Below are 50,374 nucleotides of genomic sequence, written 5' to 3'. Positions count from 1 at the left end.
GCCGCACAGTAAAGCTGACCGACCCGTCGCTGCGACGCAGGCGGCTTGGTATATTGCTGGTTCTGGCTGCATTCATCCTGCTGATGATCGGAGCGCTGCTGGTCAATGCCCAACTAGGGGATAACCTGAGCCAGCGGTATGCCCCGACCCACCATGCCCTTCTGTATTTCAAGACTGATGTCACGCTGGGCCACCTGTGGCTCGAAGAGCTGCTGCTGGGCAGCTCGCAAACCAGCCTGGAAGAGGTCCGGGCGCTGCACGCCTCCAGCCTTGGCATTCTCGATACGCTGGTGAATGGCGGAGTGATTGATGCTTCATTCTACCAACCGTCGGCTGACCCGGCGCGCCTAAGGCCTTATGTCGAGCTGCGGGACCAGCTTCAGGAACTGCACCGGCTCGCCGAACAGCGTCTTCTGGAAGGACCTTCCGCCGCCGCCGGTTCTGCCGCAGACCAGCGCTACAACAATCTCTTCTACCAGATCATGGACACGGCAAACACGCTGGAAGACCGCATGGCGGCGGCAATGAATGCCGACCTGTCGACATTCAGGGAGATTCAGTACGGGCTGGTGGTCGCCTGTCTGCTGCTGCTGGCAGGCGGCGGCTGGCTGACCTCACACCAGATCACCCGGCTGGGCGCGGAAGTCGAGCAGCGCCGGCGCAGCGAGCGGGAGGCGACACAGGCGTGTGATTCGGCGCGGGCAGCCAACGCCGCCAAGGATCTGCTGCTGGCCAAGGTCAGCCATGAGATCCGCACCCCAATCAGTGCGATTGTCGGCCTGAGCGCCATGTTGCGGGACACCCCGCTGACCAGACAGCAGCGCGACTACCTTCATACGCTCGACTCTGAAACCAATGGCCTGCTGGAGATCGTCGATGACCTGCTGGATGTCTCCCGCGCCACCACGGGCAAGCTGAGCCTGAACCCGGCGCCCTTTGACCTGCGTGCACTGGTTGCTGAAACCTATGGTAACCACCGCCCGCGGGCACTGGAAAAAGGCCTCGATGCTGAGGTGGTACTGGCACCCGGGTTTCCCGCCCAGGTGGTCGGCGACCCGGTGCGCATCCGCCAGGTTCTGCTGAACCTGCTGCGCAACGCCATCAAATTCACCGATAGCGGCTCGGTGCGAGTGGAACTGGCCGGTGATCCCGCATCGCCTGGCGAGACCGCGCAGGCGCTGATCAGCGTCACTGACACCGGCCCGGGGGTTCGCGCCGATCAGCAACAGCGTATCTTCGAGCCCTTCAACCAGGGCGACGATTCGATGACCCGCCGCCACGGCGGCACCGGGCTGGGCCTGGCCATTGTCCGCGAACTTGTTGAACTGATGGATGGCGAGACCGGCCTGGACAGCCAGGAGGGTGTAGGCTCCCGCTTCTGGTTCCGCCTGGCCCTGCCGGTTGTGGCAGCGCCCGAGCCGGCTGCCGACGTTGCCAGGACCGAGGCGGACGGTCTGGAGGGCTGCCGGGTACTGGTGGTGGAAGACCACCCGATTGCCCGCCTGACGGCCGAGCATATGCTCCATGGCCTGGGCTGCGAGGTGGATACCGCCACCGGCGGAGAGGAGGCTCTGGCGGCATGGCGGAAGGACCGCTACGACCTGATCTTGCTGGACTGGCAGATGCCGGATCTGGACGGGCCCCAGGTTGCGGGCATTATCCGCCGCGAAGAGGCGGCTGCCCAGGCGCCGCCGGTGTACATCGTTGCCATGACCGCCAATGCTGGCGGCCGCGAAGAGTGCCTGGCGGCCGGAATGGACGACTACCTGGCCAAACCGACGAAACTGACGGACCTTCGCCGGGCGGTGATGATGGCGAGCACGGCCCGGGCCTGAGGTTCTGACCTGCAGGGATTCCGGGACCCGGTTTACGAACAGGCTCTGGTATTTTAGCTTGAGGACATTATTTGCCTTATTTCAGAGAACAGAAGGAATACAGATCTTTTCATGGCTAGCGAAACCGTCAAAAAAAATGTAATCCGTGTGCTGGTGGTAGACGACCACCCGGTGGTGCGGATGGGCCTTACCATGGCACTGGATGCGCAGCCGGATATCGATGTTGTCGGCGAAGCCAAGGACATTGAGAGCCTGACGGCTCAGGTAACTGCGACCCGGCCCGATGTGATCGTGCTGGACCTGGAACTGGAGCCCGACCGCTGCGCCCTGGCTCACTTGCGCAACCACGGACCGGCCGACGCCCGCGTGATCATCTATTCGGCCCACGAGGAAATCGCCGGGGTTGTGGCAGCGACAAAGCTTGGCATTGAAGGCTATCTGCGCAAGAGCACTGACCCCGGCCAGCTGATCGAGGCGATCCGCTCGGTATACGCCGGCGGCACGGTCTTTGAACCGGCCGTCGCCAGCAAGCTGATGGAAGGGATGAAAACCGAGCGGGAAGCGAAAACCTTCCGGGACGCATTGAGCAAACGTGAACTGCAGGTCCTGCAGCTGGTGGGACTGGGCAAGAGTAATGGCCAGATCGGGGCTACGCTGTTTATCAGCGAGCGCACAGTCAAATTCCATGTCAGTGCCGTGCTGGCGAAACTGGATGTGCGCAACCGCACCGAGGCGATCCTTGCCGCCAATCGCCTTGGCATCCTCGAACCTCCCTCCGAGACCATCTGATCCGGTGGAGTGCCAATGATACCCCTGCTACCCGATCCCCTGGACCCCCGACTGTCGCGCACTATAGAGGGCACTGATGAAACCGGTCAGGGTAAGTCCGTCAGCGTAATCGAGGAACGGCCGCTGACGATCTACCTGAACAGCCAGGAGATCGTCACAGCGATGACTATCGGCGACCACCCGGAATACCTGGCGCTCGGTTTTCTGCTGAATCAGGGCATGCTGAGACCGACCGATCAGGTCACCCGGATTGATTTTGACGAAGAGCTGGAAGTCGTCGTGGTCCGCACTGCGGACGTCACTGACGTAGAAAACAGGCTGGAAAAGAAAACCCGCACGTCAGGCTGCGCCGTGGGCACGGTATTCGGAGACATGATGGCGGGTCTTGACGATCTGGTGTTAGCGGATACACCGGTGCACACCAGTACCTTTTACGAGCTTTCCTACCGGATCAACCATACCCCCAGCCTGTACATGGAAACCGGCGCCATCCATGGCACGGCACTGTGTCAGGACCGCGAAATTCTGGCCTATATGGAGGATGTCGGGCGTCACAACGCGGTCGACAAAATCGCAGGCTGGATGCACCTGAACGGCATCCCGGCCGCAGACAAGGTTCTGTATACCACGGGCCGCCTGACCTCCGAAATGGTGATCAAGACCGCGCTGATGGGAATCCCGACGCTGATCAGCCGCTCAGGCTTTACCGCCTGGGGCGTGGATATTGCCCGGCAGGTCGGGTTGACGCTGATCGGACGGATGCGGGGCAGGAAATTCACCTGTCTCAGTGGCCAGCACCGCCTGGTGTTCGATCAGGATCTGTCGCAGGTTCCGGATGAAGACAGGAAACAGCGTCGGAAGGGGGCGGAACGTGACTGACTGTGCAGTGATTCTGGCCGGCGGCCAGGCAAACCGGATGGGCGGTGGCGACAAGGGCCGGTTGATGCTGGGCGATCAGTCCCTGATCCAGCGCGTCATTCGCCGGATAAGGCCGCAGGTGGGCGCAATTGTCCTCAATGCCAACGGCGACCCGAGTCGTTTTGACGACCTGGGCCTGCCCGTGGTGGCCGACTCTGTCGCGGATTTTCCGGGCCCCCTGGCGGGTGTACTTGCGGGCATGGACTGGGCTGCCGGCCAGGGGTACGAGTGGCTGATCAGTGTTGCCGCCGATACCCCGTCGTTTCCCCTGGATCTGGTTGAACGCCTGGCGGGTTACCACACTCCGGTGGTGTTGGCTGCCACGCCGGATCCGCAACGTGGGCGCCTGCCCCAGCCAACTTTTGGTCGCTGGCAGGTCGCTCTGCGACATGATCTGCGGATCGCCCTCAACGACGGTGTGCGCAAGATCCGGCAATGGACCCAGGCCCGGGGTGAGTCGCTGGCCCTGTTTGACGAGGGCGATTTTTTCAACATTAACACGCCGGAGGACCTGGCCTGGGCACAGGAGCACCTGCAGTGAATGTCATCGGTATCGTGGGCTGGAAGAACTGCGGCAAAACCACCCTGGCCGGCGCGCTGATCCGTGAGCTGTGCCACAGGGGCCTGACCGTCAACTCGATCAAGCATGCCCATCACGGGGTGGATGTGGACCAGCCCGGCACCGACAGCTACCATCATCGTGAGGCTGGCGCCCGGGAAGTCATTCTGGCCGGTGGCCAGCGCTTCGCCATCATGCACGAACTGCGCGGCGCCGGCGAGCCGACACTGGATGAATTGCTGGGGCGGCTGGGCCCGTGCGACTGGGTCGTGGTGGAGGGTTTCAAATCCCATGGCTACCCCAAGATTGAAGTTCACAGGCGGGCCTGCCCCCACGCCCCCCTGTATCCGAACGACGCCAGTATCATCGCAGTGGCGGCGGACTATGCGCCGGACTTTGCGGGCCCCCGCTTTGATCTGAACAATGTATGCGGCCTGGCTGACTTCATGCTGAACCTGGAACAGCCGGGAACCGCATAACCATTGACGGGAGAACCATGAGAGAGCTTCGCAACGACTGCTTTGCCCTGCCCCCCGGCGTGAACTGGACGCCAGTGGCCGAAGCCCTTGAGCGCCTGCGTTCACGGCTGCATCCCGTGGTGGGCGTGGATCGCGCTGTCCCGCTGTCACGGCTGAATGGCCGGATACTGGCCCGCGATATTCATGCCCCGCGCGCCCATCCCCCCAGCCGCAATTCGGCGGTCGATGGCTATGCTCTTGCCGGACCAGTCACCCGGGTTCCCTGCGCCCTGCCCCTGGTTGATGGCCGTAGCGCCGCCGGGGAGCCTTACCTCGGTCAGGTGCCCGAAGGTTACGCTATCAGGATCCTGACCGGAGCGGTCATGCCGGCCGGCACTGACACCGTGGTGCTGGAAGAAGACTGCGAAGTCACAGACCGGCAGCTCCATCTGAACGGCACCCTGAAAGCCGGCGCCAATGCCCGTCAGGCCGGTGAAGATATCAAAGAACAGGATCAGATCCTCGCGGCGGCAACCCGCCTGACGCCTACCCGGATTTCAGTCCTTGCCAGTGTTGGCGTCGAGTCGGTCGATGTCTTTCAGCGGCTTCGCGTCGGAGTCCTGTCTACCGGTGATGAAGTAAAGCCGGTCGGTTCCGCTGTCACTGACTGGCAGATTTACGATGCCAACCGCCCGATGCTGAGTGCCCTGGTGACGCAGCTTGGCTATGAGCTGGTGGACCTGGGCCATGTGCTGGACCGCGCCGGGGACGTCAGGGATGCACTGGCGCGCGGCGCAGAGCAGTGCGACCTGATCCTGACCAGTGGCGGGGTATCCGCAGGGGACGAGGATCATGTGTCAAAAACGCTGAAAGCCCATGGTGAAATCAGTAACTGGCGGATCGCGATCAAACCGGGCCGGCCATTGGCGCTGGCCATGTTTCAGGGCACGCCGGTGGTCGGTCTGCCGGGTAATCCGGTCGCCGCCTGGGTCTGTGCCCTGCGCTTCGGCGCACCGGCGATGGCGCTACTGGCCGGGGGCGAGTGGTTCGAACCCCGGGGCTATGTGATGCCGGCGAACTTCGTCAAGAACAAGAAGCCGGGTCGCAGCGAGATGTTGCGGGCGCGGGTCCGTGACGGGCAGGTGGAGGTTTTCGGCTCTGAGGGTTCGGGACGGGTCACCGGGCTGGCCTGGTCCGAGGGCATGGTGGAACTGGACGAGAGCGCGCAGCTGATAGAGCCGGGGACCCCGGTACGGTTTGTCCCCTACGCCAGCTTTGGCTTGTAACTACTCAACACTGCCGTGCATTGCGAAGGCCTCCAGCGAGGCATCCTGCGGTCCGCGCGAGCGGTAGGTTTCCTCAACGCCCAGCTCGGTCAGGGTCCGGCTGACCATCAGCAGGGTGTTCTCCTCGAAATCCTCACACATGGTGCGCATCTGATCTATTTCTTCGCAGGCCACGGGGTAGGCAGACGCAATATCGGGTGCGCCGTATAAATCAACAAAAGTCTGCGCCAGGGTCTGTCGCAGCTGCTGCAATTCGTTTTCGGTAATCTGGCAGACGCCCACAAAGCTTGCGCGGCCGCCGGATTCAATGCTGTACCAGCCATTGGTAAAGGCCTGCCGTGCCTTGCCCTTCAGATCGGCTTCGGTCCAGTTGGAGAATTCAAACCCGCCAGAGATAGCCCACTCGCCGCTGGGGGCGGGAAGCTCATAGACATTCTCATCGGATACGTCCAGGCGCAGTGTCCGGGCTAGTTTCATACGTGCTCCGCGAATTCAATCAGGCTGATGGTCTCGGTCATTGCACCGTCACGCAATAGCATCCGACCCTTTTCGTCCAGACCGACGAAAACGCCGGGTCTGGGCCTTTCGACTGTTTCACCCAGGGTATCGCAGCGCGGCCGCCACTCCTTATGCAGGCGTTCAAAGCCTTCGTCGAGAAAGTAGGTCAACCATAACAGCGTATGCTTGGACCAGCTCTCCAGCAGTTCCATGGGTACAATGCCGCTGCAGCCTTCTTCCAGCAAGCAGGTTTCATTCGGATTTGTGCCCGGCTCATCACTCTGGGGAATAAACGGCACTTCAATGCCCAGAACCAGCCAGTTCGGCTCCGCTTTGGGGTCGGAAACGTCCGCCGCAAACCGGACTGTGCCGCAAACAGCGCCATTGACCTTGATACGGTCCGGCCATTGGAAGTGCACCGGGACCTCCGGCGGGGCCAGCGCCCCCAGGCTTTCGGCAAGGCCTACCTGGGCCACGTAGACCGCCTGGATGGCATGCTCCAACGGTGTTTCAGGCGCCAGAACCAGCGCCGCCCGCAGCATATCGCCTGCCTCGGAATAAAAAATCGTACCCGACTCCACTCCGGCGATGGCGCGGCTCACCGCTTTTTCAAAAGGGTCCATATTGTGGGGCACCACTTCGCCCGACAGCAGCGGGGGGAACTGGGGTGCTTCGATCATTGAATCGCCCTTGCATAAACTTCAGAAGCGACCACTTCATCGGCAATACGCTGGAAAGCCTTGGCCTGCAGGCTTTCGGGCTTCGATACCACAATCGGTACACCGCCGTCTGAACCAATACGAATATCAAGATCCAGCGGAATTTCTCCCAGAAAGGGTGCTCCAATCTTTTCGGCTTCAGTCCGGGCGCCGCCGGACCCGAACGGGTGATGCTCTTTACCACAGCCATCGCAGACAAAGGAGGCCATGTTCTCAATCAGGCCAAACAGCGGCACTTCCATCCGCTTGAACATGTCCATGCCCTTGCGCGCATCCATCAGGGCGATGTCCTGGGGGGTCGAAACGATAACCGCACCCGCTACAAAGAATTTCTGACTGAGGGTCATCTGGACATCACCGGTGCCGGGCGGAAGGTCCACCAGCAGCACATCCAGTCTGCCCCAGTCCACCTGGTTCATCATCTGCTCCAGGGCTCCCATCAGCATCGGGCCGCGCCAGACAATGGCCTCGCCGTCAGGGGCCATCAGGCCCAGCGACATCAACGTCACCCCGTGGTTGCGCAAGGGCAGGATCGTGCTGCCATCCGGGCTGGACGGACGACCAGACACCCCCAGCATGCGCGGCTGGCTGGGGCCATAGACGTCGGCGTCCAGAAGACCGACTTTCAGGCCTTTGGAGGCCAGCGCCACAGCCAGGTTGGAGGCAACGGTCGATTTGCCCACGCCGCCTTTGCCCGAGGCGATGGCAATGATTCTATCAATGCCTTTTGGATTCTTGTCCTGGGGCCGGGGCGCATCGGTACCAATCAGATTGGGCTTCCCGGCATCAACGTATTCAACCATGCTGTATCCTGTTTTAGCTGTCTAGATAGTCGTCACTGGTTCGAACCCGCGGACGCTGACCAGCGGCCATCGGCGAGTTGTCACCGTGGTACTGCGCTTTGACGCGACAGTCATCACACATTTTAATCAACTGCACGTTATCAGAGTTGGTGTACATCCAGTGCAGGTTTTCCAGTTTCTCAACGATGCGGTTGATGGTGCTGGCGACGCCAAAGGGTCTGCCACACTGGACGCATTCAAACGGTTCCTCGCCATGCAGTGCGTGGGGACTGAGCGCATCCTTCGACAGATCCAGTTGGGGTTTGAGGGTGATGGCCGTTTCCGGACAGGTGCTCTCGCAGATGCCGCACTGGACGCAGGCGTTTTCCGTAAACTGAACCTCCGGCCGGTCCGGATGGTCGCCCAGGGCACCGGTAGGACACAGCGATACGCAGGCCAGACAGAGCGTGCATTTGTCGGCATTGATTTCAATCGCACCGTAAGGTGCACCTGCCGGCAGGGAGATCGGCGTTTCGATCCGGTCGGCCATCGCGGCGGCCGTGACCCGGGTGATGTCACGGCGACCACCGACCAGTAACACCGGTTCGCTCACTCGCCCGGCGTTATCCCCGGCTTCGCCAAGTTCTTCGGCGGCGATCACCCGGACCCGGCCGGGAGAGTTGCCGGTGCCCTTCAGCATGGCCTGGGCCAGTTCGACTTCAGCGGTAACCGCAAGACGGTCCGCCTTGTTGTCCGCCAGGATCAGGACTTCGGCATAGCCCGCTCCGAAGCCGGCCATTATCTCGGCGTGGCCGATACGGTCGACATGCTCCAGCCCGAAGGGAAGCAGGTCGTCCGCCAGACCTTCGTAATAGCGTGCCAGAAAGGTAATGGCGTCAGCACCGGTGCCCAGGGTATGAAAAACCAGGCGCGGGGCTTCGCCGGTATGCTCGCGATAGGTTCGGGCCATTACCTCCATCACTTTGGTAACGGCCTCGAACGGGGTCTCGTTCATGGTGACGGCTGACGTCGGGCAGACCGCAGCGCAGGAACCGCAGCCGGCACAGATGTCGGAATCAATCTGAACCGTGTCGCCGAAGGAGAATATGGCCCCGGTCGGGCAGACATCGAGACAGCGCGTACAACCCGGCCTGTTGGCCCGGGAATGCGCGCACAGGGATTCCTCAAGGTTGAAATAGACGGTTTTCTCGAATTCCCCGGCCCGTTCCCGGGCCGTCAGGGCGATTCTCTCAAGTTCTCCGGATTTCGTCGGGTCGGCCCAGAAATAACCGTTGCGTTTCTCGTGGCTGGGAAACGCCGGAGCACCTCCGCGAAGGTCAATAAACACATCGCATTCGCTGCGCGCCGTGGCCTGAACCTCACCGTAGCCGAGTTCCCCGCGGCCTGCCGGATGCAGCGTTTGCAGCCCCTGAAACGCCAGCTTGAAATTGCCCAACGCACCGTAGGCCGATGTCAGTTGGCCCTTCGCCACATCGTAATCGGCCGAGGGAAGCTGTACCGGCCCGGCATCGCTGACCACACAGGTAACGCCCAGCTGATCCTGCACCAGCCCGGCCATTCGAACCGCCTGCTCGGTGGGCCCGACAATACAGCATACGCCGTCAGACTGGATGGTTTTCGCCGGAGCCATGGGCGCTGGCAACTGGGCCGCGGCCAGCAGGGCAGCCTGCTTTCCGTGCAAGCGCCTGGGGTCGGCTTTGGGCGAGCTCCAGCCGGCGCGATCCCGAATATCGATCGTGCTGAAAGGCGCGGTGTGGTGAGTTTCAGCCTGAATTTCCTCACCCAGTCGTTCAAACAGGGCTGCCTGCTGACCACAGGCAATAAGCACTTCGCTGTCTCCGCCAAGGTGCTCGGCTGCTTTGTTGATGTCTTTGACACACAGCTCATTTACCGCGAAAACCTGATCGGCCGCCGCGGCAGCCTTCAGTGATTCGGGGTCGAGGGTCTGGGTTTTATCGCACGAGCACAGTAATAAAGTCTTTTTTGCGGGCATCGGAACTTTGACTCTGTTGGTTGTTCTTATACGTATAAACCGGTGTAACTGTTCAACGAGCATGCCACAGCCGGTCTTTCTTGGACAGATGGATAATTGGATAATTCCCCGAGCCCTGCTAGCTTCAACAAAGAATAAAATCAGAGAACAGGTATGAGCAGTCGCACACAGAGCTGGAAACGAGAATTACAGGTCGGTGCAGTGGTGCGCCAGAAACCCGGCGCGACCCGGTGGGCAAAACACGTCTGGAAGCCCGTCGCCATCATTCCCGGAGCACCCGACGCTTTCTGGAAAGAACTGGTTCGCGAGGGCGACGTGGTTGACTACCACGCCGGCACCGTAACCATGGAACTTTTCCGCGCCGATGTGGAAGCCTACCTGGTGTCTCTTAACCTTACCGTTCCTTCAGTCTGGGTCATCCTTGACCAGGACGAGGCGAACGATTCCCCTTCCGGCTGGGTGGTAAGCGCCGTTACTGCCAGCGCCTATGAGGCGCAGGATGCCCTGGACAGCGGTGAAAACATTGTTGAGGCGGTGCCCATTCCCGCAACACTGGCGGCCTGGATCAAAGAATTTGTCGATATGCATTATATCGAGGAGCCCTTCAAGAAACGCCGCCGCAAGAATGACATCGAAGGCATCGAAGGCGGCAAAGGCGATCCCCGCATACGCCAGGTGAGCGATGTCTTCCGCCCGCCCACCAACACCAGAAAACCAGGGGTGCATTGATGACTGAATCACGTTTGCAGCGCTGGGCAAGAAAGAAAGCCGAGATCCGACAAGGCGCCGAGCCATCATCCCGGGCTCTGGCTCAGCCTGTTGAGGCCAGCCCGGAAGCCAGTTCCGCCGAACAGGAACTGGCTGTCAATCAGGACCTGCCAGAGCAGGAAATTCTCGCCAAGTACAACCTTCCCGACCCGGACGCCCTGGAACAGGGTACCGACATCACGGGTTTTCTGCGCCAGGAGATTCCGGAGTTTCTGAGACGCAAGGCCCTTCGTTCCCTGTGGCGTTCCAATCCCATATTCGGGATTCTGGACGGGCTGAATGAATACGACGAAGATTTTTCAAAAGTTACCACACCCATTGGCGGAATAAAGACGGCTTACAAGGTAGGCAAAGGGGGCTTCCTTGACCTGGAGAAACGCGAACGGGAGCGCCAGGAAAGGGCTCTCGAGGCAGATTCCTCCGATGACACCGTCAGGCTGTCTGATCCAGAGCAGTCCGAGGCGCTTGATGAGAGCATCGACGAAGAAGAACCGGCACCAGAGAGCACAGAGGTAGCCGCAGCCGCAGCAGAACCAGAGGTTCTGATACAACCCGAGTCAGCAGTAGCCGACGCGGAATCTCCGGCGCCGCGATTCCGCCCGAGGATGCAATTCGAGAGTGAATAATCCAGAATGAAATTGATCCAGAACCGTGGATCGACTATATAGATAGAAGTACCCACGCAATTAAAACAAAAATTAGGAACAGCGCTTTGGTCAACACCGCGGAAGTTCAGTGCCCGAAATCGATTACCGAAGAGGATCGTGCCCGGGCCCAGATGTATCAGTTATTGGGTGCCTTGCTTGGTTCCCCGCCCTCTGCTGAACTTTTATCCGGCCTTGCCACCTTAAAGGGTGATGACTCGTCCCTCGGTTCAGCTTCAAAGCAGCTCGCCGCGCTTGCGGCGCGAACGTCACCAGAGATTTCCGAGCGCGAGTACCACAACCTCTTCGTTGGTCTTGGCCGCGGTGAGCTCCTGCCCTATGCCAGCTACTACCTGACCGGATTTCTGAACGAGAAGCCCCTGGCCGTATTGCGAACCGACCTTATGAAACGTGGCATTAAAGCCAGCGACGACGTCAAGGAGCCAGAAGACCACATTGGTACGCTCTGTGAGGTCATGGCGGGCATCATCACCGGCGAATTTCCCTGCGACAGCGACGTAGCCTCGCAGAAAGCTTTTTTTGACGCCCACATGAAGAAGTGGGCGGAATTGTTTTTCAGTGATTTGGAGAAAGCGCAATCGGCGGTTTTCTATGGCCCTGTCGGTTCCCTCGGGAAAGCCTTCATGGCCGTTGAGGCCGAAGCATTTGCGATTCAGTAACCGGGGTCGACCTGATCCCAAAACCAGGTGGAGGAGTCCCATGGACAATCCGAAAGGCGAAAGTCGCCGTCGTTTCTTGCGGTTGGCAGCAGCCGCAGGTCCGGCTGCAGTCGCGATGACCATTGCACCAAATGCCGCAGCCGGGGTGGTAAAAGACACCACGAAAAAAAGCAGTGGCATGCGTGAGACAGAACACACGCGCAAGTATATGGAATCCGCTCGCTTTTAGGGATTGGCTGCTATCCAGGGTTGCGTGATGCTCCTGGATGGCTGCGGTTCCGAAGAACGAGAATAATAAAAGAGAGAGGTACTCAAAATGTTAAGAAAGAAAACCAACGGGGTAGCGAAAGGCTCCCGTGCGGGATCTTTGCTTTCCTCCCTCGCTGCTAAGACCATGGACCGCCGCGGATTTCTGGCGGCCTCAGGTGTTACAGTGGGCGGCCTCGCGGCACTATCCCTGACCTCCAATCGGGTACAGGCAGCTACTCCTTCATCCGGCGGTGGCGAAGTCGAAGTCAGGAAAACGGTATGCACGCACTGTTCGGTCGGCTGTACGGTAGAAGCCGAAGTTCAGAACGGTGTCTGGACGGGCCAGGAGCCGGGGTGGGACAGTCCTTTCAATATGGGCGCCCACTGTGCCAAAGGTGCTTCTGTGCGTGAGCATGCGCACGGTGAACGTCGCCTCAAAACCCCGATGAAGATGGTTAACGGCGAGTGGAAGAAGATTTCCTGGGACACGGCGATCAACGAAATCGGCGACAAGATGCTGCAGATCCGCAAGGAAAGCGGACCCGATTCAGTCTACTGGCTGGGCAGCGCCAAACACAGCAATGAACAGGCGTATCTGTTCCGGAAGTTTGCTGCCTACTGGGGCACCAACAATGTTGATCACCAGGCCCGTATCTGTCACTCCACCACGGTGGCCGGCGTAGCGAACACCTGGGGCTACGGCGCAATGACCAACTCGTACAACGACATTCACAAGTCCCAGGCGATCTTCCTGATCGGCGGCAACCCCGCAGAGGCCCACCCGGTATCGTTGTTGCACATCCTCAAAGCAAAGGAAGAAAACAACGCACCACTGATCGTGTGCGATCCGCGTTTCACGCGCACCGCAGCCCATGCGGACGAATATGTGCGGTTCCGCCCGGGTTCAGACGTAGCCCTGGTGTGGGGAATCCTCTGGCACATTTTTGAGAATGGCTGGGAAGATCGAGAGTTCATCCGTACCCGCGTCTGGGGCATGGACCAGATCCGCGATGAAGTGAAGCGCTGGAATCCTGCCGAAGTCGAGCGCGTCACCGGCGCGCCGGGCGCCCAGCTGGAGCGCGTTGCACGCACCCTGGCAAATAACCGCCCGGGCACGGTCATCTGGTGCATGGGTGGTACCCAGCACACCAACGGCAACAACAACACCCGTGCCTACTGTATTCTCCAGCTGGCTCTGGGCAATATGGGCACAGCCGGTGGTGGCACCAACATCTTCCGCGGTCACGACAACGTGCAGGGTGCTACCGACCTTGGCGTACTGGCCAACACCCTGCCGGGTTACTACGGCCTCGCCGCCGGTTCCTGGGCCCATTGGGCGCGGGTGTGGGAAGAAGACCTGGATTGGCTGAAGGGTCGTTTTGACACCCTCGACAGAAATGGCAAGTCCAAGGCCATGATGAATGAAAAGGGCATTCCGGTCTCGCGCTGGATTGACGGTGTTCTGGAAGCCAAGGAAAACCTTGAGCAGCCGGACAATACCCGCGCCATGGTCTTGTGGGGCCACGCGCCCAACTCCCAGACCCGTATGCTGGAAATGAAGGAAGCCATGGAGAAGCTCGACCTGCTGGTCGTTGTGGATCCCTTCCCCACGGTCTCCGCCGTGCTGCATGACCGGAAAGAAGGCGCTTACCTGCTGCCAACCACCACCCAGTTCGAGACCCGCGGTTCGGTGACGGCATCAAACCGTTCGTTGCAGTGGCGGGAAAAAGTGGTTGAGCCGCTGTTCGACTCCAAGGTTGACCACACCATCATCAAGCTGTTCGCGGACAAGTTCGGTTTCACCGACCGCATGTTCAAGAACATCGCGATCGAAGGTGACGAGCCGAATGTCGAGGACATTACCCGCGAATTCAATCGTGGCATGTGGACAATCGGCTATACCGGCCAGTCCCCGGAGCGAATGAAAAAGCACATGAAATACCAGCATCACTTCGACAGGACCACATTGCGTGCTAATGGCGGACCCTGTGACGGTGATATCTACGGCATGCCATGGCCGTCCTGGGGAACCGCAGAGATGAACCATCCCGGGACACCGAACCTCTACGACATGTCGTTGCCGGTTTCCGAGGGTGGCCTGACCTTCCGCGCCCGCTTTGGTGTTGAGCGCGATGGCGACAACCTGTTGGCTGAAGGTGTCTACTCGAAGAACTCCGAGATCAAGGACGGCTACCCGGAATTCACCATGCAGATGCTGATGGATCTGGGCTGGGACAAGGACCTGACTGCCGAGGAACGTGCCAGCATTGAAGCTGTTGCGGGCCCTAAAACCAACTGGAAGACCGACCTTTCCGGCGGTATTCAGCGAGTGGCGATCAAGCACGAGTGTGCACCCTTCGGCAACGCCAAGGCGCGCGCTGTGGTCTGGAACTTCCCGGATCCGGTGCCCATTCACCGCGAGCCCCTGTACACCAACAGGCGTGATCTCGTCGAAGACTATCCGACCTACGAGGATAAGTCCTTCTGGCGAGTACCGACTATGTACAAGTCGATCCAGAAAGACGACTTCAGCAAGGAGTTCCCGATAATCCTCACCTCCGGCCGTCTGGTCGAATACGAAGGTGGTGGTGACGAGACCCGCTCCAACCCATGGCTGGCAGAATTGCAGCAGGATATGTTCATCGAGGTGAATCCGCGCGATGCGAACAACCTGAACATCCGTGACGGCAATGACGTCTGGGTCGCCGGGCCTGAAGGCGGTCGGATCAAGGTAAAAGCAATGATCACCGAGCGCGTCGGCGAAGGCGTTGCCTTCATGCCGTTCCACTTCGGCGGACATCTGGAAGGCAAGTCTCTGAGGAATAAATATCCCCAGGGCGCCGATCCGATTGTCCTGGGTGAATCCACTAACGTTGTTCAAACATACGGGTATGACTCGGTCACGCAGATGCAAGAGACCAAAGCCACCCTGTGTTCGATTATGCCGGCATAACAAGAGGTGTAGACCATGGCACTTGAAGGACAAGCACGAGCAAAATTCCTTTGCGACGCCGAGCGCTGCATCGAATGTAATGCCTGCGTAACGGCCTGTAAGAACGAGCATGAGGTTCCCTGGGGTATAAACCGTCGACGGGTGGTAACCATCGAAGACGGCAAGCCCGGCGAGCGCTCAATATCGGTAGCCTGCATGCACTGTTCAGACGCGCCCTGTATGGCCGTCTGTCCGGTGGACTGCTTCTACCAGACCGAAGACGGAATAGTGTTGCACTCCAAGGATCTGTGCATCGGTTGTGGCTATTGCTTCTACGCCTGCCCCTTTGGCGCGCCCCAGTTCCCCCAGGCGGGCAACTTCGGCAGCCGGGGCAAGATGGACAAATGCACTTTCTGTGCAGGTGGTCCGGAAGAAGACACTTCCAATGTGGAGTTCCAGAAATACGGTCGCAACCGTATTGCGGAGGGCAAACTGCCAATCTGTGCGGAAATGTGCTCGACCAAAGCTTTGTTGGCCGGTGATGGCGACGAAGTGGCGGACATCTATCGCCAGCGTGTGGTGAACCGTGGTTTCGGTGCCGGCGCCTGGGGATGGGGCACAGCCTACCAGAAGAAGGGCGCCTGAATCAGCCTGCCGGTTCCGGGGCCTTCGGGCCTCGGAATTCATTGAGGCAATGCATGCTTTCCGTTGATTCCGTTGGAGTGCTCCCATGAATTTTAAACTGTTCGGTGCCGTCGTGTTCGCACTGACGACGCTGATGCTGAGTTCTGCCCTGGCGGACGAGGCTCCCGCAATTGATCGTTCTGCTACCGGGGGCGCCCAGACCCTTGAAGACATCATGGCCCGTCAGAAGCAGTTGGAAGTTGACGAGTCCTTTCGTACCGAGGAGCTGGAGGATCCAGCTGATCCACCCCCGATTACCGGGCCGTTGGGGGCACAGGGCGGAAGCTCTGTCGCTGTCGACTATCGCGCCATTCGCTACAACAGGATTGACCCCACTACCCAGGTACGGACTCCTGCGGCCGATGTCCTGATCCAGGATGGCGGCATGCCGTGGTATAAATTAAGGGAAGGACCGCTCATCAGCTATGGCGGTGGCGCAATCCTGGGCTTCCTGCTGTTGCTGGTGGTGTTCTACTTTGTTCGCGGCAAAATCAGGATCCACGGTGGCCCTGCAGGCACCAAGATTCAGCGATTCAAGGCCATTGAACGTTTTGGTCACTGGTTGCTGGCCGGCTCATTTATCGCCCTGGCGTTAACGGGTCTGGTCACGCTGATGGGGCGCAGTTTTCTGATCCCGGTTATCGGGCACGAGCTCTATTCCGATCTGGCGATCGGCTCCAAGTGGGTTCACAACAATATTGCCTGGTCCTTTATGCTGGGCCTGTTGCTGACGTTCGTGATGTGGGTAGCCCATAATATCCCCAACCGGCTGGACTGGCAGTGGCTGAAGGCGGGCGGCGGGCTTTTTACCGACTCGCATCCTTCATCAAAAAAGTTCAACGCCGGTCAGAAAATTATTTTCTGGGCCACGATGATACTGGGCGTTTCCGTCTCTTTGTCGGGCCTGTCGCTGTTGTTTCCGTTTCAGATGCCGATGTTTGCCGGAACCTTTGAAGTCGTGAACGGCATTCTGGGGACGGATTTGCCGACCGTTCTGGCGCCCCACGAAGAGATGCAGCTGTCCAACATCTGGCACTCGATTGTGGCGTTCCTGATGATGGTGGTCATTCTCGCCCATATCTATATCGGCTCGGTGGGTATGGAAGGTGCATTCGATGCCATGGGTAACGGTCAGGTTGATCTGGAGTGGGCACGGCAGCACCACGATCTGTGGGTAGAAGAGGTTCAGGCCAGACAGGGCAAAGGAGGATCATCGTGAAAGTCATGCTTTTGGGATTTGCCGCGGCCCTGGTGATCGCCACTCTCGTCCCGGTTGTTCTGGAACAGTTCGGGTGGTCCTCGGCCGAGCAATACAGCAGTGAGAACGTACGGCTTGACTGATCAGTCAGTTGCAGGTCAGGAGGCACACGAGATCGACGCTGTCGGTCTGGTGTGCCCTCTGCCCATTCTGCGCCTGAAAAAGCGCACCCGAGATCTGCCTGGCGGTACCCGGGTGGAGTTTCTGACCGATGACCCCAGTGGCAGCCGGGACCTGCAGACACTGTGTGAGCTGACGGGGCACAGGATCGAATGGGTCCGCGAAGAGAATGCCGGCGTCCTGCGCTACCGGATCTGTCTGGCATAGATATCCCCGGAAGCAATCCCTTCCGCGCCCGCAGCAGGCCATTGCCAGATACGCTATCCCGGGTTGGCGCAGGGTCAGCCGCCGCAACCACTCTCGCGCCCAGCGCGGCAAACGCAGAACTCCGGGCATTGACGGGCCGCAAAAACTGAGTAGCCTGAAGGCTGACAATTTGTCTGATGTAACCCACCCTGACCTCAGGAGCGATTATTATGCCCGTAGAAAAACACGACCTGGTTCACGAAATACCCGAATCAAAAGCGGCCATTCATCATCTGAAAATCAACGACCACCATTTCCGCAATCTGTTTGACGAGTACCACGAAGTGGAACATGAAGTTCACCGCTATGAGGCCGGCGCAGAGAACACCTCGGACGAACACCTGGAAGACCTCAAAAAGCAGCGACTCCATCTCAAGGATCAGCTGTTTCACATAATTCGCGAATACGAGTCTGCAAATCCGGAGTAAAGCCGGGCCTGACGCCAGTCCGGGCGCTCATCGCCAGCCCCGGACTTACTAATCCATGCGTAAGCAAGCGGACAGATCTTTCCAGAACACGCCGTAAATACATCCCTGTCCGCTTGCTTTGTAATTCATTGGAATACCAGCCACCACGACGGGCGAAAGCTCAGGCTGAGGCTTCGGTCACCCGGTCCACCAGATAGACCAGGCCATGATAATCAATGCCACCCTCGCGGCTCAGGCCAATCTCGCAGGTACGGCTGGTGGAAATCCCCTCCGTACACCCCGCCACCTGGTCTGGCAGCGTCCGCAGCGCATGGCGGTTCAGCTCCGGCACGTTGAAACCCTTGTCGCCGGCAAAGGCGCAGCAGTGAATGTTTTCCGGAACCACCACATTGGTACTACAGCGTCGGGCGATGTCTATCAATCCCTGTGCCTGGCCCAGATGCTGGGTGCTGCAGGTAACGTGCACGGCAATCGGGGTTTCTTCGGGCTGGAATACCAGCCGGTCCGCAAGTTTCTCGCGGATGAATCTCACCGGGTCATAAAGATCCAGGCCCAGCTCGCGCGCGGCCTCGTGGATCTGGAGGGTACAGGTGCTGGTGTCACAGTAGACCGGGTCCTGGCCATTACGGGTGGCGGCCAGCAGAGCTTTAAAGAGTTCCGCTTTCTTGCGCTCGGCCTGTTCCGGGTAGCCTTTCGAAGCCCAGGGCTGGCCACAGCAAAAGCTGTCGAGCCCGTCGGGGTGAACTACCTGGTAACCACCTTTCTGCAGCAACTGGCGGGTCTTGTCGTACAGCGTTGTCTGCTCCGCGTCGCCACTGGCAGGTCCCATGACCCGGGCAACACAGGCAGCAAAGTACACCACCCTTGGTGCATCACTCTCCGTTACCGGAGTTGGCGGCACAAAGCGTACAGGCTGGGGCATGGAAGGATCCCATTGCGGCAGGCGATTGCCGGACATCCTGCTTATTCCGGCACTTACCTTTGCCAGCCTCGGCGCACCCATCAGCTTCTCCACGCCGGACGCCATTGTCAGCACCAGGCGGGTTCCACGCACGACGCTCTGAAAATGTTCAGCGATCCAGTTGGCAGTACCGGGATGGCGCGTTTTCTCGGCACGCAGTTTGCGCACCAGGTCGCCGGTGTTGATATCCACCGGACAGCGGTCAGCACACAGGCCGGTCGCCGCACAGGTATCCAGGCCGTGGTACTGGTAGGCGGTTTCCAGTTCGGTGGTATCCTCCCCTGCCCGTTTTTTCGCCTGGATATGACGCCAGATGACAATACGCTGGCGCGGGGACAGGGTCAGCCCTTCCGACGGGCATACCGGCTCGCAGAAACCACACTCTATGCATTTGTCGACCAGGGGGTCGGCCGCGGGCAGCGGCTTGAGGTTCTTGAGGTGAATATCCGGATCCCGGGACAGCACCACATCGGGATTGAGCAGATTCTCCGGATCCAGCAGACCCTTGATCTTCCACATCAGCTGCCAGGCGTCATGTCCCCATTCCAGCTCAACGAAGGGTGCCATATTGCGTCCGGTGCCATGCTCCGCCTTGAGCGAGCCACCAAATTCAACTGCCACCAGCTGGGCGACGTCCTTCATGAAGGCGTCGTAGCGGGCCACCTCATCCGGGTCATCAAAGCCCTGGGGAAACACAAAGTGAAGGTTCCCCTCCAGGGCATGCCCGAAAATGATGGCATTGTCATAACCGTGTTTCACGAACAGTGACTGCAGCCTTTTTACCCCCTCGGCCAGCTGGTCGAGCGGAAAAGTCACATCCTCGATAATAACCGTGGTCCCCAGTGGGCGAACCGCACCCACCGCCGGGAAGGTACCCTTGCGGATAGCCCACAGCAGATCCGACACCTTCGGATCCGTGGTGAAGTCCACTTGCTGTTCCACCGTAAACTCGGTCAGCGCCGCCTTTATCTGAACCAGCTGCTTTTCCAGCACAGCCTGGTCAGCGGCCCGGGTTTCAATCAGCAGCGCGCAGGCACCGTCTGACAGGTCATGTATCCATTGTGGCAGGCCGGGCTTGTCCTGGACCGAACGCAGGCTTCGACGGTCCAGCAGCTCCACGGCATCGACCGGCTGTGACCGCAGCATTGCGGCAGCGCGACAACAGCTGTCGGCATCGGTAAAGACCAGCAACGCCGTAGCCTTGTTGGGGTAGTCGGGCACGGTGTTGTAGGTAACCGAGCTGACGAAGCCAAGAGTGCCTTCGGAGCCCACCATTAAATGAGTGAGAATATCCATCGGGTCACTGAAGTCCACCAGGGCGTTCAGCGATAGCCCGGTGGTGTTCTTGAGCCGGTATTTGTGGCGGATGCGGTCCGCAAGGTCCTGGTCGGACCGGGTCTGGAACGCCAGTTGCTCAAGCTCCGACAGCAGCCCGGCGTGGCTGGTGCGAAAGGCCTTTACACTGGCCTCGTCTTCGGTATCCACCGCGGCGCCATCAGCCAGCACAATCCGCATGCTGGCAAGGGTATGGTAGGTATTCTGGGCAGTACCACAGCACATGCCGCTGGCGTTGTTGGCAACAATACCACCAATCTTGCAGGCATTGATGGAGGCGGGGTCAGGGCCGATCTTGTAGCCGTAAGGCGCCAGCCAGGCATTGGCCTGGGAGCCGATAATTCCGGGCTGGAGCCGGATCTGGCGGCCGTCGTTACGAATGTCGTGGTTTTTCCACTGGTCACCCAGCACCAGGAGGATGGAATCGCTAATGGCCTGTCCGGACAGGCTGGTGCCTGCGGCGCGGAAGGTCACCGGCGCTGAAAAACGCCGGGCAATATCCAGCACCCCAATTACTTCGTCCTCGCTTTCCACCTTGACCACCGCACCGGGGATCAGGCGGTAGAAACTGGCGTCAGTACCGTAGGCCAGGGTCGACAGCGGGTCGTCATAGACCCGTGCTGCGGGTATTCGGGCTCGCAGCGCAGCGAGCGCATCAGCGGAAAGACTCATAAAGCACCCATCAATGGATCCGTAACGCCGAGCAGATAGGTCGCAGCCAGCGCGAGCAACCCGGTAAACAGGAGGTAGTAAAGGGCCGGCCAGATGGTTTTGCGCAAGGTCTGCCCTTCCTTGCCCAGCAGCCCCACAGTGGCCGAGGCGGCAACCACGTTATGAATCGCCACCATGTTGCCGGCGGCAGCACCCACGGCCTGTGCCGCTACGATCAGAGCGGTCGACAGCCCCAGGCCCTCGGCGACGCCAAACTGGAACTGGCTGAACATCATGTTGGAGATGGTGTTGGAGCCGGCAAGGAACGCGCCCATGCCCCCGACAGCCGGTGCCAGCAACGGATAGATACCGCCGACGCTATCAGCCACCCAGGCTGCCATGGCAATCGGCATACTTGGCAGATCCGACATATTGACCCCGGAGTTGATCAGAATACGAACCATGGGAACGGTGAACAGCAGAACAAAACCGGCGCTGAGGAGCACACCGCTGGACTCCCGAACGGCGGCAGTCAGTTCTTTAACCTGCATGCGGTGAAGGAAAAAGGTAGCGATGACAACCATGACCAGGATACCACCCGGCAGATACAGCGGCTGGAAGCTGGCATTGATCCCGGCTTCCCCCAGAATATTGGTAAAGCCGAGAGATACCGAGGTGAATGCATCCTTGACCGCCGGAACGGTGCGGCTGATCACCAGCACGATACCAACCAGCACATAGGGCAGCCAGGCCTTGAAGGAACTCATGGGTTTTCTGGTGAGTTCGTCCAGCTTCATCTCGATGGTGCCCAGCCACTCGGAAGGCCATTCATTACCGGGAGCAAAATCCCAGCTGGTCTTCGGCAACAGGAAACCCTTGCGTGCTGCCGTGGTCACAATGGCAAGACCAACCAGCCCGCCCAGCAGGGACGGGAACTCCGGGCCCAGCACAACACCGGTGATGGCATAGGGAACCACAAACGAAATGCCCGCGAACAGGGCAAATGGCAGAACTTCAAGGCCCTCGCGCCAGCTCCGGTTCCTGCCGAAGAAGCGGGTCATCATCATCACCATGAACAGCGGCATGAACACACCGACGATGGCGTGAATAATCGCCACATCCGAGGTGATCAGCTGGATGTAGGCCTCCCAGTTTGCACCCACCGCCTCCAGCCTTTCACTGATGGTGGCCTTATCCAGCCCGGTGGTTACGCCGACGATGATAGGCGTACCGACCGCACCGAAGGAAACCGGCGTACTCTGCACCATCATGCCCAGCATGACGGCGGCCATCGCCGGAAAGCCGATAGCAACCAGCAGCGGCGCCGCAATGGCGGCGGGAGTGCCAAAGCCGGATGCTCCTTCAATAAAACAGCCAAACAGCCAGGCAATAATGATGGCCTGAACCCGGCGGTCCGGGCTGATATTGGCAAAACCGGCTCTGATGGCCGTGATACCGCCGGAGTGCTTGAGTGTATTCAACAGCAGGATGGCACCGAAAATGATCCACAGCAGACCGATGGTGATGCCCAGGCCCTGCAGGGTTGAAGCAACAATGCGGTTGAAGGACATATCCCAGGCCGTGAGACCGATCAGGGCCGTGACCACAAACACGATGGGCATGGACCTTCGGGCAGGCCAACGTAAGCCGATCAGCAGGATGCCAGCCAGAAGTATGGGAGTGAAGGCTAGTAAAGCGAGGCCACCAGATGACATCGGAGACTCCTTCCTAATATTGTTTTTTGAAAATCGGCATGATTATCCGAGTTGCAAATATATCACTTGACAGATTAAAAGTAGGGCATCCCGTTGAGGGGTTCAAGGCAGATCGGAATCATCGGGCCTTTTTCCGTTTTTTCTGCCTGGCCTTTTCATACAGGTCTCGCAGCGCCCTGGGGTGTTTGCCCTTGCCAGACCCATGGGACTCCAGAATTCGGGTCCAGATCGCCTGTTTTTCAGCCGGGGCAAGCTGCTTCCAGTCTTTTTTCTCCTGCCGGGTTCGGCCACAGGCCTTGCAAACCGACTTTTTATTGAATTCGCAAATATCTATACAGGGCTTTTTGGTGATAGGGTCCATAGGGTCGGGCGCTCTCCTGCTGTAATTTTTCTTCCAATGCTGGTAAAAAATCGTCGCGTCTACAAATAGCGAGAGATAATCAGGATCTTCGGATGATTCAACAACTGCCCGAATGGCTCCCCACAGACTTTTCCCGGCCCGCCACCACCATCATTCTGCTGGGCGTTATTCTGTCGGTCAGTATCCTGGCCGATACCATTGCCCATCGCACCCGCGTACCACGCATTTCGATTCTGATGCTGGTCGGCATTGGCATTGCTTTCATCCAACAGGTTCTGATAGGTGCCAGGGCCGGCGATCTGCTCGGTGGACTGAGCGAACCGCTGATCCGGGTGGCTCTGGTCATGGTTGCTTTCCTGCTGGGCAGTGAGCTGACGATAGAACGGCTGCGGCACACCGGCCCGCTGATTCTGATTATTTCACTGTTCGTGATCGTCGGCGGCGGTGTGGTGGTTGGTGGTGGCCTTCTGGCACTGGGGTTTCCGCTGGTGGTCGCAGTGTCGCTGGCCGCCATTTCGGTGGCGACGGACCCGGCCGCTGTCGCTGAATCCGTCCGCGAGATCAAAGCGACAGGGCTGGTGCCCAGGGTATTGCTGGGCATAGTCGCCATAGACGACGGCTGGGGTATTATTGTTTTTGGCCTGTGTATGGCGGCGCTGGGCCTGCTGGTTGGCAGCGACGGCCAACTGGCGCTGATCCACGCCCTGTGGGAGCTGGGCGGCGCCATCGTTCTGGGGATCGCGATCGGGCTGCCCGCTGCCTGGCTGACCGGTCGCCTCAGGCCCGGAGAACCGACCCAGGTAGAGGCAATCGCCCTGATTCTGTTACTGGCCGGACTTTCCTCTGTACTGGGTGTGTCCGCGCTGCTGGCATCCATGATCGCTGGCAGCCTGATCGCCAACCTGTCATTTCACCATACCCGGTCGTTCCGGGAGATCGAGCACATCGAGTGGCCCTTCCTGGTATTCTTCTTTGTGCTTTCCGGAGCAAGTATTGATCTGTACCGGGTGGATGACGCACTTCTGCTCACGTTTGCCTATCTGTGCCTGCGGGTGATCGGCCGGGTTATCGGTGGGTATCTGGCGGTAACCGCAGGACTGAAAAACAACAGGGAGATTCCCCGCAATATCGGGCTGGCACTGACACCCCAGGCAGGTGTTGCCATCGGCATGGCGCTGTTGGCGGCCGAAAGGTTTCCGGAGTTCAGCAGCACCATCCTTCCGGTAGTGGTGGCGTCGACGATCTTTTTTGAACTGGTCGGGCCGATACTTGTAAAACGGGTTCTGCAACGCTGAATTTCCTACTAATGAGAAGGAAAGCAGGCGGACACGTCCGCCTGCTTTCTTTCAGCATGGTAATAGCTGGTGCTGCGAAGCAGACCCGCAATTCATCTTCGCGCGCCAGGCATTACTGAGACGCCCGGGTAACCGATTCCGCCAGCATCTCGGCGGTAATCGCCGACAGGGTCCAGCCCAGGTGACCGTGGCCGGTGTTGTAGAACACCGTGGGCAGACGACCCGGACCAACCCGGGGCATCATGCATGGCAGCATGGGCCGCAGACCGGCCCAGGGCACCACGCGACGGGTTGATACACCGGGGAAACACTCTTCCACCCAGCGGGTCAGGGGGCGGATACGGTCGTCGCGGATATCGCGGTTGTAGCCATTGAATTCAGCAGTTCCGGCGACGCGGAAACGGCCATCGCCCAGACGACTGGTGACGATCTTGGTGTCGTCATCCAGCAGGCTGACATCAGGTGCCGCCTGCCGCGAAGCTTCGTCGTCCAGTTCCACGGTGATGGAATAACCTTTGACGGGGTAGATATTGACCCTGTCCCCGACTTTCGCGGCCAGGTCCCTGCTGCCAACGCCGGCACAGATCACCACACCATCAAAAGTGTCACGGGTCTGCTGTTCGCCATCGAAAGAGGTCACCCAGGCATGGGATTGATCCGCACTCAGTTCGGTCACGGCGTGTTCATAGCGGGTTTCCACCCCGAGGCGCCGGATAGCATCCGCCAGGCCACTGGTGAACTTGTGGATATCGCCCGTTGAATCGCTCTCGGTGAAGAAGCCACCATAATAGCTGCCCGCCAGCGTGGGCTCGATATCACGCATTTCCTCCGGGGTGACGGCCCGGCGCTCAAGACCGCCGGCAGCCAGCAGTTTAGAGACGTGTGCCGCGTGGTCAAAACCGGCCTTGTCGCGATAGATATGCAGTATGCCCTGCTTCTTCAGGTCAAAATCAATGTTCTCTTCCTGCGCCCACTGGAACAGATAATCACGGGCGGCAATCGCCATGCGGGCGGTTTCAGTGGTGTTTTGCTCGTACCGGGGAATGGCCGCCATAAACTCGGCAAACCAGCTTAACTTGTGCCAGGACGGCCTGGGGTTGACCAGCAGGGGCGCATCTGCGCGGCCCATCCACTTGATGCCCTTCATCACCGTTTTCCAGTTGTTCCAGACTTCAGCATTGGAAGCCGACAACTGGCCGCCATTGGCAAAGGATGTTTCCATTGCCGCATAGCGGTGTTTTTCATAAACAGTGACATCAAGGCCTTGCCTGGCCAGGGTGTAGGCAGTGGTAATACCGGTGATGCCACCACCAATAACTGCGATCCGCTTCATCGAACTCTTCATAGGACTTTCCTTCAGACTTGCCATGGGCGCCCAGGGTTACCTCTCTACCCAAGCAGGTAGAAAGCACCCCTTCCGTCTATGGACCTGAGAGATTCACGCACCGTTTCAGTGAAACCGGTGGTTTGCTCCTTCGGTGTGCCAACTGACGCAGTTGTCGGCAGCTCTTCGGAAAGTCGTCATGCCAGCGGTCCGTTTGCCTGAGAGTTTCCGGGGCAGTTGCTCCTTCGGCGCTGGTCACAGATAGCTCCGGGCCAGTCTCTCCCGCTGTCACGTCCGGACAGGTTTCAGTCCGGATCGTCGTGCAAAATAGCAAATTATTCGACTGATCGAAACCAGCATTCAACGTTGCCGCCCTGGTAAGTATCGGTTATTAGTCCGTGCGTCAGTAAATCCAGACAATCTTCAGGGTCAGGGTGAACCGACCCGGTTTTCACATGGTATCTTGTTCCATGCCCGTGCTCCCTGTGACCGACAGAAACCGATTTTCCATGCTCGAGACCATCGCTGACTCCCGGCCCCGGCTTGCTCTGCTCGTTGCCATGCTGCTTCTGGCCGCTTGTGCCAGCCCGCCGGACAGGCCGGCTGGCCCGGTCGAGCTGCCTTCAAGCTTCAGTCTCACCGGCGAGTCCCGGGGCTCTGCCGTGTCCGGCACCTGGTGGACAGTCTTCGGGGACCCCAGGCTGAATCAGCTCGTTGAACGGGCCCTTGATGACAACTTCAGTCTGCGCGCCAGCTATCAGCGCCTGCGCCAGGCGCGGGCAGTCGCCGATCGGCAGAGCGCGGGCCTGTTCCCCACGCTGGATGCCAATGCCGCCGCTGAGCGGCAGGAATCCGACACTGGCGCAACGGATATATTCCGGGCCGGGCTGAGCGCCGGTTACGAGGTGGATCTCTGGGGCCGGGTGCAGGCCCTGAGCACGGCGGAAGAGCTTCGTGCCTCTGCCACCCTGGCAGATTATCAGGCCGCGGCCGTTTCCCTCAGTGGCGAGATTGCCAACACCTGGTTTCAACTGGTAGAGCAGAAAGCACAGCTGACCCTTGCGCAATCCCAGCTTGAGATCAACCAGAAGATTCTTGCGGTCATCGAGTCCCGCTTTGCCATGGGTCAGAGTGGCAGTGCCGACGTGCTGCGCCAGCGCCAGCTTGTCAGTGCTTCCCGGGAGCGCCTTAGCAGCGTCACCGGCGAAATCAGCCTGCTCCAGAACCAGCTTGCCGTGCTCACGGGGCAATCGCCGGGGCAGACCTGGCTGCCGGATGACGAGACTTTACCGGCATTACCACCTTTACCCGACACCGGCGTGCCCGCCGGACTTGTCCAGCGCAGGCCCGACCTTCAGCAGGCATGGCGGGTGGTCCGGGCCGCAGACCAGGACCTGGCTGCGGCCATCAGTAGTCGCTTCCCCAGAATCTCGATTGAAGCCACCGTCAGTTCCCGGGCAGATGATGCCAGCAACCTGTTTGCCAACTGGCTGACGACACTTGCCGGCAACCTGCTGGTTCCAGTGGTCGATGGTGGTCAGCGCCGGGCGGAAGTCCGCCGTTCTGAAGCCGCACTGCAGGCACTGGTGCAGGAATACGGACAGGCCGTTGTCATCGCTATCCGGGAAGTGGAAGATGCGCTGGCCCGGGAGCAGCAGCAGAAGCAGCGCCTTGAGAGCCTTGAGGACCAGATCAGCTATGCCCGGTCGGCCTATCGGCAACTTCGCAATCAATACCTCAATGGCGCCGTGAGTTATATCGAGGTACTGAACGCACTGCAGGACCGGCAGGAACTCCAGCGCTCTATCCTCAGCACCCGCCAGCAACGGTTAACAACCCGGGTAGCGCTTTACCGGGCACTGGCCGGAAGCATTGACACACCATCGACATCCGGAACAGCGGCAACAACAGAGAGTGACGAGGGATGAGCCAACCGATCGACGAAAACACCGTCCGCCCCGAACGCGGCAAGGCTGGCCCGCTGAAAACCATTTTCGTGTCAGTGATCATTATCCTGACAGGCGTGGCCCTGATCTGGCTTATCTTCGAGACCGAGCCCACCGCCACCCGCAAGAACGCGGCCCGCGAAACCGCCATGCTGGTGGACGTCCAGACCGTCAACCGTGGTCGCTATACCCCCACGGTGGAAGCCATGGGACAGGTAATGCCAGCCCGGGAGATCAGCCTCGGTTCCCGTGTTGGCGGCGAGATAATCCATCAGGCCGAAGCCTTCACCCCGGGCAGACGCGTCGGCAAAGGCACAGAGCTGCTGCGCATCGACCCTGCGGACTATGAAGTCACCCTGCTGCAAAGACGCAGCGAACTGCAGCAGGCCCGGGCAGACCTGGCACTGGAACAGGGCCGGCAGACGGTCGCCCGGAAGGAATTTGCGTTACTGGGGGAAGACATCGAAGCCGTCAACGACGCCCTCATCCTGCGCAAACCCCAGCTGCAGCAGGCCAGGGCCAGGGTTGCCGCTGCTGAGGCGGCAGTGAAGCAGGCGGAACTTGCGCTGGACCGCACCCTGATCCGTGCCCCCTTTCCGGCACAGGTGCTGAGCCGCGAAGTGACCCTGGGTTCCCAGGTCAGCGCCGGCCAGGCCCTCGGCCGCCTGGTTGGCACCGGCCAGTACTGGATCGAGGCCACCGTCCCGCTGGCAAAACTACGCTGGCTGAGTTTCAGCTCGGACTCTGATGCCCCCGGTGCTCCGGTAACCCTGTACCACGACTCGGTCTGGCCCGAGGGTCAATCCCGTGCAGGCCGGCTCACGCAACTGGTCGGCGAACTGGACGGCAACGCCCGCATGGCCCGGGTCCTGGTTACCATCGACGACCCTCTGGCGCTGGCGCAATCGGCTGGCCAGCCGCCGCTGGTACTCGGCGCTTTCGTGCGGGCGGAAATCGAGGGCCGGCCACTGACAGATGTGGTGCGACTTGAACGCAGGCTGATACGCCGGAACGACACGGTATGGGTCATGGAAGACGGCAAGCTGGCCATTCGCGATGTCGACATCACCTTCCGTGATCAGGATTACGCGTACATCCGCAGCGGGCTGGAGAACGGCGACCAGGTCATCACCAGCGAACTCGCCTCCGTGGTCAGTGGCGCCCGCCTGCGGCTTGAGGGCGACAACGCGAAGGCTGAAACCAATGAGTGAGTCGCCTAGAAACCGGGGCTGGGTCGGCCCCATCGAATGGATGGCCCGCAATTCCATCGCCGCCAACCTGATCATGATCATGCTGCTGGCCGGCGGTTTCTGGATGGCCACCCAGGTTCAGAAAGAGGTCTTTCCCCAGTTCCAGCTGGACATTGTCCAGATATCTGTCAGCTACCCCGGTGCAGCACCGGAAGAAGTCGAACAGGGCATACTGCTGCCCGTCGAGGAAGCCGTCCAGGGTATTCAGAGCATCGAGGAGATGAGCTCCACCGCCCGCGAGGGCAGCGGCAATATCCGGCTGGAACTGGTGGTCGGTACCAACCGCATGCAGGCCCTGCAGGATATAGAGCAGGCCGTGGACCGCATCCGCACCTTTCCGGAACAGGCCGAAGAACCCAGGGTGCGACTGATAACGCCAACCCGGGATGTGATGGAGCTGACACTGTATGGCGATGTCGACTTCTGGACCCTGCGCCAGCTGGGGGAGCAGGTTCGCAACCGTTTACTGACGGAAAATGCCATCACCCAGGCGGTGATCGACAATGTACCCAGCTACCTCACCAGCGTCGAGATTTCCCAGCAGACCCTGCGCAAATACAACCTGACCCTGTCTGAAGTGGCCAACCGTATCAGCCAGTCCAGTGAGGACATCCCCGCTGGCTCCATGGCCACAGGCACCGGCGACATTCTGCTGCGGCTGAAAGACCGGAAGCAGTGGGCCGACGCCTTCGAAAGCATTGTGATTGTCAGCGCGGATTCCGGTGGCGCTGTCACCCTGGGGGATATCGCCACCGTTCGCGACGGCTTTGAGGAAAGTGGTTTTCACTCGCGTTTCAATGGCGTGCCCTCGGTCGAGATCGAGATTTTCCGTACCGGCAGCCAGTCACCGCTGGAAATTGCCGCGGCGGTAGAGAACGTCATGGCGGAACTGGAGGTCACCCTGCCGGACGCGGTCAGGATCCGGATCGACAGCAACCGGGCCGAGCATTTTAAAGACCGCATGGACATGCTGCTGGAAAACGGCGTTATGGCCATGGTGATTGTCCTGGTCATCCTCAGTCTGTTCCTGGAATACCGGCTGGCGTTCTGGATCATGGTTGGCATGACCATCTCGTTTGTCGGCAGTGTGCTGTTCCTGCCGGCGATGGACGTCAGCATCAACATGATCTCCATGTTCGGCTTCCTGATGGTGCTGGGAATCGTGGTGGATGACGCCATAGTCGTGGGGGAAAATATCTACGAATACCGGGAACAGGGCATGGACTTCATGGAGGCAGCGATACAGGGCGCCAAGGACATAGCCGGGCCGGTCACCTTCAGTATCCTCACCAATATCGTCGCCTTCCTGCCGCTGCTGTTCATTCCCGGGGTTACCGGTAAATTCTGGTGGCCGCTGGGGGTGGTCATCATTCTGGTGCTGGCGATTTCGTTGATCGAAGCCCTGTTCATCCTGCCGGCGCACCTGGCCCATAGCGGCAAAGGCAGCGTGACCATCTACGGGCACTGGATCCACAGTATCCAGCGGGTATTCTCCCGGGGCTTCCAGGCCGTGGTGGACCGTGGTTATCGGCCATTGCTGGATCTGTCCCTGCGTTTTCGCTACATCACGCTCTCTGCCGCATTTACCATCATGTTGGTGTCCGGGGCTTATGCCCTCAGCGATCACATGGGCATGATCATGATGCCCGAGGCACCCACGGATGAAATCGAGGCGGGGCTCAGGCTGCCGGTAGGCACCACCGCCCGCCGGGCCAGTGAAATGGCCATGGCCATTACCCGGGATACCCAGCGGCTGTTCGAGGAAAACGACCTCGGCCGCAATGTGGAAGGCATAAAAACCAACGTGCGGGGCCAGCGGTCGATTGATGTCGAGCTGGTATTGCTGCCGGCAGATGAGCGTGACATGACCGTCAACGAAATCATTGAGCTGTGGCAGAACGAACTCGGCGACTTCAAGGGCGTCGATCAGATCACCTTCGAGGCAGAACAGGGCCCGGGCAGCTGGCGCGACGACATCAGTGTGGACCTGAGCCATGTCGACATAGCCACCCTGGCCCGCGCCAGCCAGCGCCTTGTTGAAGAAATGAACCAGCTCGGCCAGACCCGCGGTGTCAATGACAACTACAGCACCGGCAAACCCCAGTTTGATATCAGCCTGACCGACGAGGGCCGCGCGCTCGGGCTGACAGGCGCCGAGGTCGGCCGGCAGTTACGGGCTGCCTTCTACGGCAGTATCGCCCTGCGCCAGTTACGGGGCATCAATGAAAACGAAGTACGGGTAATGCTGCCGGAATATCAGCGCCAGGATGTTTTTTACCTGGAAAACTTTGTCATCCGCACCGCTGAAGGCCAGGAAGTGCCATTGCTGGACGTGGCACAGGTCAGCATCAATGAATCCCTGCGCTCCATTGACCGTCGGGATGGCCGGCGGGTTATCACCGTTGGCACTGATGTCGAACCCAAATCCGCGACCAGTCAGGTGCTGGAAGTGATTCAGACCGAGACACTGCCGCAGCTGCGTGCAGACTTCCCGGGCCTGACCTGGAGCTTCCAGGGCAGTCAGGCGGATTTACGGGAGTCCACCTCGGCGCTCTGGGGCGGTTTCGGTCTGGCCATGTTTGCCATCTTCGCCCTGCTGGCCATAGCATTTGGCAGCTACCTGCAACCAGTCGTGGTGATGCTCGCGATTCCGTTTGGCGCTGTCGGTGCCATCATTGGCCACATGATTCTGGGCATGGAACTGTCGCTGGTCAGCATCATGGGTATTGTTGCCCTGTCCGGCGTGGTGGTAAACGACTCGCTGATCATGGTCTCCTACGCCAACCGGCAAAGGGAGCGACTGGGCCCGGCCCAGGCCATCTACGAAGCAGGCCTGCGCCGCTTCCGGCCGATCATGCTGACCACACTCACCACCTTCGGTGGTCTGACGCCAATCATTCTGGAGACTTCCCTGCAGGCCATCTACCTGATTCCCATGGCGGTGTCCCTTGGCTTCGGCATCGTGTTTGCAACGGCACTGATTCTGTTCCTGGTGCCCTGCCTCTATCTGGTGCTGGAAGATCTGAAGGGATACCCTGATTCGATACACACCTGATCCGGAAAGGACAGATCATGCGGGAAAATATTCTGATCACCGGCGCAAGCTCCGGGCTCGGCGAGGGCATGGCCCGGGCCTGGGCGGCCAGAGGCTGCAATCTGGCGCTCTGTGCCCGCCGCGCAGACAAGCTGGAAGCGCTGCAGCGGGAACTGCAGCAGGCCTACCCGCATATCCGGGTGCTGGTCCGGGGTCTGGATGTGTGCGACCACCAACAGGTCTTCGAGGTGTTTCGCGGCTTCAGCGAAGAGCTCGGGAGCCTGGACCGGGTTGTGGTCAATGCCGGTATTGGCAGTTCACAGCCAGTCGGGCGGGGGCACTTTGATGCCAACCGGCACGTCGTGGAAACCAATGTCATCGGCGCCCTGGCTCAGAGCGAAGCAGCAATGGAAATCTTCCGGGCGCAGAACAGCGGCCACCTGGTGTTGATGTCTTCCGTCAGCGGCGTGCGCGGTTTTCGTGGCCCGATCAACGTCTACGCGGCCACCAAGGCTGCCGTGGCATCCCTGGCCGAAGGTCTGCAACTGGATACGCTCGGGACGCCAATCAACGTCAGCAACATCATGCCCGGTTACATCCTGACGGACATCAACCGGGATGCGAAAACGGCGCCGTTCCGGGTGGACCTGGATACCGGAGTAAAAGCCCTGGTGAAGGCCATAGACGCTGAAAAACGCTGCGCCTATGTGCCCTGGTGGCCCTGGACGCCGCTCAGCCGGCTGCTGAAAGCGTTACCTTTCGGGCTGTTTGCGCGGGCAATCTAAGGAGCCTGCCGTTATTTGAAGCGCAGTACCAGCTCGTGCATATCGTTGGCGATCTGGTCAATCTGTTTAGAACTTTCGGTGGATTCCTCGCCCTTGCTCAGGTTTTCGAAGGCCAGGGTAGAAATCTGCTCAACCTGCTCGTTGATCTGATCAGCCACCTGCGCCTGCTCTTCGACAGAAGCTGCCATTTGCGTTGCCATTTCGGCAATGGTGTTGACCGATTCAGCGATTTCCTTGAGTGTACTTTCGGCCTCGAGCATCTTCTCAAGGCCGCTGTCCGCGGCCGAATTACCCTCTTTGGCAATCGTCACCGAGTTGGAGGCGCGTGACTCCAGGGTTCCGATAATGCCGTGGATTTCCCCGGTAGAGTCCTGAGTACGGCGGGCGAGGTTGCGCACTTCGTCCGCGACCACGGCAAACCCCCGGCCATGCTCACCGGCACGCGCCGCCTCGATGGCAGCATTAAGAGCCAGCAGGTTGGTCTGTTCGGCAATATCCTCGATGATCCTGGCGGCACCGGCGATTCTGCTGGTTTCCGAGGCCAGCTCGGTGACTGATTCGCTGATGTCATGGACCGTAGACTTCAGATTCTCAATGGCTTCCCGGGTCGCGGCCACGACCGATGATCCCTGGCTGGCGAACTCACGGGCATTTTCGGCCTTGGCCGCCGTCTGCTGCACATTGGATGATACTTCGGTAATGGTCTGGGACATCTCATGGACTGCGGCAGCCACCTGTTCGGTTTCCGCCTGCTGCTGGCGCAGCGCTTCCTGCGCTTCGTACATCACCTCCAGGCCACGCATGGAACCGCTCTTGACCTTGCCAGCCGAATCCTCGATCCGGGTCAGAACGGCATCAAGATGGGCCTGCTGTGCCCGCACCGCAACCTTGATCCGCCCCAAAGGCAGGTCATCATCGGTGTAGCTCAGGGCGGCCAGATCATCGGTAAATGACTTTTCCATAAGCTCGGTAATTGAACTCAGGAGCCGGCGCTTGGAGAGGTTCACCCAGATGGCGTAGGCAATCACGCCAATTGAAAGCACAACTTCAGACCCGAGCTGAAAACCGAAGCCGAACATGATCGCAGCAACAATAAACACAGACGCCAGGAACAGGGCACTCGGGTTCAGCCTTCTCCGCAATGGGGTGCCGGTCTTGCCATTGCGGATCCTTGCGTAGAGCCTGGCTGCCCGCTCCACATCCTCGCGTTTCGGACACGAGCGAACAGACTCGTAACCGACCACCTCACCATTCTCGGTCACCGGCGTGACGTAGGCGCTGACCCAGTAATAGTCACCATTCTTGCAACGGTTCTTTACCAGGCCCATCCAGGGCTTTCCCGATTTGAGATACGACCACATCTTCTCATAGGCTTCAGGGGGCATGTCGGGATGGCGAATGATATTGTGAGGCTGGCCGATAAGCTCATCCCGCGAATAACCGCTGACTTCAACAAACGGATCGTTGCAGTGCTGGATCTTGCCCCGCAAGTCCGTGGATGAGATAAGTTTCTGTGATTCCGGAAATTTACATTCGGTATCGGTTACGGGAAGATTCTTCCGCATTTATCCAGTCCTCCTTTGCCGGGGCAGTTACTCGTTGACTGCATTATATGCATCGGCTGGAATAGCGGAATCTTGAATATGATTTTATTTGTTAACCGGCCCGGAGCCCTTCTTCCGTTCGCCTCACAAAATGAGTACCTTGCCAATATTGCGCACAAAACAACGGGAAAACCCTTATGAAAATTCGCGCAGCAGTCCTGCAGGCAGTCGGCAGCGACCGACCCTACACCAGCAGCCAGCCCCTTGCCATCGAACAGCTTGAGCTGGACCCCCCGGGTGATCACGAAGTGCTGGTGCAGATCAGAGCCGCCGGGCTCTGCCACTCGGACCTGTCGGTGATCGACGGCAACCGTCCACGCCCGGTTCCCATGGCGCTTGGCCACGAAGCTGCCGGTGTGGTGAAAACCGTAGGGCCCGGTGTGACTGACCTTGCGCCGGGCGACCATGTGGTCACGGTATTCGTCCCGAGTTGTGGCCACTGCGCCCCCTGCGCCGAAGGCCGGCCTGCGCTCTGCGAACCGGCTGCTCTGGCCAATAACGCCGGCAGCCTTATCGGGGGCGGACACCGCCTGCACCGGGTTGACGGGACCCCCGTCAACCATCATCTGGGTGTCTCTGCCTTTGCCGATCATGCGGTGGTTTCCCGCAACTCCCTGATCCGGATTGATAAGTCACTGCCGTTTGAACACGCGGCCCTGTTCGGCTGTGCGGTGCTGACTGGCGTTGGCGCCGCCATCAACTCTGCCGGTATAAGACCGGGACAGACCGTGGCGGTGATCGGGCTGGGCGGCGTCGGCCTGAATAGTGTGCTGGGGGCCCTGGTCGCCGGGGCCGGCCAGGTCATTGCGGTGGATCTGGACGATGACAAACTGACCATGGCAAGAGCGCTGGGGGCAAGCGACGGGTTCAATCCGTCAAACCCCGATTGCCCTGAACAGATCCGTGACCTGACGGGCGGCGGAGTCGATTGCGCCATCGAAATGGCCGGCTCGGAAAAAGCCCTCGAGCTTGCCTACCGGATCACCCGGCGCGGGGGGCTCACCGTTACCGGCGGACTGGCTCATCCGGATCGCAAGGTATCGATTCAGCAGGTAAGCCTGGTGGCAGAAGAACGCACATTGAAGGGCAGCTATGTCGGCAGCTGCGTACCGGTGCGGGATGTGGCCCGCTATATCAGCCTGTTCCGGCAGGGGCGCCTGCCGGTAGACAGACTGCTGAGTGATACCCTGACCCTGGACCAGATCAATGAAGGCTTCGAGCGCCTGGCGGCCGGCAAAGCCATCCGCCAGGTCATTCTTTTTGATGCCAGCAAGCAGATTTAACCATGCAACGAGCCGACTATCCTGTTTTCTATCCCATCCTCACCCGCTGGATGGACAACGATATCTATGGCCACGTCAACAACGTGACCTACTACTCCTATTTCGATTCGGTCATCAACCGCTATCTGATCGACGAAGGTGGCCTGGATATCCATGATGCCCCGGTCGTGGGTTTCATGGTCAGCTCAAGCTGCCAGTTCAAAAAGCCCGTTGCCTATCCGGAAACACTGGCGGCAGGGCTGCGGGTACTCAGAACCGGAACCAGGTCGGTCACCTACGAAGTGGCGATTTTCCGGGAGGGCGAAAACGATGCTGCCGCGGTCGGGGAAATGGTTCACGTCTTTGTAGACCGCAGCAGCAACAGGTCATTGCCAATTCCGGCAGATATTCGCAAGGCTCTTGAACTGATCGATTCCACTGCCTGAGAACCGTAAAACCCTGGCGTCGCCGGGCGGCTCCCCGGCGCTGCTTCGGGCCAGCCTTGAGGCCGGCAGATTTACAGCCGGAATCGGCCAACTGCCCGGGAAAGCCCGTCCGCAATTCGGGAGATGTCGGCCGCTGCCGAGGAGGTCGCCGCTATCTCCTTCGATGCCTCCTGCGACCTCCGGTCAATATCCTCCAGTGATCGGGTGATATCCTCTGCCACTGAACTCTGCTGCTCGGCAGCGTTGGCAATCTGGGCACTCATGTCGTTGATTTCCGCCACACTACGGACAATGGACTGGAGGGAATGACCTGCCTTGCGGGCCTGCTCAACCGCTCTGCCGGCCTGATCACGACTCTTTTCCATGGCGTTCACGGCGGAGCTTGAGCCGCCCTGAAGCTTCTCGATGGTCTTTTTGATCTGTTCCGTGGACTCCTGGGTACGGCCAGCCAGCGTCCGCACCTCGTCGGCCACCACGGCAAAGCCCCTGCCCTGCTCTCCGGCCCTGGCTGCCTCGATAGCCGCATTGAGCGCCAGCAGATTGGTCTGCTCGGCAACACCGGTGATCGTGTCCAGAATATGAGAAATCTCGCCACTGTCCTCATTCAGGCGGTCAACGGTTGCAGCGCTGTCCTCGATCTGGGCCGCAAGGCGCTGAATTTCATCAATCGTCGTTCCCACCACGTCAGCACCGGTGGTGCCTTCCCGGTTGGCCTCTCCGGCCGCTGTCGAGGTATGGGTGACGTTATCGGCAACATGCTGCGCCGTGGCTGACATTTCGTGCATCGCAGCCGCAACCCGGGAAATTTCCGCCTGCTGCCGGGAAACCCCGTCCCGGGTCTGGCCTGCCGTTTCGGTCAGGCTCACAGAGGCCTCAGACAGACTCCCCGCGGAGCGGGTGATGTCATCGACCATACTGGAAAGATTACTGCGCATGGTCTCAAGGGCGCTTGCTGCGCGGGCAATTTCATCTTTCCCCGCGACTTTTATCGGGTGGCTCAGATCCCCTGTGGCGGCTGCTTCCAGTCCGGCAACCAGCGCATCCAGTGACTTTGTGATCCGGGTATTCACCAGCCATGAAATCACCAGCATCAACAGCACGCCGACGGCAATCGAGATCGCGATCAGCCATTTACTAAGCACCGCCACTTCGCCGGCTCTGGCATGCACTTCCGATGCGCCCTCGTCGATCAGTCCGGTAAGCTGTTCCATGTCCTCGGCAAGCCGGTTGTAGGCGGCCCGGAAGGCAGGCAAAGCCGAGATAGCCTGCTGGTAATTGGCGGATGCCAGGTCAATAATCCGTTCAGCCGAGGCTATGTAGCTTTCCAGCGTTGGCAGCACCTGCTCCAGCGCCTCCAATGTCTTCTCGTCGGTTATGAGCGTCCGGTTCGCGGCGAGCATTTCGCGGAAAACAGCGGAATGCTCAAGCTCGGCCTGCTTCGCCAGGCTCAGTGTCTGCTCGTCTCCTGTTCCCCTGGCAACCAGGGCCCCCATGACATCGGAACTGAGGGCGTCGTGCATCATGTCGGCAGTAAGATGGTTGGCAAGAATCTGACTCTTCGAGCGCATATCGGTGGCAGAGTCATCAAGCAGATTCAGCCCGAACAGCCCGACACCCCCGATTATCAGGAAAAGCAGAATCCCGACACCTGCCATACCCATCAAACGCTGTTTTATTGTCATCAAAGAACTCCCAGGCCCGGCTGATCGCAGGGCAGTTTCAGGCCAGCTGCAAAAGCAGTCTCATTTTTCCATCAAATTCGCTCAGGTTAGTTTTTTTTCCAGCACTACATGTTATTTTTTGTATCCCGTGCCGGATCAGGGCACCCTGGCCCACCTGCTGCTCCGGCTGACTACTGGCCTTGCGCGCCCCGGAGAATGGCGTGCAGGAGTTCTTCCGCGTCAAACTTGGTAAGCGCTTCATCTGCACCGACCTGAGTGGCGTAACTGACGCTCATTTCGCTGTTCAGCGAGGTATGAAGAATGATGTAGGGCTGTTTCAGCGACCCTTGATCACGAATATTGAACGTCAGTTCGTAACCATCCAGACCGGGCATTTCAATGTCGCTGACCAGAATATCGATGGCCTTGCCCTCGCCATCCGCTTGCAGCAGCCGGTCCAGTGCATCCTGGCCGTTGGTGGTGACGGAATAGGTAACGTCCTTGCTATCCAGTGCGTCAGACAACTGCTTCCGGGCCACCTGGGAATCGTCCACCAGTAATATGTTCAAACCCTTGAGAGTTTCCCGCTGCACATCGGTCAACACCACCTCGGCCGGGTCGACCGATTCGGGGTAGACCCGTGCCAGAAGCAGTTCGACGTCCAGCAGCTGGATGACCTCACTGTCCAGTTTGATCAGGCCGGTAATGAAGGCCCGGTCGCCAAGGCTTTTCGGGGGTGGCAACACCTCTTTCCACTCGGTTTCGATAATCTTGCTCACGCTACGGACCAGAAACCCGATTTCCTGGCGCTGAACATCGGTTACGATGATGGAAGCATGCTGCCGGTCCTGCTGACTCATGGCTGGATAACCCACGGCATAAGCCATATCAATCACCGGAACTGTCGAACCGCGAAAATTCATGGCACCAATGACCGCTTCGTGGCTTTTGGGCAGCCGTGCCAGCGGCGTATAAGGCATGATTTCCCGGATCTTCAGGGTGCCCAGGCCAAAAAGCCGCTGGTCATTCAGGTAAAAAAGGAGCAATTTCTGAGGATGTGACTTGACCTCGGCCATCTATATTATTCCTCTTGAAAATTCGTGACTTACTGTAGCAGTGTCGGGTCGGAATAGCCGCCCGGGCGTGCCATGAGGGGTAACCCGGCTCGTCGCTGCGTTGATTTTTCAATCCGACCGGGGGCATGCTACGTAAATCAAGGGTAGGTTCTTCCGGAGACGCGGCCATGAAATCGCTCACCTTAACGACATCCGCCTTCGCTGTTGTGATCGCTCTGGCAATTCTTGCCAGGCCGGCAACCAGTGATGAAATCGACGAGGCCATTCAGGACGTCATCCTTTCCCAGATTGAAGCATTTGCCAACGACGATAAAGACGCTGCCTGGACCTTTGCATCCGAAGGCATAAAACGCCAGTCCGGCTCGGTGGACACCTTCTACAATATGGTCAGGTTGTCCTATCGGCCGGTGTACCAGGCCACGTCAATCGAGTTCATGGAAAGGGTTCCCCATACCGGTTTCCAGATCCAGATCGTTCGCCTCGGAGGGCCGGAGGGTAAACACTGGCGCGCCGTCTATCGTATGGTGAAAAGCGATGAGCAGTGGCGTATCAGCGGGGTGCTGCTCAAAGAGGCGCCCAGAAGCATCTGACCCTGACCCGCGAATACGTTAACAGCTGTGTGCTGCAAAGGCCGGAGGTTCCGGCCTCACTCCAGCGCCGTATTCAGTTTGCGGGCAAGAGTGGCGGTATCCCCAACCACGCCCCACATATCCAATACCTCGCCATCACCGCCGAGGACGACCAGAATACCGTCTCTTATCCCGTGCCTTGCCACAAAGCGATCGCCGTCGGGACTGCCGATGGATGCGATCCGGAATGTCAGCCGGTCTTCAAAATCGTCCCTGATAATATTGATCTGATCCATCGCCTGCATGCCCTGCGGAGAATAACTCTCGAAGGCCAGTACGGCTACCGGACGGCCTTCGCCGATCACCGACAGATCGGTACTGATGACTCTGCCCGTAAAGGTATAGAGCATACCGCCGACGATCACGACGAAAGCCAGACTCACTATCCAACCGGTTGCTTTCCTGGACATAATCACCTCGTAGTGCCCGGGCTCTGAGCCGGGCTTACCCATGCTGGTATAGCGGGGCGGGAGCAACCCGTTCTGCTGGCATGCAGCCCCACCGGAACTGCAATATTAAGGTGGCAATCCGCTCTGCTCAATCACTCCAGCAAATTTTTCCGCTTTCAGTTATGATGGCGGGTCAGAGCTGGCGAATGGGCCAACTGGCAACCGGGAGAGGGTAATGAGCAAGAAACCAGCACAGGCAACACTGACCACCGCTGCGATTGAAGAGCAAACTGCGGCTTTTTTAAAGTCGGGCGGCACAGTTGAGTACGTAGTCAAAGGCAGAAGCGGCCAGGCCACCCCGACAGGCTCGAAGCAGATTAACCTGAAAGCTGACCGATAATCCCGCTGCCGGGCGGCTCAGGCGACTGGTCGCGTGCCTGTTACAAGCGTCCGGCTCACTCCGGCTCAGTGGACAGCAACTCAAACACATGTCCCGGCAACTGCCGGTTAAGCTCATCCCGGGCCCGCTGCTGCAACAGACCGGGGTCGGCGGCAGAGATCTTCACTGGCCAGCGTTTTTTGGCCATGACGGTACCCCTGTGCTGCAGCATCAGTTCGTAGGATCCGCGCAGCCAGAACCAGCCCTGCTGTTCGCTGACCGGTGCCAGATCGGTAAACCCGCTCAGGACATAGTCTGACTGTGCCACGGTCTTGACACCGAGGCTGGTCAGGGCCCGCTGAAGCTCCGCTTTCACCGATGGGTCGGCGGCCTGCACCATAACCGGCAAGGCCCCCAGCGCATTGCGGATGAGTTCATCGATGGCCGCCTGGTCGTACGGCCCGGTAATGCCGCCGCCATCGCTGACGATCATCAGGTTCTGGTTGAGCTGATCACGCCGGATCTGGGCACTGCCGGCCTGTTTCAGGGCATTGAGCGCCGCCAGAGGGTTACTGGCGGTGACACTGGCATAGCGAATCAGATCCCTGATCTCACGATCAGCTGCCAGTATGGACTGGCGGAAGCGGCTGGCGGCCGGTGGTTTTGCCAGTACCGCCAGGGCGTGAACCTGTCCCGGATTATTTTCATCCTGCCAGTACTCAACCACCTTCGCGCCTTGCAGCACCTGTCTGGCCCCGGCGCTCACGGCGCGGGTAATGCGCTGTTCGTTGCTGACCTGCTGCTGCCCCTGGACCGTGTTCACCCGGGCGCTGCTGAAATCAGTCGAACGCTCCCGGACCTCCACTTCGAATATTTTGGCCAGGTTACTGATGGCCCGGTCTGCGGCGGTTTGCCGGTCATCCGCTGATCCGGTCGCCGCCAGATGCGTGGCCGCCGGATAGGCAGCTGCAGGATTATTCAGCCAATCCGGCCTTTCGGGTCTGGAGCTGCACCCGGACATGACCAGCAGGCCCAGGAACACCAGGAAACCGACCAGCGCCCGGGGCCGGATCACCGCCGGACTGAAAACAGGTTTATTGTTCATCTGACTGTCCTTCAATGGGTTCAAGACCTTCGTGGGGCGGATAACTGAGCAGACGGTTATTCAGACTGTTTACCAGCACGACACCGTAACCCCGCGCGCCAGAACTGTTCAGCGCCGGTAACAGCAAATCCTTTTCCACAATCTGCAGCGGAGCATCCAGAGGCGCCACCAGCCTTGCTACCTGAATGGAGGAAGGCAGCATATTCCAGCTCCGGACATCGGCCTGTTCGGAAAGCACCCCGGCAATATTGGCGATAAGCCCCCCCAGCTCACTGCTTTTCCGGGCTTCTCTTACCATCTGGTATTTGGTCACCGAGCGCACCACCGTGGCCGCCAGTATCGTTGCGGTCTGATCAGCCAGGTCTTCCCGGGCCCGCTGCTCAATCATTTCAATAACTTCGGTTTTTCGTGCTTCAGAAGAGGCGCTGCCAGTCCGATTTCCGGCCCTGATTGAAATATGCCGGGCCTGGTAACGGGACGGCGGATAATGGGGCATGACCACACTGATCTGGGCCTCAATCTCCGGTGCAAATACCCAGAGCCGGGTTTCGTTCTTGTTGCTGACCACCCCGTCGTGATAATACACAATCCACTGGCCTTCGCTGGCATCGGGCAATGAAGCCTTGCGACCGAATTCGCTGACGTATTTCTGGTACTCATCACTGTTGCTGTTGTGACCGTTGCGACGCAGACTGAGATTCAGCAGGCTGGCGGCCAGGGCCTGCGGAACCGCCTCGCCACGGGCCTTGATGATTCCATGGGCGCGGCGGTAGCTGATCAGGGCGTCGTCCAGCTCACCATTCAGTTCATAGATCAGTCCGGCCAGAAAACGCACGCTTGCCAGTTGCCCGCTCACCGATTCCGGGTCGCCCAGCTGATTCATGGTGACATCCGCCTGCAGCATCTCGACCCGCGCACCGTCCAGATCACCATCGAACAGATAGCCCATGGCCAGCATGGCATGAACCAGTACCTGATCGCTCGGGGTTCCACCATAGCTGCGCAGCGTCTCGTTTGTGGTCAGGGCACCCAGGTTCTCGGACAGACTGACCGCCCTGAGTGACAACATGATCGCCTTGGCCTGTTCCAGATCCCGCCGGCTGCCGGCCAGGTCACCGGTATACAGCTTCAGCAGGCCACGATTCAGCAGGTACTGGCCGCTGTCGCGAGCTGGCGGGTCTATGCCTTCCAGCTTTTTCAGGGTCGCTTCCGGCCCTGCCGCCGGAAGTACCGTCGCAAGCTGGTTGATCTGCCAGGAGGTGCAACCCTGCAGATACAGCAGGCACAACACCAGCACTGGTGACGCCAGAAACCGGAACCCGGACATCCCGCAGCTCACACCGAAGCTGACTAGTAGCGGATGGACGGGTTTTTAATCAGCTTCTTGATTTTCTTCTGGCCCAGCCAGACCTTGCGGTTATCGGCCATGCTGATCAGGGTCAGATCCACCTGATAGAAGCGGACCTGCTGGTTGCCCTCGGCATCGATGATGGTGTTGATCTGGCCGGTCAGCATGAAATCCGCGCCGAGCTCCTGGCCTGCCGGGTTACGGGTATCATCCCGCGCGTTCAGGTCCTGGTCGAGGCGTTCGTCACGGATTTCACCACGCTCGGTTTTTGCGGCGACAAAATCCACCCGTCCGGAATTGACCAGTTCACGCTCGATATCGGCGACAAAGGTCTTCAGGTTGATATGCTCATGACTCAGGTTGCGAATCGTGCCCACGATCACCGCCGGCCGCTCACCGGTCCGGCTGGTGAAATCGCTGATCCAGGGGCGGGACAGGGCATCCTGGATCATCTCCTCGGCCACCAGACGGGAATCGCTGTCATTCCAGGCGCCGCTCAGGTCAATCGTGGTGTCACTGTCTACCCGCTCAACCGAGGTACTGCAGCCGCCGAGCAACAGGGTCGCGAAAACTACCATCCAGATTTTCATTAGTCCTGTCCCCGCACGAAGCGTTCGAAGTTGGCATTGCCCTGACTGGTATAGAACGCCCTGAAATTATCAGACAATTTGCTGGCCGTGCTGATGGAAGCGTCCAGGTCGTTCATATCCATTTCCGCAAACGAGTAGATATTGCCGGTTTGCGGATCTTTCCAGCGCGCCCGGATTCTGACCCCGTTCAGGGCCGTTCTGGTTGAGCTGATCACGGTCTGCTCAATATTGCTGAAGGTGATATCGCCGGCACTGGCCGAATAGTCGTTGAGGGTGCTGTCGACATAACTGGACACCACCCGCGCGACTTCTGCCCTGGCTCTGCTGTCCGCGGTCGAGGTCTGCAATGACTGGTCGTTCAGCGGCGGCGCATAGGCGACCCCCTGAATAAAACGCCCCTCATCGTCGTCAACGGCCCCGGTGCCTTCATTGACCCAGTCTGGCGCATCCGGCATTCCAAGGTCACTTTCAATGGTTTCTGTGCTGCTACATGCAACCAGGCCAGCCATAACTGTAAAGATCATGGCGACCGACAGTGGACGACTCAACATACGCGCTTTGCTCCTGGTGTGTGCTATACATGCCCGCTACCCAGAGTAAGCTAAATTCCGGTTGCAAGCATCAAGTAGTGGACGCAGCTCTCACCGGCAACATCATTGACAGCAGAGCCGCAGTGGCTACCAGACCTGACGATATCCACAGGCAGGCTTCCAGGCCATACGCCTGATACACCCAGCCAGACAGAATCGTTCCCAGTAAACGGCCTCCCGCGTTGGACATATAATAAAAGCCGACATCAAGGGACACGCCATCTCCACGGGCATAGCTGACGATCAGGTAGCTGTGCAATGAGGAGTTGACGGCAAAGAGCACACCAAACAACAGTAAGCCACCGACAATCACGATCCGGGGTGACCAACCCGTCGTCAAGCCGACGGCAATGGCGGCGGGAACCAGCGCCAGGGCCATTGCCCAGAGCACTGCCGGCTGTCTGCCTTCAATGTTTCCGGTAATGCGCGGCGCCAGGGTCTGGATAAAGCCATAACCGATGATCCAGATGGCCATGAAGCCGCCCACCTTCCAGAAGTCCCAACCAAAGACCGTGTGCAGGTATACCGGCAGAGCCACTACAAACCACACATCGCGGGCGCCAAACAGAAACATCCGCGCCGCCGACAACACGTTAATGGCGCGGCTTTTTGACAGGATCTCAGTGAACTTCGGCCTGGCCTTGCTTTTGCCCAGCTCCTGCCTGAGCAGAAACAGACTTGTCAGCCAGACTACAGCGAGCGCAAGTGCCATGATGATCACCGCACCGGTGAAGCCGGCTGCCATCAGCAAGACACCGCCAAGGAAAAAGCCAACGCCTTTCAGCGTGTTCTTCGAGCCGGTAAGAATCGCAACCCATTTGTAAAGTGTGCCCTGCTGCTCATCCGGCACCAGCAACTTGATGCCGCTTTTCGCCGACATCTTGTTCAGGTCCTTGGCGATGCCGGACATGGCCTGCGCTGTCATTACCCAGGGCACGGTCAGCATCGCCGCCGGCACCGCCAGCATGGCCAGCGCAATTATCTGCAGGAACAGCCCGATATTCATGGTGCGGTTAAGGCCCATGCGGGCGCCGAGATAGCCGCCCACCAGGTTGGTCACTATTCCGAAAAACTCATAGAAAATGAACAGCAGGGCAATTTCCAGGGGCGAGTATCCCAGCTGGTGAAAATGCAGCACCACCAGCATCCGCAGGGCACCGTCTGTCAAAGTGAAGGCCCAGTAGTTACCGGTGATCACCAGGTACTGTCGGATGGCAGCGTTCATATCAGGCGGAGCCTACCCTGCGCGCCAGTTCGGCAGTGCGGTTGGCGTAGCCCCATTCGTTGTCATACCAGGCGTAGATTTTTACCTGGGTGCCGTTGACCACCATGGTGGACAGGGCATCGACAATCGAGGAGCGCGGGTCAGTCCTGTAATCGATGGACACCAGCGGGCGTTCCTCGTAGCCCAGAATGCCCTTGAGCTCGCCCTCGGCGGCCGCTTTCAGCAACCGGTTAACGCTGTCGCGATCCGTGGGCGTTGCCACTTCAAACACGCAGTCAGTCAGCGACGCATTGGTTAACGGCACCCGCACCGCGTGGCCATCGAGCCGGCCTTTCAGTTCCGGAAAGATCTCGATGATGGCGGTCGCGGAACCGGTGCTGGTCGGGATCAGCGAACTGCCGCAGGCCCGTGCCCGGCGCAGGTCCTTGTGGAGCCCGTCGAGAATGGTCTGGGTGTTGGTCAGGCTGTGGATGGTGGTGATGGAACCGTGGCTGATGCCCAGTTTTTCGTGGATCACTTTCACCACCGGCGCCAGACAGTTGGTGGTGCAGGAGGCGGCGGTGACGATTCGGTCGTTAGCGGGATCAAAAATGTCGTCGTTGACGCCCACCACAATGTTTTTCGCGCCGGCTTCTTTCACCGGCGCGGTAACAACCACCCGTTTAACGCCCTGGTCCAGGTAGCCCTGCAATGCCTTCACGGTCTTGTTAACGCCACTGGCCTCAATCACCAGGTCGCAACCGGACCAGTCGGTATCACCAATAACCTTGTTTCGGGTGACGCGGATGCGCTGGCCTTCGATCACCATATCGTCGCCATCGGCATCCGCTTCGCGGTCCCAGCGGCCATGCACGCTGTCGAAATTCAGCAGGTGTGCCAGAGTGGCAGCATCAGCGCCGGGGTCGTTGATGGCGACAAACTCCATTTCCGGCCAGGCCCAGGCTGCCCGCAGCGCCAGGCGGCCAATGCGGCCGAAGCCATTGATGCCGACTTTTATCTTGCTCATGTTTTTGCTCCTGTTGACTCTGACTCAGTGCTCAAGCGAGGGGGACAGGTTGTTTCAGAACACGCTGTAAATACATCCCTGTACGCTCGGCCTCTGCCATCCATGGCAGAGGACGGTTCTGAAACAACCTGCCCCCCTCGCTTCCGAAGCCCTTGGTGGCCTCTATGATGTTTTAACTGACCGTCAGATAAACCGTACAACCGGCCGGTCAGTCATGGCTGCAAGCCGTTCGAGTTCGGTTCTGATCAGCGTTGGATTGCCTTCGGCGGTTTCGTCCAGCACCCGCAATAACCAGTGCGGCAGCCGTGGACTCAGGGAGTAGAAGACCCACTGGCCCTGGCGCTCGGTATCCAGCAGTCCGGCATCCCGCAGGGTGGCCAGATGGCGGCTGGCCTTGGGCTGGGGGATATCCAGGGCTTCGGTCAGCTCGCAGACACACAGCTTTTTCTGTTCCCGGATCAGCATAAGCGCGGCAAGGCGAAGCTCATCGCCCAGCGCCTTGAATACGGCAACCGGGTCGAAATGCTCCGGCTTCATGCCGGTCTGTTTGCGATGGACCAGGGTAAACAGACCGAGACGCTCGCGGATTTCCTTTAATGTCAGCGCGAAGGTCGCATGGCGCCCCGAAGGTACGGGATCGGGAAAATCCCAGGCAATCTGCTGGGCTGGTCCGCCGACATTCCGGCATTCGCTGGCCGCTTTCTCACACAGGGTGATCACGTAATCCCAGTGTTCCTGCTCCAGGTCGGCCAGGGCTTTACTCTCCAGCCCCGCTGTGGCGTAACCCGCCTCTTCCAGAACCTGAAGCGCCATCGGGTGAGGCCTGTCAGGCCGGGTGCCGGCGCTGGCAACCTCAAACTGGTCTCCGGCCATATCCCGCAACAAGGCTTCTGCCATCAGGGATCGTGCGCTGTTGGCGGTGCAGACAAACAAAACCCGGCGTTTCATATTCAGTTCCCCGCATATATGGTTTTCTGTATATTTGATTTGATGCATACTATGCGCAGCCAGACCATGAGTAAAGCGACAGTTTTATTACAGTGAAGACCTGCGGCCAGACTGTGGCGGTTGCGGGGAAGTCTCAGAATGTGTCAGCAGAGATCCGTGTGAGAGGTCAGCCATGAGCAGCAATAGCAGCGCCACCCAGCCTGAAGGCACCAGCGAAGGCATGGATGTGTTCAGCAAATACCTGTCGGTCTGGGTTGCCCTGGCCATTGTCGCCGGCGTGACTCTGGGTCAGTTGGCCCCCTCGGTACCGGAGACCCTCTCACGCTTCGAAGTCGCCCAGGTGTCCATCCCCATCGCCATCCTGATCTGGGCGATGATCTTCCCGATGATGGCTCAGGTCGATTTCAGCGCCATTCTGAACGTGAGAAAAGAACCCAAAGGGCTGGCGATCACCACCATCGTGAACTGGCTGATCAAGCCCTTCACCATGTTCGCCATCGCCTGGTTCTTCCTGATGGTGGTGTTCGAGCCGTTTATTGCACCTCAGCTGGCGAGTGAGTACCTGGCCGGGGCGATATTGCTGGGCGCGGCACCCTGCACCGCCATGGTGTTTGTCTGGAGCTATCTGACCAGAGGCGATCCCGCCTATACCCTGGTGCAGGTATCCCTGAACGACGTCATCATGCTGTTTGCGTTCGCGCCGATTGTGGTGTTCCTGCTGGGGATTTCGGACATCCAGGTGCCCTGGAATACCGTGCTGCTGTCGGTGGTACTGTACATAGTGATCCCGTTGACCGCCGGTTACCTCACCCGCCGCACCCTGATCAGCCGCCATGGCGAGCGCTGGTACGACGAGGTGTTCATGAAGCGTCTGAGCCCGGTCACCCCGGCGGCACTGATCGTTACCCTGGTACTGCTTTTTGCCTTTCAGGGTGAAGTCATTCTGGAAAACCCGTTTCATATTGCCCTGATTGCGGTACCGCTAATCGTCCAGACCTTCCTGATCTTTTTCCTGGCCTATGGCTGGGCCAGGCTGTGGCAGGTACGCCACTGCATCGCCGCCCCCGGCGCCATGATCGGCGCCAGTAACTTTTTCGAACTGGCGGTAGCCGCCGCGATTGCCCTGTTCGGGCTACAATCCGCAGCAGCGCTGGCAACGGTGGTCGGCGTTCTGGTGGAGGTTCCGCTGATGCTGGTGCTGGTGGGTATTGCCAATCGAACTCGGGATCGGTTTCCGGCCTAGTTTTGGGGGGAGGCGGGTATCAGGGGGATCTTTCCAAAAAACGCTCCTTACGGCACGTCCCTGTGACGAAGGAGCGTGTTTTAAACGGACCCCTCCAACCTGTGCTTACGCCTGACTTAAAAGGCTCGGCACAAGAAGCTAACTCCAGACCTAGCAGGCCTCCAAAGGCGCATAGGCAAGAACAAGCCACTTGGCGCCTTCGTCAAAGTTTACCTGTACCCGGGTGTGGTGACCGGAGCCCTCGGAGTTCATCACGATGCCCTCGCCGAATTTGGGATGGCGCACCCGCTGGCCCAGGCTGAATCCGGATTGCCGGGCGGAATCCTGGCTGAACTGGGTTTCGTTGGGGCGGGCCACCATGGCCGGGCGGGTGACGGTGTTGCGCAGGCGCACCTCCTGAATGCAGTCGCCGGGGATCTCGCGCACAAAACGCGACAGCGCGTGGAACTTTTCCTGACCATACAGGCGGCGGGATTCGGCGTAAGTGAGCACCAGCTTCTTCATGGCCCGGGTGATACCCACATAAGCCAGGCGCCGCTCTTCTTCCATGCGCCCCGGCTCTTCCAGTGACATGCCGTGAGGAAACAGGCCTTCTTCCACTCCGGCCAGGAAGACCAGCGGGAATTCCAGGCCCTTGGCGGAGTGCAGGGTCATCAGCTGGACACAGTCTTCGCTGGCCTCGGCTTGTGCCTCGCCTGCATCCAGTGCTGCCTGGGCGATAAACTCTGACAACGGGTCAACCCCCTCCTCCGCTTCAAAGTCCGACAGGGCATTCACCAGCTCGTCCAGGTTTTCCGCCCGGGCCTGGCCTTTCTCGCCTTTTTCGCTGGCGTGGTAATCCCGGAGACGGCTCAGCTCGAGGGTTTTCTTCATCAGCCCGTGCAGGCTGGCGTCGTCCACCATTGCCGTCAGGCTTGCAATAATACCCATGAACGATTGCAGGCCGGTTTTGGCGCGCCCCTTGACCTGGCCCGCCTCCAGCAGCCGCTCGGCGGACTCCCACAGGGAGATGCTGCGTTCGCTGGCAAAGGCCCGGATATCGGCCAGACTTTTGGCACCGATACCCCGGGCCGGAATATTGACCACCCGCTCAAACGCGGCATCGTCCCGGCGGTAATGCACCAGCCGCAGGTAGGCGATGGCGTTGCGGATTTCCTGGCGGTCGTAGAACCGCAGGCCGCCGTAAACCCGGTAGGGAATGCCCTGGCGAATCAGGGATTCCTCCAACACCCTCGACTGGGCATTGGAACGATAGAGAATGGCGGACTCGCTGCGCAGGTTGCCCTCGCTGACCCAGCTGCTGATGGTGTCGGCGATGTAGTTGGCTTCGTCCTGCTCGTTGAATGCGGCGTAGAGGTCGATGGGCTCGCCGTCTTTGCCGTCCGTCCAGAGCTCCTTGCCCAGGCGGCCCTGGTTATTGGCAATAACCGCGTTGGCGGCTTTCAGTATCATCTGGGTAGAACGGTAATTCTGCTCCAGTCGCACCAGTCGCGCATTGGGGAAGTCCCGCTGGTACTGCTGGATATTTTCGATTTTCGCGCCCCGCCAGCCGTAGATGGACTGGTCGTCGTCACCTACCACCGTCAGCGGTACCCGGTTACCGGCCAGGATCTGCAGCCAGGCATACTGAATGGTATTGGTGTCCTGGAATTCGTCGACCAGGATCTGCTGGAACCGGCTCTGATAATGCTGCAGCAGTTCCGGACGATGCAGCCACAGTTCATGGGAGCGCAGCAACAGCTCGCCAAAATCCACCAGCCCACTCAGGTTGCACAGTTTTTCGTACTGGCGGTAAACCGTCAGCATGGTGCTGCTGAAATGGTCGCCCGGATTTTCCTGGATGTGACCCGCCCGCAATCCCTCGTCTTTGTGGCTGTTGATGAACCACTGGGCCTGCCTGGGTGGCCACCGGCTTTCATCAATCTGCAGTTCACGCATCACCCGCTTGATCAGGCGTATCTGGTCGTCACTGTCGAGTACCTGGAAATTCTCTGGCAGGCCAGCGTCCTTGTAGTGCGCGCGCAAAAGTCGATGGGCAATGCCGTGAAAGGTGCCGAACCAGAGCCCACGGGCCGGAATGTCCATCATCTGCTCGATGCGGTAGCGCATCTCCCTGGCGGCCTTGTTGGTGAAGGTTACCGCCAGAATGCCGGTGGGGGGCACATTGTCCACCTGCATCAGCCAGGCGATACGATGAACCAGCACGCGGGTCTTGCCACTGCCTGCGCCAGCCAGCACCAGCAGGTGATCATTCTGGGCGGTAACGGCCTCGCGCTGGGCGTCATTCAGGGCGTCAATAATGTGGGAGACATCCATAGAGATCCGGTCGCTACTGGTTAAATGAACAGG

General features: G+C 59.4%; 46 protein-coding genes and 1 riboswitch. Of the genes, 26 read left to right on the top strand and 20 right to left on the bottom strand.

Features of this window, described 5'->3' with window-relative positions; translation table 11 throughout:
* The 6 genes from VJ956_RS05875 to VJ956_RS05850 all read left to right on the top strand — a co-directional run.
* On the top strand, positions 1 to 1,835 hold a 1,835-nt coding region (locus VJ956_RS05875; RefSeq protein ID WP_324082732.1), incomplete at its 5' end, for an ATP-binding protein.
* Between the two features lie 111 nt (positions 1,836 to 1,946).
* A complete protein-coding gene (locus VJ956_RS05870; RefSeq protein WP_324082730.1) occupies positions 1,947 to 2,624 on the top strand; it encodes a response regulator transcription factor in 678 nt (225 codons plus the stop codon).
* 15 nt (positions 2,625 to 2,639) lie between these two features.
* Positions 2,640 to 3,503, top strand: a complete 864-nt coding sequence (fdhD, locus tag VJ956_RS05865; RefSeq protein WP_324082728.1) for a formate dehydrogenase accessory sulfurtransferase FdhD — start codon at positions 2,640 to 2,642, stop codon at positions 3,501 to 3,503.
* On the top strand, positions 3,496 to 4,083 hold the full coding sequence (mobA, locus tag VJ956_RS05860) for a molybdenum cofactor guanylyltransferase MobA (RefSeq protein WP_324082726.1): 588 nt from the start codon (positions 3,496 to 3,498) through the stop codon (positions 4,081 to 4,083). Before fdhD ends, mobA begins: the two co-directional genes overlap by 8 nt.
* Positions 4,080 to 4,580 carry a molybdopterin-guanine dinucleotide biosynthesis protein B gene (gene mobB / locus VJ956_RS05855; protein WP_324082724.1) on the top strand — a complete coding sequence of 167 codons (501 nt, stop codon included), beginning with the start codon at positions 4,080 to 4,082 and terminating at the stop codon, positions 4,578 to 4,580. Before mobA ends, mobB begins: the two co-directional genes overlap by 4 nt.
* Positions 4,581 to 4,597: 17 nt before the next feature.
* Positions 4,598 to 5,845 (top strand): molybdopterin-binding protein, encoded by a 1,248-nt coding sequence (locus VJ956_RS05850; protein ID WP_324082722.1) that lies wholly within the window; start codon positions 4,598 to 4,600, stop codon positions 5,843 to 5,845.
* Here VJ956_RS05850 and VJ956_RS05845 read toward each other — a convergent pair whose 3' ends face one another.
* Genes VJ956_RS05845 through VJ956_RS05830 form a run of 4 tightly spaced genes read right to left on the bottom strand, consistent with a single transcriptional unit; the run spans position 5,846 to position 9,858 of the window.
* Complete coding sequence (locus VJ956_RS05845) at positions 5,846 to 6,322, bottom strand: DUF6505 family protein (protein ID WP_324082720.1); 477 nt, start codon at positions 6,320 to 6,322, stop codon at positions 5,846 to 5,848.
* Positions 6,319 to 7,023 (bottom strand): biotin/lipoate--protein ligase family protein, encoded by a 705-nt coding sequence (locus VJ956_RS05840; RefSeq protein WP_324082718.1) that lies wholly within the window; start codon positions 7,021 to 7,023, stop codon positions 6,319 to 6,321. The genes VJ956_RS05845 and VJ956_RS05840 overlap by 4 nt, the downstream gene beginning before the upstream one ends.
* Positions 7,020 to 7,865: an Mrp/NBP35 family ATP-binding protein gene (locus VJ956_RS05835; protein ID WP_324082716.1), complete on the bottom strand. Its 846-nt coding sequence runs from the start codon at positions 7,863 to 7,865 to the stop codon at positions 7,020 to 7,022. Before VJ956_RS05835 ends, VJ956_RS05840 begins: the two co-directional genes overlap by 4 nt.
* 13 nt (positions 7,866 to 7,878) lie before the next feature.
* Positions 7,879 to 9,858 (bottom strand): 4Fe-4S binding protein, encoded by a 1,980-nt coding sequence (locus tag VJ956_RS05830; RefSeq protein ID WP_324082714.1) that lies wholly within the window; start codon positions 9,856 to 9,858, stop codon positions 7,879 to 7,881.
* 153 nt (positions 9,859 to 10,011) lie between these two features.
* Between VJ956_RS05830 and VJ956_RS05825 the strand changes: the two genes are divergently transcribed.
* The 10 genes from VJ956_RS05825 to VJ956_RS05780 all read left to right on the top strand — a co-directional run bounded on the left by VJ956_RS05825 (position 10,012) and on the right by VJ956_RS05780 (position 17,867).
* A complete protein-coding gene (locus VJ956_RS05825; protein ID WP_324082712.1) occupies positions 10,012 to 10,587 on the top strand; it encodes a DUF3305 domain-containing protein in 576 nt (191 codons plus the stop codon).
* Positions 10,587 to 11,252 (top strand): DUF3306 domain-containing protein, encoded by a 666-nt coding sequence (locus VJ956_RS05820; protein ID WP_324082710.1) that lies wholly within the window; start codon positions 10,587 to 10,589, stop codon positions 11,250 to 11,252. Before VJ956_RS05825 ends, VJ956_RS05820 begins: the two co-directional genes overlap by 1 nt.
* Before the next feature lie 86 nt (positions 11,253 to 11,338).
* Positions 11,339 to 11,950, top strand: coding sequence for a TorD/DmsD family molecular chaperone (locus VJ956_RS05815; protein ID WP_324082708.1), 612 nt, complete (start codon positions 11,339 to 11,341; stop codon positions 11,948 to 11,950).
* A gap of 40 nt (positions 11,951 to 11,990) precedes the next feature.
* Positions 11,991 to 12,179: a hypothetical protein gene (locus VJ956_RS05810; RefSeq protein ID WP_324082705.1), complete on the top strand. Its 189-nt coding sequence runs from the start codon at positions 11,991 to 11,993 to the stop codon at positions 12,177 to 12,179.
* An 87-nt stretch (positions 12,180 to 12,266) separates the two neighbouring features.
* Positions 12,267 to 15,152 (top strand): formate dehydrogenase subunit alpha, encoded by a 2,886-nt coding sequence (locus VJ956_RS05805; RefSeq protein WP_324082703.1) that lies wholly within the window; start codon positions 12,267 to 12,269, stop codon positions 15,150 to 15,152.
* Positions 15,153 to 15,167: 15 nt separating this feature from the next.
* The gene (gene fdh3B / locus VJ956_RS05800; protein WP_324082702.1) at positions 15,168 to 15,776 is read left to right on the top strand and encodes a formate dehydrogenase FDH3 subunit beta; all 609 of its coding nucleotides are present in this window, start codon (positions 15,168 to 15,170) and stop codon (positions 15,774 to 15,776) included.
* Positions 15,777 to 15,861: 85 nt separating this feature from the next.
* On the top strand, positions 15,862 to 17,034 hold the full coding sequence (locus VJ956_RS05795) for a formate dehydrogenase subunit gamma (protein WP_324082699.1): 1,173 nt from the start codon (positions 15,862 to 15,864) through the stop codon (positions 17,032 to 17,034).
* Positions 17,031 to 17,156 (top strand): hypothetical protein, encoded by a 126-nt coding sequence (locus tag VJ956_RS05790; RefSeq protein ID WP_324082738.1) that lies wholly within the window; start codon positions 17,031 to 17,033, stop codon positions 17,154 to 17,156. Before VJ956_RS05795 ends, VJ956_RS05790 begins: the two co-directional genes overlap by 4 nt.
* Positions 17,149 to 17,400 (top strand): sulfurtransferase TusA family protein, encoded by a 252-nt coding sequence (locus VJ956_RS05785; RefSeq protein ID WP_324082697.1) that lies wholly within the window; start codon positions 17,149 to 17,151, stop codon positions 17,398 to 17,400. The genes VJ956_RS05790 and VJ956_RS05785 overlap by 8 nt, the downstream gene beginning before the upstream one ends.
* Before the next feature lie 209 nt (positions 17,401 to 17,609).
* A complete protein-coding gene (locus tag VJ956_RS05780) occupies positions 17,610 to 17,867 on the top strand; it encodes a YdcH family protein (RefSeq protein WP_324082695.1) in 258 nt (85 codons plus the stop codon).
* A 160-nt stretch (positions 17,868 to 18,027) separates the two neighbouring features.
* On the opposite strand, the gene VJ956_RS05775 is transcribed toward VJ956_RS05780, so the two are convergent.
* The 3 genes from VJ956_RS05775 to VJ956_RS05765 form a co-directional block, all read right to left on the bottom strand.
* A complete protein-coding gene (locus VJ956_RS05775; RefSeq protein ID WP_324082693.1) occupies positions 18,028 to 20,835 on the bottom strand; it encodes an FAD-binding and (Fe-S)-binding domain-containing protein in 2,808 nt (935 codons plus the stop codon).
* A complete protein-coding gene (locus VJ956_RS05770) occupies positions 20,832 to 22,529 on the bottom strand; it encodes an L-lactate permease (RefSeq protein WP_324082691.1) in 1,698 nt (565 codons plus the stop codon). The genes VJ956_RS05775 and VJ956_RS05770 overlap by 4 nt, the downstream gene beginning before the upstream one ends.
* A gap of 118 nt (positions 22,530 to 22,647) precedes the next feature.
* Positions 22,648 to 22,890 carry a DUF1289 domain-containing protein gene (locus VJ956_RS05765; RefSeq protein ID WP_324082689.1) on the bottom strand — a complete coding sequence of 81 codons (243 nt, stop codon included), beginning with the start codon at positions 22,888 to 22,890 and terminating at the stop codon, positions 22,648 to 22,650.
* Between the two features lie 92 nt (positions 22,891 to 22,982).
* Here VJ956_RS05765 and VJ956_RS05760 point away from each other — a divergent pair, with 92 nt between their 5' ends.
* Complete coding sequence (locus VJ956_RS05760; protein WP_324082687.1) at positions 22,983 to 24,185, top strand: cation:proton antiporter; 1,203 nt, start codon at positions 22,983 to 22,985, stop codon at positions 24,183 to 24,185.
* A gap of 112 nt (positions 24,186 to 24,297) precedes the next feature.
* On the opposite strand, the gene VJ956_RS05755 is transcribed toward VJ956_RS05760, so the two are convergent.
* A complete protein-coding gene (locus VJ956_RS05755) occupies positions 24,298 to 25,518 on the bottom strand; it encodes a D-amino acid dehydrogenase (protein WP_324082737.1) in 1,221 nt (406 codons plus the stop codon).
* Positions 25,519 to 25,705: 187 nt separating this feature from the next.
* Positions 25,706 to 25,804: riboswitch (glycine riboswitch) on the bottom strand.
* Positions 25,805 to 25,994: 190 nt separating this feature from the next.
* Between VJ956_RS05755 and VJ956_RS05750 the strand changes: the two genes are divergently transcribed.
* Genes VJ956_RS05750 through VJ956_RS05735 form a run of 4 tightly spaced genes read left to right on the top strand, consistent with a single transcriptional unit; the run spans position 25,995 to position 32,524 of the window.
* Positions 25,995 to 27,437, top strand: a complete 1,443-nt coding sequence (locus VJ956_RS05750; protein ID WP_324082685.1) for an efflux transporter outer membrane subunit — start codon at positions 25,995 to 25,997, stop codon at positions 27,435 to 27,437.
* The gene (locus VJ956_RS05745; RefSeq protein WP_324082683.1) at positions 27,434 to 28,666 is read left to right on the top strand and encodes an efflux RND transporter periplasmic adaptor subunit; all 1,233 of its coding nucleotides are present in this window, start codon (positions 27,434 to 27,436) and stop codon (positions 28,664 to 28,666) included. Before VJ956_RS05750 ends, VJ956_RS05745 begins: the two co-directional genes overlap by 4 nt.
* Complete coding sequence (locus VJ956_RS05740; protein WP_324082681.1) at positions 28,659 to 31,760, top strand: efflux RND transporter permease subunit; 3,102 nt, start codon at positions 28,659 to 28,661, stop codon at positions 31,758 to 31,760. The genes VJ956_RS05745 and VJ956_RS05740 overlap by 8 nt, the downstream gene beginning before the upstream one ends.
* A gap of 17 nt (positions 31,761 to 31,777) precedes the next feature.
* Positions 31,778 to 32,524: an SDR family oxidoreductase gene (locus VJ956_RS05735; protein WP_324082680.1), complete on the top strand. Its 747-nt coding sequence runs from the start codon at positions 31,778 to 31,780 to the stop codon at positions 32,522 to 32,524.
* 11 nt (positions 32,525 to 32,535) lie between these two features.
* Here the strand turns inward: VJ956_RS05735 and VJ956_RS05730 are convergent, their stop codons facing one another.
* Positions 32,536 to 34,089 carry a PAS domain-containing methyl-accepting chemotaxis protein gene (locus tag VJ956_RS05730; RefSeq protein ID WP_324082678.1) on the bottom strand — a complete coding sequence of 518 codons (1,554 nt, stop codon included), beginning with the start codon at positions 34,087 to 34,089 and terminating at the stop codon, positions 32,536 to 32,538.
* 176 nt (positions 34,090 to 34,265) lie between these two features.
* Between VJ956_RS05730 and VJ956_RS05725 the strand changes: the two genes are divergently transcribed.
* Together VJ956_RS05725 and VJ956_RS05720 are read left to right on the top strand one after the other, a co-directional pair.
* Complete coding sequence (locus VJ956_RS05725; protein ID WP_324082676.1) at positions 34,266 to 35,411, top strand: zinc-dependent alcohol dehydrogenase family protein; 1,146 nt, start codon at positions 34,266 to 34,268, stop codon at positions 35,409 to 35,411.
* Between the two features lie 2 nt (positions 35,412 to 35,413).
* On the top strand, positions 35,414 to 35,836 hold the full coding sequence (locus VJ956_RS05720; protein ID WP_324082674.1) for a thioesterase family protein: 423 nt from the start codon (positions 35,414 to 35,416) through the stop codon (positions 35,834 to 35,836).
* A 71-nt stretch (positions 35,837 to 35,907) separates the two neighbouring features.
* On the opposite strand, the gene VJ956_RS05715 is transcribed toward VJ956_RS05720, so the two are convergent.
* Together VJ956_RS05715 and VJ956_RS05710 are read right to left on the bottom strand one after the other, a co-directional pair.
* Positions 35,908 to 37,518: a methyl-accepting chemotaxis protein gene (locus tag VJ956_RS05715; RefSeq protein ID WP_324082672.1), complete on the bottom strand. Its 1,611-nt coding sequence runs from the start codon at positions 37,516 to 37,518 to the stop codon at positions 35,908 to 35,910.
* 170 nt (positions 37,519 to 37,688) lie between these two features.
* Complete coding sequence (locus VJ956_RS05710; RefSeq protein ID WP_324082670.1) at positions 37,689 to 38,573, bottom strand: chemotaxis protein; 885 nt, start codon at positions 38,571 to 38,573, stop codon at positions 37,689 to 37,691.
* Positions 38,574 to 38,740: 167 nt separating this feature from the next.
* Between VJ956_RS05710 and VJ956_RS05705 the strand changes: the two genes are divergently transcribed.
* Positions 38,741 to 39,163, top strand: a complete 423-nt coding sequence (locus VJ956_RS05705) for a DUF4864 domain-containing protein (protein ID WP_324082667.1) — start codon at positions 38,741 to 38,743, stop codon at positions 39,161 to 39,163.
* Between the two features lie 56 nt (positions 39,164 to 39,219).
* Here the strand turns inward: VJ956_RS05705 and VJ956_RS05700 are convergent, their stop codons facing one another.
* A complete protein-coding gene (locus VJ956_RS05700) occupies positions 39,220 to 39,585 on the bottom strand; it encodes a hypothetical protein (RefSeq protein ID WP_324082665.1) in 366 nt (121 codons plus the stop codon).
* A gap of 241 nt (positions 39,586 to 39,826) precedes the next feature.
* Between VJ956_RS05700 and VJ956_RS05695 the strand changes: the two genes are divergently transcribed.
* The gene (locus VJ956_RS05695) at positions 39,827 to 39,991 is read left to right on the top strand and encodes a hypothetical protein (protein WP_324082663.1); all 165 of its coding nucleotides are present in this window, start codon (positions 39,827 to 39,829) and stop codon (positions 39,989 to 39,991) included.
* 55 nt (positions 39,992 to 40,046) lie between these two features.
* On the opposite strand, the gene VJ956_RS05690 is transcribed toward VJ956_RS05695, so the two are convergent.
* The 7 genes from VJ956_RS05690 to VJ956_RS05660 all read right to left on the bottom strand — a co-directional run bounded on the left by VJ956_RS05690 (position 40,047) and on the right by VJ956_RS05660 (position 46,782).
* Positions 40,047 to 41,075 carry an LPP20 family lipoprotein gene (locus VJ956_RS05690; protein WP_324082662.1) on the bottom strand — a complete coding sequence of 343 codons (1,029 nt, stop codon included), beginning with the start codon at positions 41,073 to 41,075 and terminating at the stop codon, positions 40,047 to 40,049.
* On the bottom strand, positions 41,065 to 42,402 hold the full coding sequence (locus VJ956_RS05685; protein ID WP_324082660.1) for a hypothetical protein: 1,338 nt from the start codon (positions 42,400 to 42,402) through the stop codon (positions 41,065 to 41,067). Before VJ956_RS05685 ends, VJ956_RS05690 begins: the two co-directional genes overlap by 11 nt.
* A 23-nt stretch (positions 42,403 to 42,425) precedes the next feature.
* Positions 42,426 to 43,013 carry a penicillin-binding protein activator LpoB gene (locus VJ956_RS05680; protein ID WP_324082658.1) on the bottom strand — a complete coding sequence of 196 codons (588 nt, stop codon included), beginning with the start codon at positions 43,011 to 43,013 and terminating at the stop codon, positions 42,426 to 42,428.
* A complete protein-coding gene (locus tag VJ956_RS05675) occupies positions 43,013 to 43,564 on the bottom strand; it encodes a hypothetical protein (RefSeq protein ID WP_324082657.1) in 552 nt (183 codons plus the stop codon). Before VJ956_RS05675 ends, VJ956_RS05680 begins: the two co-directional genes overlap by 1 nt.
* Before the next feature lie 70 nt (positions 43,565 to 43,634).
* Positions 43,635 to 44,828 (bottom strand): organoarsenical effux MFS transporter ArsJ, encoded by a 1,194-nt coding sequence (gene arsJ, locus VJ956_RS05670; RefSeq protein ID WP_324082655.1) that lies wholly within the window; start codon positions 44,826 to 44,828, stop codon positions 43,635 to 43,637.
* 1 nt (position 44,829) lies between these two features.
* Positions 44,830 to 45,834: an ArsJ-associated glyceraldehyde-3-phosphate dehydrogenase gene (locus tag VJ956_RS05665; protein WP_324082653.1), complete on the bottom strand. Its 1,005-nt coding sequence runs from the start codon at positions 45,832 to 45,834 to the stop codon at positions 44,830 to 44,832.
* A gap of 183 nt (positions 45,835 to 46,017) precedes the next feature.
* Positions 46,018 to 46,782, bottom strand: a complete 765-nt coding sequence (locus VJ956_RS05660) for a metalloregulator ArsR/SmtB family transcription factor (protein WP_324082652.1) — start codon at positions 46,780 to 46,782, stop codon at positions 46,018 to 46,020.
* 172 nt (positions 46,783 to 46,954) lie between these two features.
* Between VJ956_RS05660 and arsB the strand changes: the two genes are divergently transcribed.
* Complete coding sequence (gene arsB / locus VJ956_RS05655; protein WP_324082650.1) at positions 46,955 to 48,025, top strand: ACR3 family arsenite efflux transporter; 1,071 nt, start codon at positions 46,955 to 46,957, stop codon at positions 48,023 to 48,025.
* A gap of 150 nt (positions 48,026 to 48,175) precedes the next feature.
* On the opposite strand, the gene uvrD is transcribed toward arsB, so the two are convergent.
* The gene (gene uvrD, locus VJ956_RS05650) at positions 48,176 to 50,341 is read right to left on the bottom strand and encodes a DNA helicase II (protein ID WP_324082735.1); all 2,166 of its coding nucleotides are present in this window, start codon (positions 50,339 to 50,341) and stop codon (positions 48,176 to 48,178) included.
* Between the last annotated feature and the right edge of the window lie 33 nt (positions 50,342 to 50,374).

Source organism: Marinobacter sp., from assembly GCF_035268745.1.
In the GTDB taxonomy this organism is placed as follows: domain Bacteria; phylum Pseudomonadota; class Gammaproteobacteria; order Pseudomonadales; family Oleiphilaceae; genus Marinobacter.
Note: the sequence above shows the minus strand (reverse complement) of the source record. Positions and strands in the feature narration are given on the sequence as shown.

Coding starts and splice junctions, on each gene's coding strand:
- VJ956_RS05870 (WP_324082730.1), top strand. CDS start 1,947: ATGGCTAGCGAAACCGTCAAAAAAAATGTAATCCGTGTGCTGGTGGTA.
- fdhD (WP_324082728.1), top strand. CDS start 2,640: ATGATACCCCTGCTACCCGATCCCCTGGACCCCCGACTGTCGCGCACT.
- VJ956_RS05850 (WP_324082722.1), top strand. CDS start 4,598: ATGAGAGAGCTTCGCAACGACTGCTTTGCCCTGCCCCCCGGCGTGAAC.
- VJ956_RS05845 (WP_324082720.1), bottom strand. CDS start 6,322: ATGAAACTAGCCCGGACACTGCGCCTGGACGTATCCGATGAGAATGTC.
- VJ956_RS05840 (WP_324082718.1), bottom strand. CDS start 7,023: ATGATCGAAGCACCCCAGTTCCCCCCGCTGCTGTCGGGCGAAGTGGTG.
- VJ956_RS05835 (WP_324082716.1), bottom strand. CDS start 7,865: ATGGTTGAATACGTTGATGCCGGGAAGCCCAATCTGATTGGTACCGAT.
- VJ956_RS05830 (WP_324082714.1), bottom strand. CDS start 9,858: ATGCCCGCAAAAAAGACTTTATTACTGTGCTCGTGCGATAAAACCCAG.
- VJ956_RS05825 (WP_324082712.1), top strand. CDS start 10,012: ATGAGCAGTCGCACACAGAGCTGGAAACGAGAATTACAGGTCGGTGCA.
- VJ956_RS05820 (WP_324082710.1), top strand. CDS start 10,587: ATGACTGAATCACGTTTGCAGCGCTGGGCAAGAAAGAAAGCCGAGATC.
- VJ956_RS05810 (WP_324082705.1), top strand. CDS start 11,991: ATGGACAATCCGAAAGGCGAAAGTCGCCGTCGTTTCTTGCGGTTGGCA.
- VJ956_RS05805 (WP_324082703.1), top strand. CDS start 12,267: ATGTTAAGAAAGAAAACCAACGGGGTAGCGAAAGGCTCCCGTGCGGGA.
- fdh3B (WP_324082702.1), top strand. CDS start 15,168: ATGGCACTTGAAGGACAAGCACGAGCAAAATTCCTTTGCGACGCCGAG.
- VJ956_RS05795 (WP_324082699.1), top strand. CDS start 15,862: ATGAATTTTAAACTGTTCGGTGCCGTCGTGTTCGCACTGACGACGCTG.
- VJ956_RS05780 (WP_324082695.1), top strand. CDS start 17,610: ATGCCCGTAGAAAAACACGACCTGGTTCACGAAATACCCGAATCAAAA.
- VJ956_RS05775 (WP_324082693.1), bottom strand. CDS start 20,835: ATGAGTCTTTCCGCTGATGCGCTCGCTGCGCTGCGAGCCCGAATACCC.
- VJ956_RS05770 (WP_324082691.1), bottom strand. CDS start 22,529: ATGTCATCTGGTGGCCTCGCTTTACTAGCCTTCACTCCCATACTTCTG.
- VJ956_RS05765 (WP_324082689.1), bottom strand. CDS start 22,890: ATGGACCCTATCACCAAAAAGCCCTGTATAGATATTTGCGAATTCAAT.
- VJ956_RS05760 (WP_324082687.1), top strand. CDS start 22,983: ATGATTCAACAACTGCCCGAATGGCTCCCCACAGACTTTTCCCGGCCC.
- VJ956_RS05755 (WP_324082737.1), bottom strand. CDS start 25,518: ATGAAGCGGATCGCAGTTATTGGTGGTGGCATCACCGGTATTACCACT.
- VJ956_RS05745 (WP_324082683.1), top strand. CDS start 27,434: ATGAGCCAACCGATCGACGAAAACACCGTCCGCCCCGAACGCGGCAAG.
- VJ956_RS05740 (WP_324082681.1), top strand. CDS start 28,659: ATGAGTGAGTCGCCTAGAAACCGGGGCTGGGTCGGCCCCATCGAATGG.
- VJ956_RS05735 (WP_324082680.1), top strand. CDS start 31,778: ATGCGGGAAAATATTCTGATCACCGGCGCAAGCTCCGGGCTCGGCGAG.
- VJ956_RS05730 (WP_324082678.1), bottom strand. CDS start 34,089: ATGCGGAAGAATCTTCCCGTAACCGATACCGAATGTAAATTTCCGGAA.
- VJ956_RS05725 (WP_324082676.1), top strand. CDS start 34,266: ATGAAAATTCGCGCAGCAGTCCTGCAGGCAGTCGGCAGCGACCGACCC.
- VJ956_RS05720 (WP_324082674.1), top strand. CDS start 35,414: ATGCAACGAGCCGACTATCCTGTTTTCTATCCCATCCTCACCCGCTGG.
- VJ956_RS05715 (WP_324082672.1), bottom strand. CDS start 37,518: ATGACAATAAAACAGCGTTTGATGGGTATGGCAGGTGTCGGGATTCTG.
- VJ956_RS05710 (WP_324082670.1), bottom strand. CDS start 38,573: ATGGCCGAGGTCAAGTCACATCCTCAGAAATTGCTCCTTTTTTACCTG.
- VJ956_RS05705 (WP_324082667.1), top strand. CDS start 38,741: ATGAAATCGCTCACCTTAACGACATCCGCCTTCGCTGTTGTGATCGCT.
- VJ956_RS05695 (WP_324082663.1), top strand. CDS start 39,827: ATGAGCAAGAAACCAGCACAGGCAACACTGACCACCGCTGCGATTGAA.
- VJ956_RS05690 (WP_324082662.1), bottom strand. CDS start 41,075: ATGAACAATAAACCTGTTTTCAGTCCGGCGGTGATCCGGCCCCGGGCG.
- VJ956_RS05685 (WP_324082660.1), bottom strand. CDS start 42,402: ATGTCCGGGTTCCGGTTTCTGGCGTCACCAGTGCTGGTGTTGTGCCTG.
- VJ956_RS05680 (WP_324082658.1), bottom strand. CDS start 43,013: ATGAAAATCTGGATGGTAGTTTTCGCGACCCTGTTGCTCGGCGGCTGC.
- VJ956_RS05675 (WP_324082657.1), bottom strand. CDS start 43,564: ATGTTGAGTCGTCCACTGTCGGTCGCCATGATCTTTACAGTTATGGCT.
- arsJ (WP_324082655.1), bottom strand. CDS start 44,828: ATGAACGCTGCCATCCGACAGTACCTGGTGATCACCGGTAACTACTGG.
- VJ956_RS05665 (WP_324082653.1), bottom strand. CDS start 45,834: ATGAGCAAGATAAAAGTCGGCATCAATGGCTTCGGCCGCATTGGCCGC.
- VJ956_RS05660 (WP_324082652.1), bottom strand. CDS start 46,782: ATGAAACGCCGGGTTTTGTTTGTCTGCACCGCCAACAGCGCACGATCC.
- arsB (WP_324082650.1), top strand. CDS start 46,955: ATGAGCAGCAATAGCAGCGCCACCCAGCCTGAAGGCACCAGCGAAGGC.
- uvrD (WP_324082735.1), bottom strand. CDS start 50,341: ATGGATGTCTCCCACATTATTGACGCCCTGAATGACGCCCAGCGCGAG.